Origin of the sequence: Methyloversatilis sp. (genome assembly GCF_030698125.1) — a bacterium.
In the GTDB taxonomy this organism is placed as follows: domain Bacteria; phylum Pseudomonadota; class Gammaproteobacteria; order Burkholderiales; family Rhodocyclaceae; genus Methyloversatilis.
The window spans coordinates 1-56,073 of record NZ_JAUYNV010000024.1 but is presented as its reverse complement, the minus strand read 5'-3'; the positions used below and the strand labels follow the sequence as shown (position 1 = coordinate 56,073).

Annotated in this window: 53 protein-coding genes and 1 pseudogene; 31 read left to right on the top strand and 23 right to left on the bottom strand. The window is 64.2% G+C overall.

What is annotated here, in order from left to right; translation table 11 throughout:
• Window positions 1-83 precede the first annotated feature (83 nt).
• From thiS to Q8Q80_RS09645, 4 genes are all read left to right on the top strand, one after another.
• Window positions 84-287: a sulfur carrier protein ThiS gene (gene thiS / locus Q8Q80_RS09660; RefSeq protein ID WP_305632714.1), complete on the top strand. Its 204-nt coding sequence runs from the start codon at window positions 84-86 to the stop codon at window positions 285-287.
• Between the two features lie 15 nt (window positions 288-302).
• Window positions 303-1,097 carry a thiazole synthase gene (locus tag Q8Q80_RS09655; protein WP_305632713.1) on the top strand — a complete coding sequence of 265 codons (795 nt, stop codon included), beginning with the start codon at window positions 303-305 and terminating at the stop codon, window positions 1,095-1,097.
• A gap of 67 nt (window positions 1,098-1,164) precedes the next feature.
• Window positions 1,165-1,857 (top strand): tRNA (guanosine(46)-N7)-methyltransferase TrmB, encoded by a 693-nt coding sequence (gene trmB, locus Q8Q80_RS09650; protein WP_305632712.1) that lies wholly within the window; start codon window positions 1,165-1,167, stop codon window positions 1,855-1,857.
• A 185-nt stretch (window positions 1,858-2,042) separates the two neighbouring features.
• Window positions 2,043-3,158, top strand: coding sequence for a hypothetical protein (locus tag Q8Q80_RS09645; protein WP_305632711.1), 1,116 nt, complete (start codon window positions 2,043-2,045; stop codon window positions 3,156-3,158).
• A 107-nt stretch (window positions 3,159-3,265) separates the two neighbouring features.
• On the opposite strand, the gene hemW is transcribed toward Q8Q80_RS09645, so the two are convergent.
• The 5 genes from hemW to Q8Q80_RS09620 are packed head-to-tail and all read right to left on the bottom strand — an operon-like array spanning window position 3,266 to window position 7,692.
• Window positions 3,266-4,486 (bottom strand): radical SAM family heme chaperone HemW, encoded by a 1,221-nt coding sequence (gene hemW / locus Q8Q80_RS09640; protein WP_305632710.1) that lies wholly within the window; start codon window positions 4,484-4,486, stop codon window positions 3,266-3,268.
• The gene (gene rdgB, locus Q8Q80_RS09635) at window positions 4,483-5,085 is read right to left on the bottom strand and encodes an RdgB/HAM1 family non-canonical purine NTP pyrophosphatase (RefSeq protein ID WP_305632709.1); all 603 of its coding nucleotides are present in this window, start codon (window positions 5,083-5,085) and stop codon (window positions 4,483-4,485) included. The genes hemW and rdgB overlap by 4 nt, the downstream gene beginning before the upstream one ends.
• Window positions 5,082-5,804, bottom strand: a complete 723-nt coding sequence (gene rph, locus Q8Q80_RS09630; RefSeq protein WP_305632708.1) for a ribonuclease PH — start codon at window positions 5,802-5,804, stop codon at window positions 5,082-5,084. The genes rdgB and rph overlap by 4 nt, the downstream gene beginning before the upstream one ends.
• Window positions 5,805-5,806: 2 nt before the next feature.
• On the bottom strand, window positions 5,807-6,727 hold the full coding sequence (locus Q8Q80_RS09625; RefSeq protein ID WP_305632707.1) for a PP2C family serine/threonine-protein phosphatase: 921 nt from the start codon (window positions 6,725-6,727) through the stop codon (window positions 5,807-5,809).
• Window positions 6,724-7,692: a serine/threonine-protein kinase gene (locus Q8Q80_RS09620; protein ID WP_305632706.1), complete on the bottom strand. Its 969-nt coding sequence runs from the start codon at window positions 7,690-7,692 to the stop codon at window positions 6,724-6,726. Before Q8Q80_RS09620 ends, Q8Q80_RS09625 begins: the two co-directional genes overlap by 4 nt.
• 177 nt (window positions 7,693-7,869) lie before the next feature.
• On the opposite strand from Q8Q80_RS09620, the gene Q8Q80_RS09615 reads away from it, so the two are divergent.
• A complete protein-coding gene (locus Q8Q80_RS09615) occupies window positions 7,870-8,724 on the top strand; it encodes a YicC/YloC family endoribonuclease (RefSeq protein WP_305632735.1) in 855 nt (284 codons plus the stop codon).
• Window positions 8,725-8,736: 12 nt separating this feature from the next.
• On the opposite strand, the gene Q8Q80_RS09610 is transcribed toward Q8Q80_RS09615, so the two are convergent.
• From Q8Q80_RS09610 to fabI, 3 genes are all read right to left on the bottom strand, one after another.
• Entirely contained in the window at window positions 8,737-9,945 is a 1,209-nt protein-coding gene (locus tag Q8Q80_RS09610) for an acetate/propionate family kinase (protein WP_305632705.1), read from the bottom strand.
• Window positions 9,942-11,375 carry a bifunctional enoyl-CoA hydratase/phosphate acetyltransferase gene (locus Q8Q80_RS09605; RefSeq protein ID WP_305632704.1) on the bottom strand — a complete coding sequence of 478 codons (1,434 nt, stop codon included), beginning with the start codon at window positions 11,373-11,375 and terminating at the stop codon, window positions 9,942-9,944. The genes Q8Q80_RS09610 and Q8Q80_RS09605 overlap by 4 nt, the downstream gene beginning before the upstream one ends.
• A gap of 107 nt (window positions 11,376-11,482) precedes the next feature.
• Window positions 11,483-12,262, bottom strand: coding sequence for an enoyl-ACP reductase FabI (fabI, locus tag Q8Q80_RS09600; RefSeq protein ID WP_305632703.1), 780 nt, complete (start codon window positions 12,260-12,262; stop codon window positions 11,483-11,485).
• Between the two features lie 327 nt (window positions 12,263-12,589).
• On the opposite strand from fabI, the gene gmk reads away from it, so the two are divergent.
• The 5 genes from gmk to Q8Q80_RS09575 are packed head-to-tail and all read left to right on the top strand — an operon-like array spanning window position 12,590 to window position 17,481.
• Complete coding sequence (gmk, locus tag Q8Q80_RS09595; RefSeq protein WP_305632702.1) at window positions 12,590-13,210, top strand: guanylate kinase; 621 nt, start codon at window positions 12,590-12,592, stop codon at window positions 13,208-13,210.
• A 2-nt stretch (window positions 13,211-13,212) separates the two neighbouring features.
• Window positions 13,213-13,419 (top strand): DNA-directed RNA polymerase subunit omega, encoded by a 207-nt coding sequence (rpoZ, locus tag Q8Q80_RS09590; protein WP_257082018.1) that lies wholly within the window; start codon window positions 13,213-13,215, stop codon window positions 13,417-13,419.
• A gap of 55 nt (window positions 13,420-13,474) precedes the next feature.
• Window positions 13,475-15,736, top strand: a complete 2,262-nt coding sequence (locus Q8Q80_RS09585) for a bifunctional (p)ppGpp synthetase/guanosine-3',5'-bis(diphosphate) 3'-pyrophosphohydrolase (RefSeq protein ID WP_305632701.1) — start codon at window positions 13,475-13,477, stop codon at window positions 15,734-15,736.
• Window positions 15,737-15,764: 28 nt separating this feature from the next.
• Window positions 15,765-15,971, top strand: coding sequence for a DUF3460 family protein (locus Q8Q80_RS09580; protein WP_305632700.1), 207 nt, complete (start codon window positions 15,765-15,767; stop codon window positions 15,969-15,971).
• Between the two features lie 55 nt (window positions 15,972-16,026).
• Window positions 16,027-17,481: an exonuclease domain-containing protein gene (locus Q8Q80_RS09575; protein WP_305632699.1), complete on the top strand. Its 1,455-nt coding sequence runs from the start codon at window positions 16,027-16,029 to the stop codon at window positions 17,479-17,481.
• 68 nt (window positions 17,482-17,549) lie between these two features.
• Here Q8Q80_RS09575 and Q8Q80_RS09570 read toward each other — a convergent pair whose 3' ends face one another.
• From Q8Q80_RS09570 to Q8Q80_RS09545, 6 genes are all read right to left on the bottom strand, one after another.
• On the bottom strand, window positions 17,550-19,973 hold the full coding sequence (locus Q8Q80_RS09570; RefSeq protein WP_305632698.1) for an EAL domain-containing protein: 2,424 nt from the start codon (window positions 19,971-19,973) through the stop codon (window positions 17,550-17,552).
• Window positions 19,970-21,049, bottom strand: coding sequence for a sensor histidine kinase (locus Q8Q80_RS09565; protein ID WP_305632697.1), 1,080 nt, complete (start codon window positions 21,047-21,049; stop codon window positions 19,970-19,972). The genes Q8Q80_RS09570 and Q8Q80_RS09565 overlap by 4 nt, the downstream gene beginning before the upstream one ends.
• Window positions 21,050-21,199: 150 nt before the next feature.
• Window positions 21,200-21,736: a formaldehyde-activating enzyme gene (gene fae, locus Q8Q80_RS09560; protein ID WP_305632696.1), complete on the bottom strand. Its 537-nt coding sequence runs from the start codon at window positions 21,734-21,736 to the stop codon at window positions 21,200-21,202.
• A 61-nt stretch (window positions 21,737-21,797) separates the two neighbouring features.
• The gene (locus tag Q8Q80_RS09555) at window positions 21,798-22,211 is read right to left on the bottom strand and encodes an RNA-binding S4 domain-containing protein (RefSeq protein WP_305632695.1); all 414 of its coding nucleotides are present in this window, start codon (window positions 22,209-22,211) and stop codon (window positions 21,798-21,800) included.
• 4 nt (window positions 22,212-22,215) lie between these two features.
• Window positions 22,216-23,457 carry a diaminopimelate decarboxylase gene (gene lysA, locus Q8Q80_RS09550; protein ID WP_305632694.1) on the bottom strand — a complete coding sequence of 414 codons (1,242 nt, stop codon included), beginning with the start codon at window positions 23,455-23,457 and terminating at the stop codon, window positions 22,216-22,218.
• The gene (locus Q8Q80_RS09545) at window positions 23,454-23,645 is read right to left on the bottom strand and encodes a lipoprotein (RefSeq protein ID WP_305632693.1); all 192 of its coding nucleotides are present in this window, start codon (window positions 23,643-23,645) and stop codon (window positions 23,454-23,456) included. The genes lysA and Q8Q80_RS09545 overlap by 4 nt, the downstream gene beginning before the upstream one ends.
• A gap of 15 nt (window positions 23,646-23,660) precedes the next feature.
• On the opposite strand from Q8Q80_RS09545, the gene cyaY reads away from it, so the two are divergent.
• Window positions 23,661-23,981: an iron donor protein CyaY gene (gene cyaY / locus Q8Q80_RS09540; protein WP_305632692.1), complete on the top strand. Its 321-nt coding sequence runs from the start codon at window positions 23,661-23,663 to the stop codon at window positions 23,979-23,981.
• Here cyaY and Q8Q80_RS09535 read toward each other — a convergent pair.
• The gene (locus Q8Q80_RS09535) at window positions 23,941-26,325 is read right to left on the bottom strand and encodes a penicillin-binding protein 1A (RefSeq protein ID WP_305632734.1); all 2,385 of its coding nucleotides are present in this window, start codon (window positions 26,323-26,325) and stop codon (window positions 23,941-23,943) included. The two genes, cyaY and Q8Q80_RS09535, sit on opposite strands and share 41 nt — an antisense overlap.
• Before the next feature lie 219 nt (window positions 26,326-26,544).
• Between Q8Q80_RS09535 and Q8Q80_RS09530 the strand changes: the two genes are divergently transcribed.
• From Q8Q80_RS09530 to Q8Q80_RS09485, 10 genes are all read left to right on the top strand, one after another.
• Window positions 26,545-27,624 (top strand): pilus assembly protein PilM, encoded by a 1,080-nt coding sequence (locus tag Q8Q80_RS09530; RefSeq protein WP_305614644.1) that lies wholly within the window; start codon window positions 26,545-26,547, stop codon window positions 27,622-27,624.
• The gene (locus tag Q8Q80_RS09525) at window positions 27,621-28,196 is read left to right on the top strand and encodes a PilN domain-containing protein (RefSeq protein WP_305632691.1); all 576 of its coding nucleotides are present in this window, start codon (window positions 27,621-27,623) and stop codon (window positions 28,194-28,196) included. The genes Q8Q80_RS09530 and Q8Q80_RS09525 overlap by 4 nt, the downstream gene beginning before the upstream one ends.
• Window positions 28,193-28,861 carry a type 4a pilus biogenesis protein PilO gene (locus Q8Q80_RS09520; RefSeq protein ID WP_305632690.1) on the top strand — a complete coding sequence of 223 codons (669 nt, stop codon included), beginning with the start codon at window positions 28,193-28,195 and terminating at the stop codon, window positions 28,859-28,861. Before Q8Q80_RS09525 ends, Q8Q80_RS09520 begins: the two co-directional genes overlap by 4 nt.
• A complete protein-coding gene (locus Q8Q80_RS09515) occupies window positions 28,858-29,385 on the top strand; it encodes a pilus assembly protein PilP (RefSeq protein ID WP_305632689.1) in 528 nt (175 codons plus the stop codon). The genes Q8Q80_RS09520 and Q8Q80_RS09515 overlap by 4 nt, the downstream gene beginning before the upstream one ends.
• Window positions 29,382-31,502, top strand: a complete 2,121-nt coding sequence (locus tag Q8Q80_RS09510) for a type IV pilus secretin PilQ (protein WP_305632688.1) — start codon at window positions 29,382-29,384, stop codon at window positions 31,500-31,502. Before Q8Q80_RS09515 ends, Q8Q80_RS09510 begins: the two co-directional genes overlap by 4 nt.
• 75 nt (window positions 31,503-31,577) lie before the next feature.
• Window positions 31,578-32,105: a shikimate kinase gene (locus Q8Q80_RS09505; RefSeq protein WP_305632687.1), complete on the top strand. Its 528-nt coding sequence runs from the start codon at window positions 31,578-31,580 to the stop codon at window positions 32,103-32,105.
• On the top strand, window positions 32,093-33,181 hold the full coding sequence (gene aroB / locus Q8Q80_RS09500; RefSeq protein ID WP_305632686.1) for a 3-dehydroquinate synthase: 1,089 nt from the start codon (window positions 32,093-32,095) through the stop codon (window positions 33,179-33,181). Before Q8Q80_RS09505 ends, aroB begins: the two co-directional genes overlap by 13 nt.
• On the top strand, window positions 33,174-34,295 hold the full coding sequence (locus tag Q8Q80_RS09495) for a deoxyguanosinetriphosphate triphosphohydrolase (RefSeq protein WP_305632685.1): 1,122 nt from the start codon (window positions 33,174-33,176) through the stop codon (window positions 34,293-34,295). Before aroB ends, Q8Q80_RS09495 begins: the two co-directional genes overlap by 8 nt.
• A gap of 289 nt (window positions 34,296-34,584) precedes the next feature.
• Window positions 34,585-39,252, top strand: coding sequence for a glutamate synthase-related protein (locus Q8Q80_RS09490; RefSeq protein WP_305632684.1), 4,668 nt, complete (start codon window positions 34,585-34,587; stop codon window positions 39,250-39,252).
• Window positions 39,253-39,266: 14 nt separating this feature from the next.
• A complete protein-coding gene (locus Q8Q80_RS09485; protein ID WP_305632683.1) occupies window positions 39,267-40,748 on the top strand; it encodes a glutamate synthase subunit beta in 1,482 nt (493 codons plus the stop codon).
• Between the two features lie 490 nt (window positions 40,749-41,238).
• Here the strand turns inward: Q8Q80_RS09485 and Q8Q80_RS09480 are convergent, their stop codons facing one another.
• Window positions 41,239-41,754: a DUF4124 domain-containing protein gene (locus tag Q8Q80_RS09480; protein WP_305632682.1), complete on the bottom strand. Its 516-nt coding sequence runs from the start codon at window positions 41,752-41,754 to the stop codon at window positions 41,239-41,241.
• Between the two features lie 156 nt (window positions 41,755-41,910).
• Between Q8Q80_RS09480 and glmU the strand changes: the two genes are divergently transcribed.
• The gene (gene glmU / locus Q8Q80_RS09475) at window positions 41,911-43,269 is read left to right on the top strand and encodes a bifunctional UDP-N-acetylglucosamine diphosphorylase/glucosamine-1-phosphate N-acetyltransferase GlmU (RefSeq protein ID WP_305632681.1); all 1,359 of its coding nucleotides are present in this window, start codon (window positions 41,911-41,913) and stop codon (window positions 43,267-43,269) included.
• Window positions 43,270-43,320: 51 nt separating this feature from the next.
• Window positions 43,321-45,240: a glutamine--fructose-6-phosphate transaminase (isomerizing) gene (glmS, locus tag Q8Q80_RS09470; RefSeq protein ID WP_305632680.1), complete on the top strand. Its 1,920-nt coding sequence runs from the start codon at window positions 43,321-43,323 to the stop codon at window positions 45,238-45,240.
• 25 nt (window positions 45,241-45,265) lie between these two features.
• Here glmS and Q8Q80_RS09465 read toward each other — a convergent pair whose 3' ends face one another.
• A complete protein-coding gene (locus tag Q8Q80_RS09465; protein WP_305632679.1) occupies window positions 45,266-46,426 on the bottom strand; it encodes a Fic family protein in 1,161 nt (386 codons plus the stop codon).
• 463 nt (window positions 46,427-46,889) lie between these two features.
• On the opposite strand from Q8Q80_RS09465, the gene Q8Q80_RS09460 reads away from it, so the two are divergent.
• Window positions 46,890-47,480, top strand: a complete 591-nt coding sequence (locus Q8Q80_RS09460) for a hypothetical protein (RefSeq protein WP_305632678.1) — start codon at window positions 46,890-46,892, stop codon at window positions 47,478-47,480.
• Entirely contained in the window at window positions 47,443-48,405 is a 963-nt protein-coding gene (locus Q8Q80_RS09455; RefSeq protein ID WP_305632677.1) for a hypothetical protein, read from the top strand. Before Q8Q80_RS09460 ends, Q8Q80_RS09455 begins: the two co-directional genes overlap by 38 nt.
• Window positions 48,406-48,426: 21 nt before the next feature.
• Here Q8Q80_RS09455 and Q8Q80_RS09450 read toward each other — a convergent pair whose 3' ends face one another.
• Window positions 48,427-49,611, bottom strand: coding sequence for an AAA family ATPase (locus tag Q8Q80_RS09450; protein ID WP_305632676.1), 1,185 nt, complete (start codon window positions 49,609-49,611; stop codon window positions 48,427-48,429).
• Between the two features lie 15 nt (window positions 49,612-49,626).
• Entirely contained in the window at window positions 49,627-49,815 is a 189-nt protein-coding gene (locus tag Q8Q80_RS09445; protein WP_305632675.1) for a hypothetical protein, read from the bottom strand.
• A gap of 155 nt (window positions 49,816-49,970) precedes the next feature.
• Between Q8Q80_RS09445 and Q8Q80_RS09440 the strand changes: the two genes are divergently transcribed.
• Complete coding sequence (locus Q8Q80_RS09440) at window positions 49,971-50,324, top strand: type II toxin-antitoxin system Phd/YefM family antitoxin (protein ID WP_305632674.1); 354 nt, start codon at window positions 49,971-49,973, stop codon at window positions 50,322-50,324.
• On the top strand, window positions 50,317-50,703 hold the full coding sequence (locus Q8Q80_RS09435) for a type II toxin-antitoxin system RelE/ParE family toxin (RefSeq protein ID WP_305632673.1): 387 nt from the start codon (window positions 50,317-50,319) through the stop codon (window positions 50,701-50,703). The genes Q8Q80_RS09440 and Q8Q80_RS09435 overlap by 8 nt, the downstream gene beginning before the upstream one ends.
• Here Q8Q80_RS09435 and Q8Q80_RS09430 read toward each other — a convergent pair.
• Entirely contained in the window at window positions 50,665-52,452 is a 1,788-nt protein-coding gene (locus Q8Q80_RS09430) for a hypothetical protein (RefSeq protein WP_305632672.1), read from the bottom strand. The two genes, Q8Q80_RS09435 and Q8Q80_RS09430, sit on opposite strands and share 39 nt — an antisense overlap.
• A gap of 147 nt (window positions 52,453-52,599) precedes the next feature.
• Window positions 52,600-52,833, bottom strand: a complete 234-nt coding sequence (locus tag Q8Q80_RS09425) for an AbrB/MazE/SpoVT family DNA-binding domain-containing protein (RefSeq protein ID WP_305632671.1) — start codon at window positions 52,831-52,833, stop codon at window positions 52,600-52,602.
• A gap of 181 nt (window positions 52,834-53,014) precedes the next feature.
• Between Q8Q80_RS09425 and Q8Q80_RS09420 the strand changes: the two genes are divergently transcribed.
• Together Q8Q80_RS09420 and Q8Q80_RS09415 are read left to right on the top strand one after the other, a co-directional pair.
• Entirely contained in the window at window positions 53,015-53,284 is a 270-nt protein-coding gene (locus Q8Q80_RS09420; protein WP_305632670.1) for a type II toxin-antitoxin system ParD family antitoxin, read from the top strand.
• Entirely contained in the window at window positions 53,281-53,607 is a 327-nt protein-coding gene (locus Q8Q80_RS09415) for a type II toxin-antitoxin system RelE/ParE family toxin (protein ID WP_305632669.1), read from the top strand. The genes Q8Q80_RS09420 and Q8Q80_RS09415 overlap by 4 nt, the downstream gene beginning before the upstream one ends.
• A 432-nt stretch (window positions 53,608-54,039) precedes the next feature.
• Here Q8Q80_RS09415 and Q8Q80_RS09410 read toward each other — a convergent pair whose 3' ends face one another.
• Both Q8Q80_RS09410 and Q8Q80_RS09405 read right to left on the bottom strand, forming a co-directional pair.
• The gene (locus Q8Q80_RS09410; protein WP_305632668.1) at window positions 54,040-54,453 is read right to left on the bottom strand and encodes a type II toxin-antitoxin system VapC family toxin; all 414 of its coding nucleotides are present in this window, start codon (window positions 54,451-54,453) and stop codon (window positions 54,040-54,042) included.
• Window positions 54,454-54,470: 17 nt separating this feature from the next.
• Window positions 54,471-54,725 (bottom strand): antitoxin, encoded by a 255-nt coding sequence (locus Q8Q80_RS09405; RefSeq protein WP_305614625.1) that lies wholly within the window; start codon window positions 54,723-54,725, stop codon window positions 54,471-54,473.
• A gap of 355 nt (window positions 54,726-55,080) precedes the next feature.
• On the opposite strand from Q8Q80_RS09405, the pseudogene Q8Q80_RS09400 reads away from it, so the two are divergent.
• Both Q8Q80_RS09400 and Q8Q80_RS09395 read left to right on the top strand, forming a co-directional pair.
• Window positions 55,081-55,740: pseudogene (locus tag Q8Q80_RS09400) on the top strand (ABC transporter transmembrane domain-containing protein); the annotation flags it as partial.
• A 148-nt stretch (window positions 55,741-55,888) separates the two neighbouring features.
• Window positions 55,889-56,073 (top strand): ATP-binding cassette domain-containing protein (locus tag Q8Q80_RS09395; RefSeq protein WP_305632667.1); only part of this gene is annotated, 185 nt, incomplete at its 3' end.

The window sequence follows — 56,073 nt, the reverse complement described above, 5'->3', positions numbered from 1 at the left end:
TCCGCGGAGTGGCCCTTTTTTGTTTGCCGGGCGCGGCGGACGAGGCCAGCCATTCGCTGTAGACTTCGTGCGAGACTTCCCACATGTCCTCCATCACCCTGAATGGCGAAACGCGGGCGCTGGCGCCGGATACCACGGTCGGCGCGCTGCTTGCGGCACTCGATCTGGCCGGCAAGCGGGTCGCGGTCGAGCGCAATGGCTGCATCGTGCCGCGTGCGCAGCATGCCGATACACGCCTGGTCGATGGCGACCGGGTCGAAATCGTCGTCGCGGTGGGTGGAGGCTGATCCGGACATATACAGATGAGCAGCGATACATGGCAGGTCGGCCGCCGCACATTTTCGTCGCGGCTGCTGGTAGGCACGGGCAAATACCGTGATTTCGACGAAACACGCGACGCGATAGAAGCGTCGGGCGCCGAAATCATCACGGTGGCGATCCGCCGTACCAATATCGGACAGGAACCCGGCCAGCCCAGCCTGCTCGACGTGCTGCCGCCGGATCGCTACACGCTGCTGCCCAACACCGCCGGCTGCTACACCGCCGACGACGCGGTACGCACTTTGCGCCTGGCGCGCGAACTGCTCGACGGCCACAACCTGGTGAAGCTCGAAGTACTGGGTGACGCCGACACGTTGTTCCCCGACATGCCGCAAACGCTGGCCGCCGCCGAAACGCTGGTGAAGGACGGCTTCGACGTCATGGTCTATTGTTCTGACGATCCGATACAGGCCAAGCGGCTGGAAGAGATCGGCTGCGTGGCGGTGATGCCGCTGGCCAGCCTGATCGGCTCCGGCATGGGCATCCTGAATCCATGGAACCTGCGGCTCATCATCGACAACGCGCGCGTGCCGGTCATTGTCGACGCCGGCGTCGGTACGGCTTCCGATGCCGCCATCGCGATGGAACTGGGCTGTGACGGTGTGCTGATGAATACCGCGATCGCCAGGGCACAGCAGCCGGTGCTGATGGCCAGTGCGATGAGGAAGGCGGTCGAAGCCGGTCGCGAAGCCTTCCTCGCCGGCCGCATGCCGCGCAAGCTGTACAGCGCTGCGCCCAGTTCGCCCAGCACGGGCCTGATCACGCCGGGCCGCTGAGCGGCAGTTGCCTGATGCCATCGTCCGACACCGCGGCCCGAGCGGGCCGCCCGCCTGATTGCCTTTCATGACCGATACCCCGGACAGCCCGGAACACCGTCACATCCGCAGCTATGTGCTGCGCCAGGGCCGCATGTCGCCGGCGCAGACGCGATCCATCGAAGAAGGCATGCCGCGCTGGGGCATCCCGTACGCGGCGCAGGCGATCGACTGCGCAGCCGTGTTCGGGCGGCATGCGCCGGTGGTGCTGGAAATCGGTTTCGGCATGGGCTTCACCACCGCCGAAATCGCGGTTGCGCGACCGGACACCGATTTCATCGGCATCGAAGTGCACGGCCCGGGCGTGGGGTCGATGTTCAAGCTGATCGCCGAACAGGGGCTGCACAATGTGCGGGTGATCCAGCACGATGCGGTCGAGGTGCTGCGCGACATGATTCCCGCCGCCTCGCTGGCCGGCATCCATGTGTATTTTCCCGACCCGTGGCCGAAGAAGCGCCACCTGAAGCGCCGGTTGATCCAGCCGACGCTGGTGTCACAGCTCGCGTCGAAACTGGCGCCCGGCGGCTATCTGCACTGTGCGACCGACATCGAGGACTACGGCCAGCAGATGCTCGACGTGCTGTCCGCCGAACCTTTGCTCGAGAACACCGCCGATGGCTTCGCGCCGCGCCCGGACTACCGTCCGCTGACCAAGTTCGAAGCGCGCGGCCTGCGTCTCGGGCACGGCGTGTGGGACGTCATTTTCCGGCGCAGGGGCTGAGGAAGTACGGGGTCGGCCAGAGGGCTTTCCGAAGGGAATCGTGGGTGATGCCCTTGGTCGGTTGATTCGGTTCCAAAACAAATGTGTCGACGGCATGGAAAAATTGACGTTCCCGACCTTATGCCACAGACTTGTTCCTGCTAATGCTATTTGCGTTTCATCAATACAATAGAGGTCGGACAACCATGGCTTTTTCCCCGCGTAATGCATTGCTCTTGTTGGTATCGCTTGGTTTGCTGTCTGTTTCATTCAGCACCCGTGCGGCGTCTGAAAACTGGGGCGTGACCAGGGTTGGCCCCATGCTGTTTGGCGCGCAGGCACTGAATAATGCCGGTCAGGTTGCGACAGTCGATCTCGACCCGCTCACGGGAATGCCGCGTGCAGTGGTGTGGCAGAACGCCGCATTGTCGATTATTGGTTTCTTGCCTGGCGGCAGTGCAAGCGGCGCATTTGGTATCAATAACCTCGGGCACGTTGTGGGCACGAGTACGGCGGAGATCACCGATGCACTAGGCAACACGGTGCTCGGGACAAGGGCCTTTGTGGCTGAGAAGGGCGCCATGACGGCCTTGGAAAGCTTGCCTGGTGGCGTGCTTGACGATTGGGCTTATGACATCAGTGATTCGGGGTACATCGTCGGATCGAGTCGTGTCGCGTCCGGCAATCGAGCAGTCATGTGGAAAGACGGGCGTGTCATGGACCTCGGGTCGAGCCCGGAGCTTGATGCAACCGATGAAAATTATTCGGCTTCCCGCGTGAATAATGGCGGTCAGGCTATCGGTTCGATGTGGAGCAGCTCAGGCAACTTCCTTGGTTTCGTTTGGACCGACGGAAAGATGACGGACTTGGGCGAATGGATTCCTTCCGATATCAACGACTCGGGATTCGTAACCCTCACACGGAATTTTCGAAATGCCGATGGACATCTCGAAGAGCACGCGGGTATGTGGCAAGACGGATACCTGACTGATCTGGGGACGTTCGGCGGCCAGTCTGCGCGCTTCAATGGCATCAACCAATCGGGGCAGGTTGTGGGTTCAGGTCGCAGTCAATCGGGGCTGGATTACGCCTTCGTCTGGAACAATGGCGTTGTTCGTGATTTGAACTCCATTGCGGAAATATCCATGCACGGTGTTGTATTTACATCTGCCTTGTCGATCAATGACCGGGGAGAAATGCTCGCCTTGAGTAACGACGGCTTTGTCTATCTGATTTCCAGTGTGCCGGAACCGGAAACCTATGCCAGCTTGCTCGCCGGTTTGATCTGCGTTGGTGCTTTTACGCGCGGTTCGCGCAAATAGGACGGCGTGCCCCCCCGGGGCTTCCGCACCCGAACATCATCGAGGCGCAAGTCCGAAGGGTCGCACGCGCAGAAGGCACTTCCTTCCGTTTTTGGTAGTGGCGTGCTTCAGTCCAGAAACCGCTGCAGCAGTTCGTTCAGGAAGCGTCGGCCGCGAAGGGTTGGCCGGATGTGGCCGCTGTCGAGTTCAAGCAGGCCGTCTTCGCGCGCTTCGAGCAGTTTCGGCATGAGGCGGTCGATCGGCAGCGAGGTGTGGCGTTCGAACAGTTCGATGTGGAAGCCGTCGTTCAGGCGCGCGGCATTCATCATGAATTCGAACGGCAGTTCGGCAGCGCCGACCTCGCGTGATTCCTGCACGAAGCGGCCCTGCGCGGCGGCTTCCAGATAGGCGTTCGGATGCTTGTGCCGCATGTCGCGCCGTACCCGGTCGTGAAAACTCAGCTTGCCGTGCGCGCCTGCACCGATGCCCAGGTAGTCGCCGAACTGCCAGTAGTTCAGGTTGTGCAGGCACTGCTGACCGGGTTGTGCGAAAGCCGACGTTTCGTAATGCACGAAGCCGGCGTCGGCCAATCGTGCCTCGATGGCCTCCTGCATGTCGGCCGAGGCGTCGTCATCCGGAAGCTCGGGCGGATGCGCCGCGAACGGGGTATTGGGTTCCAGCGTCAGGTGGTAGCAGGAAAGATGGGTCACGCCGGTGGCCAGTGCGGTGTCGAGGTCACGCAGCGCTTCGCGCATCGTCTGCTGTGGCAGGGCATACATCAGGTCGATGTTGACCCGCTCGAAGGTGCGCTGTGCCAGTTCGACCGCGCGCTGCGCTTCGGTGGCGTCGTGGATGCGGCCAAGGGCGGCGAGGTGATGGTCATCGAAGCTCTGCACGCCGATCGACAGCCGGTTCACGCCGGCGTCGCGAAAGCCGGCGAAGCGTTCGGCTTCCACCGTGCCAGGGTTGGCTTCGAGCGTGATTTCCGCACCCGGCGACAGATTCACGCGGGCGCGTACCGCCGTCAGCAGGTGGTCCAGCCCGGCGGGCGACATCAGGCTGGGTGTGCCGCCGCCAAAGAAGATGCTGTGGATGCGCCGGCCCCAGATGTCGGGCAGCGACGCTTCGAGGTCGGCGACCAGCGCCGTGAGGTAGGCGTCTTCCGGAATGCCGTCGCGCACGGTGTGCGAGTTGAAATCGCAATACGGGCACTTGCGCACACACCACGGAAAGTGGATGTACAGCGCGAGCGGCGGCGGTGCGGTGAATTCGAGTGCGGCCGGCTGATCGGCCGGCGAGTGCCCCGACCTGGGCGAGCGCGCCGGGACCAGCGGAATGACCCGGCTCATCCGCCGGTGAGCGCCTGCAGCCGCGTCAGCAGGTGGCGCATGGCCGAGGCGCGATGCGACAGCGTGTTCTTCAGTTCGGGTGCCAGTTCGGCGGCGGTCTGTTCAAGCGACGGCACCCAGAAGTGCGGGTCGTAGCCGAAGCCGGCATCGCCGCGCGGCGACTCGATGATTTCGCCGTGCCACTCGCCGTCGGCAATCAGCGGCCGCGGGTCGTCGGCGTCGCATACCAGCACGATGACCGAATAGAAATGTGCCCGGCGATCCTCGATGCCATGCAGTTCGGCCACCACTTTCGCGTTGTTGGCGACATCGGACTTCGGCTCGCCGGCATAGCGCGCCGACAGTACGCCGGGCCGCCCGCCGAGCGCACGCACGCAAAGGCCGGAGTCATCGGCCAGCGCGGGCAGACCGGTTTCGCGCGAGGCATGACGGGCCTTGGCAAGTGCGTTCTCGACGAAGGTGACATGCGGCTCGTCCGCTTCGGCGACACCGAGCGAGGCCTGCGTGACCACTTCGATGCCGAGCGGCGCCAGCATTGCCGACAGTTCGCGCAACTTGCCGGCGTTGTTGCTGGCCAGCACGAGTTTTTCGATTTTCATGGCAGTCCGAGTGCACGACGTTGTGCGGCGATCAGCCCTTCGATGCCGGCTTGCGCGAGATCCATCAGCGTGCCCAGCTCGGCGCGCGAGAACGTCTTGCCTTCGGCCGTGCCCTGCACTTCGCACAGACCGCCGCTGGCGGTCATCACCACGTTCATGTCGGTATCGCAGGCGGAATCTTCCGGATAGTCCAGATCGAGTACCGGCGTGCCTTCATGAATGCCGACCGACACCGCCGCCACCAGCTCGCGCAGCGGGTTGCGTGCGATCAGGCCCTGCGTCACCAAGCCGCTCAGCGCATCGTGCAGTGCCACGCAGGCGCCGGTGATGGACGCGCAGCGCGTGCCGCCATCGGCTTGAAGCACGTCGCAGTCGAGCGTGATCTGGCGTTCGCCGAGCGCGACCAGATCGGTGACCGACCGCAGGCTGCGGCCGATCAGGCGCTGGATTTCCTGCGTGCGTCCGCTCTGCTTGCCCTTGGCGGCCTCACGCGCGCTGCGCGTGTGCGTCGAGCGCGGCAGCATGCCGTACTCGGCGGTCACCCAGCCCTGGCCCTTGCCGCGCAGGAAGGGCGGCAGGCTTTCCTCGACGCTGGCGGTGCACAGCACGCGCGTGTCACCGACTTCGATCAGGACCGAGCCTTCCGCATGCTGCGTGAAATTGCGGGTGATGCGCAGCGTGCGCGCTTCATCGGGCCGGCGGCCACTGGGTCGGGTCACTGTTACTGTCCTTTGGATGAATACTTGTTGATGGCGGTATTGATTTCGGAAATCGCGGCCTCGATGGCCGACTCGTCCCAGTCCTCGCGGATCGGCACGCGGTCGCCGAAGCCTTCGAGCACCGTGGTGTGGCGGTCCAGCGGCAGGGTTTTGGTCGTCACCGAGCCGCGGGGTTCCTCGGCATAGCTGTCGTGCCAGTTCAGCGCGACCATGGTCAGGTTGTCGCAGGTTTCGCCACCGGCGGCTTCGGCGCTGTCCATCACGCGCGGCACGGCCTGCATCACGTCGATTTCGGTGAACAACCTGAGCAGCTGGTCATTGCCCAGCGGCCCCCACACACCGTCGCTGCACAGGAACACGGTATCGCCGGCGAGCAACGGCGTCTTGCGCGAATACTCGATCTGCGGCGCGATCGGGCCACCCAGGCAGCTGTAGATGCGGTTGCGGTGCGGATGGGTCATCGCGCCATCCTCGTCCAGCAGCCCGCGATCGATCATGCGCTGCACACGCGAGTGGTCGCGCGTCTGCGTCATTACGTGACCGGCGCGCAGCACGTACAGCCGCGAATCACCGGCGTGCGCCCAGTAGGCGACCGAATCCTGGATGACGCAGGCGACACAGGTGGTGCGCGGGCCGTCCTCGATGTCGCGCTCGTCGGCGTAGTCGAGAATGGCGCAGTGCGCATTGGTCAGGCCACGCGACAGGAACAGGAACGGGTCGGTCAGGCGCGGTTTGGCTTCGCGCTGGAAGGATTCGACCATGTACTGCACGGCGATCTGCGCCGCGACCTCGCCCTGCAGGTGGCCGCCCATGCCGTCGGCGATCACCATCAGCAGCGCATCGCGCGAATACGAATAGGCCATGCGGTCCTGATTGGACTTACGCTTGCCGACCCGGCTTTCCTGAAAGATCGTGAATCTCATTTGCCCACCAGCGCGCTCAGCCGGGCGCGTACGCGGTCCAGCCAGTTGTCTTCGGTACTTTCGACCTGCGCCACGGGCTCGACCTGATCACGCTCCCAGGTGGCAAGCGCCTTTTGCAGCGCAAACACACTTTGCGGCCGCTTCAGATGGTTCAGATCCATGCACCAGTCTATGGTTTCAAGCAGTTGCGGCGAGTACTGCCCGATCCAGCGCTGCGACGCGAGGATCACGCTGTCGTTGTCCAGCCGCTGGTCGGCCGCCTGCGGCGGTCCGCCCGACAGGCAGGCGTACATGCTGGCGCCTACGCTGTAGATGTCGCTCCACGGGCCGAGCAGATCGCGGTTGCGGTAGTGCTCGGGCGCTGCGAAGCCGGGCGTGTACATCGGCTTGAGCATCGGCGTGTCGGCCATCAGCGTGGTGCGCGCCGCGCCGAAGTCGAGCAGCACCGGCGAACCGTTGTTGCGCAGATAGATGTTCGACGGCTTCAGATCGAGGTGCAGCAGCTTGTGCGCATGCACTTCGCGCAGGCCGTTCAACAGTCGCGTGAACACATAGCGGATGAAGCTCTCACGAATTTCACCGCGTCGGCGCGTGATGTATTCCTGCAGCGTGCGGCCGCGCTCGTAGCGCATCACCATGTAGACGGTTTCGTTGGCGCGGAAGAAATTGAGCACGCGCACCACGTTCGGGTGATTCAGGCCGGCCAGCGCACGGCCCTCCTCGAAGAAACATTTCATGCCGTAGCGGAAGGCGGGCAGGAATTCTTCGGGAATGTTCGGGGTAATCTGGCCGTCGTCGCGCAAAGCCAGGGTGTTCGGCAGGTATTCCTTGATGGCCACCGCCGTCTCGTCGCGGTCATGCGCCAGATACACGATCGAAAATCCACCCAGGCTCAGTTGGCTGTGGATGCGGTATTGATCGAGTTCAAAGCCCGGCGGCAGGGCGCAATTGACTTGTGGTGGCATTCTGCGGGCCGCTATGATCCTTGTTTTGGCGCGATTCTGGGCGTTTGGTAACACGCTGTAAAGCTGCCCGACAGCCACGCAGGCAAGTGCGCGGGGTCGTCGCGCGGGTCATCAGTTACCACGCGGATCATGCCTGACAATCAGAGAGGGAAACATCGCGTGGGAAGCATTCACAGCATGACGGGTTTTGCGACAGCTGCAGTGGCTGTCGGCCAGACAACGCTGAACCTTGAGCTGCGCACGGTTAATTCTCGTTTCCTCGACCTGCATTTCCGCCTGCCCGACGAATTGCGCGTCGCCGAGCCGCTGCTGCGTGAGCAGATCACCGGTGCGCTGTCGCGCGGCAAGGTCGATTGCCGCGGCGGCCTGCAGGCGGGCGGTGACAGCGCGCGCGAACTGGCGCTCAGTGCGCCGCTGCTGGCCCGGCTGGTGGCGCTCGATGCCAGCGTGCGCGACGCGCTGCCCGACGCGGCCCCGCTGTCGGTGGCCGAAGTGCTGCGCTGGCCCGGCATGCTTGGCGACGAGGCGGTGTCGGCCGAAGCGCTGGTCGAGGCGGCGGGGCGCGCCGTGCGCCAGGCGCTGGGCGAACTCACCGCATCGCGCCAGCGTGAAGGCGTGCGGCTCGCCGCGATGCTGATGGAACGCGTGACGCGCATGCGCGAACTGGTCGCCCAGGTCACGCCGCGCGTGCCGGAAGTGGTGCAGGAATATCAGGCGAAGCTCACCCAGCGACTGCAGGAGGCGATCGGCAGCGCCGACGACGAGCGCATCCGCACCGAAGTCGGCCTGTTTGCGGTGCGCATCGACGTGGCCGAGGAACTGAACCGCCTGAGCGCGCACCTCGAAGAAGTGGAGCGCATCCTCTCCAAGGGCGGCGCGGCCGGCAAGCGGCTCGACTTCCTGATGCAGGAACTCAACCGCGAAGCCAATACGCTGGCGTCCAAATCGGTCGCGCAGGACGTCGGCAACGTTGCGATGGAGCTCAAACTGCTGATCGAACAGATGCGCGAACAGGTGCAGAACATCGAGTAGTACTGTATCGCGTCATGACAGCAGCTCGGCAGTGTGGCGCGCGATCACCCACTCCTCGTTGGTCGGGATGACACACACCGCCACGCGACTGCTGGCGGTGCTGATGCAAGGCGCAGCGGCGTCATTGGCCGCCGGGTCGAATTCGAGGCCGAGCCAGCCGAGCGGCCGGCAGATCCGTTCGCGCACGGCGGCCGCGCGTTCGCCGATGCCGCCGGTAAATACCAGCGCGTCGATGCCTTCGAGGGCGGCAGCCAGCGAGCCGATCTCCCGTACCGCCCGATAGCAGAACAGGTCGACCGCCTGCGCGGCGTCCGCACTATCCGATGCGAGCAAGGTGCGCATGTCCGAAGACAGCCCCGACACGCCGAGCAGGCCGGATTCGCTGTACAGCAGGTGGGTCAGCGCCTTCGCGTCCATGCCGTGTTGTTCCATCAGGTAGAGCAGCACGCCGGGGTCGAGGCTGCCGGTGCGGGTGCCCATCATCAGTCCGTCGACCGCGGTGAATCCCATGCTGGTTGCCTGGCTTCTGCGCGCGACCATGCCGCACATCGATGCACCGTTGCCGAGGTGCGCGACGATCACCCGTCCGTCTGCCTGGGCGGTTGGCAGATGCTGCGGCAGCACCTCGGCGATGAATTCGTACGACAGGCCATGGAAGCCGTAGCGCAGCACGCCTTCGGCGGTGATGTGGCGCGGCAGCGCGAACATCTGTGCAAGGTCCGGCTGCGTGCGGTGGAATGCCGTATCGAAGCAGGCGACCTGCGGTACACCGGGCAGCGCACGGGCCATCGCATCGATGCCGGCCAGGTTGTGCGGCTGATGCAGGGGCGCCAGGGGAACCAGATCGCGCAAGGCGGCGATCACCTGCGCATCGAGCAGGACAGGTGCCGAGAATTGCCGCCCGCCGTGCACCACGCGATGACCGACCGCCGTGATGCGCAGTCCGGCATCGCAGTCATGAAGCCAATGCGCCAGACGGCGCAGCGCCTCGCGGTGCTGCAGTTCCGCCGACCCCTCGATGGGCAGCTCGATATCTTCCAGGCGGTTGCCCGCCGCATCCTCTGCCGTCAGACGGACCGGCCGCCCGGCCGCTCCGATGCCATCGATGCGGCCGGTCATGCGGGCTTGCTGCGGCACGTCGCGGGGGTTCGCCGGCAGCGCGAACAGCGCGAACTTCACCGAACTGGAGCCTGCGTTGAGCGTCAGCACGGCATCGCTCATGCATCGCTCCGGGTCACTGCATTGCGCTTTGCGTGTGCCATGACGACGGCGATGGCGGTCGACGTGGTCCGGGTCTCGGCGGAGTCGGCACGACTGGTCAGCACGAACGGTACGCGGGCGCCCAGCACGATGCCGGCAGACAGCGCCTCGGCGAGGTACTCCAGCTGTTTGGCGAGCATGTTGCCCGACTCGATGTCGGGCACCACCAGGATGTCGGCCTGTCCGGCCACCACCGACCGGATGCCCTTGGTGAGCGCCGCCGCTGCCGAGATCGCATTGTCGAAGGCCAATGGGCCATCGAGCAGCCCGCCCCGGATCTGACCGCGGTCCGCCATCTTGCACAATGCGGCGGCGTCGAGCGTCGACGGCATCGCCGGATTGACCGTTTCGACCGCGGCAAGCAGGGCGACCCTGGGCTCCGGAATGTGCAGAAAGTGCGCAAGGTCGATCGCGTTCTGCACGATGTCGGCCTTTTCCAGCAGCGTCGGCGCCACATTGATCGCGGCATCGGTGATCAGCATCAGACGCGGATAGGTCGGCACGTCCATCACGAACACATGGCTCATCCGGCGTGCCGTCCGCAGGCCGGTGTCCTTGCGGATCACCTCGCTGACCAGTTCATCGGTGTGCAGGCTGCCCTTCATCAGGGCTTCACACTCGCCGGCGCGGCACAGCGCGACCGCTTGCTCGGCCGAAGCATGGCTGTGCAGGGTGTCGACGATCCGGCAGTCGCCGATATCCAGGCCGAACTCCTCGGCGAGCCGACGTATCTTTGCTTCGGGGCCGACCAGTGTCGGCACGATCAGCCCACGGTCACGGGCAAGCAGGGCGCCGCGCAGCGACTCCGCGTCGCAGGGGTGCGCCACCGCCATCGAAATCGGTGTCAGGCCGTGCGTGATCTGCATCAGGCGTTCGAAGCGTGTCTTTCTCGTGTCGGACAGCCGGAATTCCGGCAATTCCGTCTTGATGAGCCGGATCTTGTCGCTCGGCGCCAGGACCTCGGCCGTGCCGTGAATCACCTTCTCGCCATGCTGATTGATGCAGACACAGTCGAGGATCATGTGCCTGTTGTGATCGAACTTGCGATCGCAGCGCACCGTCACGGTCACCGTGTCGCCGACACGTACCGGGCGGCTGAAGTGCAGCGTCTGGTCGACATAGATCGTGCCGGGCCCTGGAAACTGGGTGCCCAGCAGCGTGGAGATCAGGGCGCCGCCCCACATGCCGTGGGCGATGACTTCGGTGAAGATGGACGAGCGGGCATATTCGGCATCGACGTGCGCCGGGTTGATGTCGCCGGACATGATGGCGAACATGTGGATGTCTTCGTGGCGCAGCGTGCGCAGCAGGGTGGCCGTGTCGCCCACGGCGATTTCGTCGTAGGTGCGGTTTTCTATCCAGAGCGAATCGGGATCGGTGACGTGGTTCATGAACTTTCTTCTTTCGGGATGTGTAGGTGCTTTTCCGAATGTGCGCGCCAGCCAGCTGAATGGTCCGGATCCGCGGTAGCCAGGAGTGCTCCGGCGCTGCATCCGCGTCAAGCCATGATGTTGTGGCCGCCGTCGACGTAGAAGGTCGAGCCGGTCAGGCGGCGCGCGTAATCAGTGGCCAGATAGGTCAGGGCGACGCCCACATCGTCGATGTCGACGAGCTCGCCGATCGGCGACTTCTGGACCGCTTCGTACAGCAGTTCATCGAATTCCTTGAGTCCCGACGCCGCCCGGGTGCGCAGCGGCCCCGGCGAGATGGCATGCACGCGGATGCCCTTCGGCCCGAGCTCGAAAGCCAGATAGCGCACGGACGCTTCAAGTGCCGCCTTGCACGGACCCATCACGTTGTAATTGGGCACCACCTTGTTGGCGCCCATGTAGCTCATGGCGAACAGCGAGCCGCCGTCGGTCATCAGCGGTGCAGCCAGGCGCGCCATGCGGATGAAGGAATGACACGACACATCCATCGCCTTCGCGAATCCATCGGCCGGGCAATCGACCAGACCGCCCGCCAGCGCTTCTTTCGGCGCAAACGCGATCGAATGCAACGCAATGTCGAGTCGACGCCATGTGTTGTGGATCGCCGCAAACACGTCTTCCATCTGACCTGCTACCGACACGTCGAGCGGCAGCAGCAGTTCGGCGCCGAGTTCCTGCGCCAGCGGTTCGACAAAGGGTTTCGCCTTGTCGTTGAGATAGGTGATCGCCAGTTCAGCACCTGCCGCGTGCAGTGCGCGCGCGCAGCCCCAGGCGATCGAGTTCTCGTTGGCGACGCCGATGATCAGCGCCCGTTTGCCGCTGAGAACCCCCTTGTTGCCATTGGTCATTCTGGACCTTTGTGTGTGGTGAAGTTAGCCGCGCAGGTCAGCGGCGGGCCGCGAACAGGCGGTCGTAAGTATCATTGCAGCGGATTCTTGCGCGTTGATGGCAGCAGGTCGTCGTTTGGCAGGATCCCCTGAACTTGCGTTCCAGGGCTTTCTCTCCGACCAGTGATGCTGCCACCAATCGCCCCGCAAGCACTGATCGGACGGCACGGAGTGATCTGTCGCGCCGGCACCAGTAGAATTCTTCATTCCGCACTGTTCCCGTTTGACCCATCATCCACGGATCGGCGCATCGCAACGATCCCGCTTACACCGAGCAACACTGCAATCATGGCAACACGCGGCCTGCTTTACATCGTCAGTGCGCCCTCGGGCGCCGGCAAGACCACTCTGGTGCGCGGTCTGCTCGAACGCGACCCTCAGATACAGCTGTCGATTTCGCACACGACGCGTGCCGCGCGCCCGGGTGAGGTGGACGGCGTGGCCTACCATTTTGTTTCAGCCGCCGTTTTCGACGCCATGCGCTCGGCGGGCGACTTTCTCGAATGGGCGCAGGTGCACGGCAATTGCTACGGAACGTCGCGCCGCTGGCTTGATGAACAGCTGTCGGCCGGCCGCGACGTGCTGCTGGAAATCGACTGGCAGGGCGCGCAGCAGGTGCGCACGCTGTTCCCGACCGCGGTCGGCATCTTCATCCTGCCGCCTTCGCTGGACGCGCTGGCAGCGCGGCTGAACGGGCGCGGACAGGATGCCGCCGACGTCATCGAGAGGCGGCTGGTCGCGGCGCGCGACGAGATACGTCATCTTCACGAATTCGATTTCGTTATAATCAATGACATACTGAATCAAGCTCAAGCTGAACTGGTGTCCGTTGTGCAGGCCGCGCGCTTGCTGACGACGAGCCAGATGGCGCGGCATCCTGAAACATTCAAATCACTGGGCATCGACTGACCATGGCACGTATCACTGTTGAAGACTGTCTCAAGCGCATCCCCAACCGTTTCCAGCTGACGCTGGCGGCCACCGTTCGTGCGCGTCAGCTCGCTGCCGGCAGCACGCCGCAGGTCGAAGCCGAGAACGACAAGCCCACCGTGGTTGCGCTGCGCGAGATCGCCGCCGGCAAGTACGGCGTCGAAATCCTGAACCGGGGTCAGGTCTGATGCGACCGGGCCTCAGGCTCTGAACTGAACCATGCGGCCGGTGGACGACATACTCATGCCCACCCCGGTCATACAGCCTGCGCCTGAAGCAGCCGTTGTCGCCCTCGGTCTGGCCGACAACGATCCCTATGCGGGCAATCCCGCCGGTCCCCACGGCGGCGATTTCGAACGCCTGATCGCATCCATTTCCGCTTATCTGCGGGAAGAAGACGTGCAGCGCGTGCGTGACGCCTATGAGCTGTCCGCCAGCGCGCATGCCGGCCAGTTCCGGATGAGCGGCGAGCCTTACGTGTCGCATCCGGTCGCGGTGGCGGAAATCCTCGCCGGCTGGCAGCTCGACAGCCAGGCGCTGTGCGCCGCGCTGCTGCACGACGTGATGGAAGATACCGACATCACGAAGGAAGAGATTGCCGAGCGCTTCGGCAAGGTGGTCGCCGAACTGGTCGATGGCGTGTCCAAGCTCGACAAGATCGAGTTCCAGTCGAAGGAAGATGCGCAGGCGGAAAACTTCCGCAAGATGCTGATGGCCATGGCGCGCGACGTGCGCGTCATCCTGATCAAGCTGGCGGACCGTACGCACAACATGCGCACGCTCGGCAGCGTGCGGCAGGACAAGCAGCGGCGCATCGCGCGCGAAACGCTCGAAATTCATGCACCGATCGCCAACCGGCTCGGCCTGCACGCGGTGTATCGCGAACTGCAGGATCTGGCCTTCCAGGCCATGTATCCGCTGCGTTATCGGGTGCTCTACCGTGCGATGAAGGCAGCGCGCGGCAACCGGCGCGAGGTGGTCGGCAAGATCACCGACGCCATCCGTACCCGCCTGCCCGAACGCGGGCTCGAAGCCGACGTGTTCGGTCGCGAAAAGAGCCTGTATTCGATCTTCCGCAAGATGCGCGACAAGCACCTGACGTTTTCGCAGGTGCTCGACATCTACGGTTTTCGCGTCGTCGTGCCGGATGTGGCCGCCTGTTACCTGACGCTGGGCGCACTGCACGCGCTGTACAAGCCGGTGCCCGGCAAATTCAAGGACTACATCGCGATCCCGAAGGCCAACGGATACCAGTCGCTGCACACCACGCTGATCGGCCCCTTCGGCACGCCGGTCGAAGTGCAGATCCGCACCTCGGAAATGCATCAGATCGCGCAGAACGGCGTGGCGTCGCACTGGCTGTACAAGGACAGCGAACAGTCACTGGATGATCTGCAGGCCAACACGCACCGCTGGTTGCAATCGCTGCTCGAACTGCAGAGTTCAGCCCCTGATTCGGCTGAATTCCTCGAACACGTGAAGATCGACCTGTTTCCGGGTGAGGTTTACGTGTTCACGCCCAAGGGCAAGATCATGTCGTTGCCGCGCGGTGCGACGGCGGTCGACTTCGCATATGCAGTCCATACCGATGTCGGCCACTGCTGCGTGGCCTGTCGCATCAATCACGAGCTGATGCCGCTGCGCAGCGAACTGAACAGCGGTGATCAGGTGGACATCATCACCGCAACGCACCCGAATCCGAATCCCGCCTGGCTGGGTTATGTGAAGACCGGCAAGGCGCGTGCGCAGATACGTCACTTCCTGAAAAACATGCAGGTCGAGGAATCGGCCCAGCTTGGCGAGCGGCTGCTGACCCAGGCGCTGCGCCAGTTCGGCGTCACGCCGGATGAAATCAGCGATGTGTCGTGGACGCACTGGCTGGAAACGGCCGATATCCGCAACCGCAAGGACGCCCTCGCCGACATTGGCCAGGGCAAAAGTTCTGCCACCTTCGTCGCGCGCAGCCTGCTTGAACTGCAGAGCGCGCGCGAGGCAGGCAGCGGTATCGAGGTGCCTGAAAGCGCGCTGCTGATCCGCGGTTCCGAAGGCATGGCGGTGCGGATCGCGCGCTGTTGTCAGCCGATACCGGGCGACCCCATCGTCGGCCAGATGCGCAAGGGCTCGGGCCTGATGATCCATGCGCACGACTGCCCGACACTGCGGCGCAACCGCAAGGAAGGCGATCAGTGGGTGGACGTCGAATGGGAGCGCGACAACAGTCGGGTGTTCGAAGTCGGCATCCGCGTCGTGTCGGCGAATCGTCCGGGCGTGCTGGCCAAGGTGGCGTTCGAGATCGCGGAATGCGGCGCCAACATCCAGAATGTCGGCATGGAAGAAGACGGCAGCCTGTACACGCAGATTCATTTCACGCTGCAGGTGAGTGATCGCGTGCATCTGGCGCGCATCATGAAGGGTTTGCGACGCGTGCCGGAAGTGGTGCGCATCAACCGGGTGCGTGCCGGTAGCGAAAAGGCCGAAGAAGGCCGCCGGGGCGCGCAGCAATAATCATCGAATTTTCTGTATGGAGTCTGAAGTGGCTGATTACGAATCGGATCACACGCGTTTCATGCGTGAGTACCTGGAAAAGAATCCGGAGCAGGTTGAAGAGCAGCGCAAGGGACGCGCGCTGTGGTGGGACAAGCCGCAGGACCTCGAAAGCCAGCGCCGCTTCAACGAAGCGAAGGTGCCGCAGAAGGCCTACCCGTATCAGACTGACCTGACGCCAGGCGAGTCGCACTGAATCCAGCGCTGAATCCGGCACTGGTTTCGTTCCTGCACACGGCCGCATCCGCCCGATGACCCTGCTCGACACGCCGCTGGCCATCGTCGATCTGGAAACGACCGGCGGCGATCCGGCGCTTGATCGCATCACCGAGGTCGGCATCGTGCTGGTGGACGGGGACCATCGTGTCGAATGGTCCAGCCTGGTCAATCCGGGCATCCCGATTCCCGGCAACATCCAGCGCTTCACCGGCATCACCGACGACATGGTGCGCCGGGCGCCCGGCTTCGCCGACATCGCGCAGCAGGTATCCATGCTGCTGCATGACCGTCTGTTCGTGGCCCACAACGCCCGCTTCGACCACGGCTTCCTGCGCAACGAGTTCGCCCGCCTGTCACTGTCCTTCACGCCGCGTGTACTGTGTTCGGTGAAATTGTCGCGCGCGCTCTACCCAGGATATCCGCGTCACGGGCTGGATGCCGTGATGGAGCGGCTCGGCCTGCGCTGCGCTGCGCGCCATCGCGCACTGGGCGACGCCCGCGTGGTCTGCGATGTGCTCGACATCGTGAAGCGCGATTTCCCGGTCGCGCAGATCGATGCGGCCATCCGCAAGTCCGGGCTCACCGCTTCGCCTGTGCCCGGCTTCGCACCGGGCGCCGTGGGAGACCCGCCGGAGGCGCCGGGTGTCTACCTCCTGTATGGCGAACCGGCTGCGCCTGGCGCCGCTGCAGACCTGTTGCCGAAAACGGCTGAAGCCCCGCTTTTCGTTGGACGCAGCCGCAATCTGCGCGCGCGCGTACTGTCTCATTTCAACGGTCCGCAGAAGGCGGGTCAGGCGGCACGCCTGGCGCGCGACACGCGGCGCGTCGAATGGACCGAAACCGCCGGCGAACTGGGCGCCCTGCTGCTTGAAGCGAAGCTCTTGAAACAGTTGCAGCCGCCGTACAACAAGCCGCCACGCGCCGTCGGTCCGGCCGTGGCGTTGCACCTGCTCGGTGGACCGGGCAACGAGGTCGCTGCCGGAGAGGCGGCGCTGGTCGTGGTTGATCTCGACCGCGTCGCGCCGCAGCAACTGAGCGGTCTGTATGGTCCGTTCCGCTCGCGCCGCGACTGCATGGCGGCCTTGCGCGAAATGGCGACGGCGTGGCAGCTGTGCCCGAAGCGCATCGGCCTGCAGGGGCACGAAAGACGTACCGCCGCCTGTGTGAATGTTCAGATCAAGCGCTGCCGTGGTGTGTGCTGCGGGCGCGAGGATGCGCGGCAGCACGATCTGCGGATGATGAGTGCGCTCGACGGGCTGCGGGTGCCGGACTGGCCGTGGCCGGGCCGGGTGGTGGTGCGCGAACGACGGCCCGGTGCGCTGCGTGGCGAGCGTCACTGGCTGTCCCATTGGTGCTATCTGGGCAGCGCCGCGGAAGAAGCGGATGCCTTGCCCGCAGGTGTCGCCGGGCGCTTCGACTACGACCATTACCGCATCCTGCGACGCCACCTGGACACACTGCCGGTCGAAGCGGTCGAGCCGGCATAGGGCGGTGCGGCTGTTGGTTTGCGCCCGACGGACTTCCTGCGCCGGCCGATCACCGGGCATCGCTGCGCTCAGTGCCGTCCGGCGAGCAGCTGGTGCAGCATGTCGAGCGGCATCGGCCGCGCAAACAGGAATCCCTGTCCTTCCGCGCAACCGAGACTGCCGAGCAGTTCGGCCTGGGTGTCCAGTTCTATGCCTTCCGCAATGGTGCTCATGCGCAGCGACCGGCCAAGCGTGAGCATGGCATCGATCATGGCGCGCGCATCGTCGCTTTCGGTCAGGTCGATGATGAAGGAGCGGTCGATCTTGATGCGGTCGATCGGCAGACCGCGCAGCACGCTCAGCGACGAATAGCCGGTGCCGAAGTCATCGATGCTTATGGATACGCCGAGTCGCTTCAACGCGACGATCATGCTGGCGCTGCGTTCGATCACCTGCAGCGTGGATTCGGTGATTTCCAGCTCCAGCGATGCAGCGGGGAAGCCGGTTTCGACCAGCACTTCGAGGACTTCGGCGACGAAGTCCTCGCGCAGGAACTGGCGTACCGATACATTCACCGCCAGCCGCATCTGCTGACCTTCGCTGTCTGCCAGCCCGACGATGTCGTGGCAGGCGCGACGCAGCACCCACAGTCCCATCGCCTCGATGATGCCGCTTTCCTCCGCCACCGGCACGAAGCGCGACGGCGGGATCATGCCCCATTCCGGATGCGGCCAGCGCACCAGCGCTTCCACGCCCACGATGCGACGGTCGATCAGGCGCAGCTGGGGCTGGTAATGCACCTGCAGCGCATCGGCATCGATGGCGCGCCGCAAGCCCTGCTCCATCTGCATGCGCTCGTGCGTGCGTTCCGACATGTCCTCGGAAAAGAACTGGAAGCGATTGCGACCCTGTGACTTGGCCGAATACATCGCGATGTCGGCTGCGCGCATCAGTACGTTGCGGTCACTCCCGTGGTCAGGAAATATCGCGATGCCTATGCTGGCCGAAATGCGGATCTGCTCCTCTCCGAGGTCGAACGGAGCACTGAGCGCATTGAGCAGCTTGAGCGCGAGGCGGGATGCCTCGTCCGGCAGGGCGCTTCCGGCCAGCACGACGAATTCGTCGCCGCCGAGACGGGCCAGCGTATCGCTGCGGCGCAATGCCGTGCGCAGGCGCTGTGCCACGGTGCGCAGAAGCTGATCACCGACGCCGTGGCCCAGCGTGTCATTCACCACCTTGAAGCTGTCCAGATCGAGAAACAGCAGGATGCAGCGCTGCTGCAGGCGACGCGCCTGTTCGATTGCCTGTTCGAAACGGTCGTCGAACAGCAGCCGGTTGGGCAAGTCGGTCAGCGTGTCGTGATGCGCCAGATGGTTCAGCTTGGCTTCGATCTGGTGGATGGCCGTGAAGTCCGATAGCGCGGTGACGAAGTGGGTGACTTCGCCGCTGTCACTGCGTACCGCACTGATGCTCTCCCACGCGGGAAAGCTGTCGCCGGACGCGCGGCGGCACTGCACCTCGCCCTGCCAGTAGCCCGTGCCCGCGGAGGCGACCAGTGCGGCGTAGAAGGCGTCGTCATGGCCGGTGCTCAGCACCCGCTCGAGGTTAAGCGCGATCACGTCACACTCCGCGTGGCCAGTAATGCGGGTGAAGGCCGAATTCACCGCAGCGATGCGCCGTTGCAGGTCGCAGATGGCGATGGCCTCCGCGGAGTTGTGGAACACCACGCTGGACTGGCGCAGGGCTGCTTCGTCGAGACGTCGTTGGGTCACATCCTGCAGGATGCCGACGATGCGCCTTTCGCTGTGCGACTCGCCGTACGCGCGGGCATGCGCCTCGAGGCTGCGTGCTCCCCCATTGCCCGCAGTCCGGAACCCGATGCGCACGGCGTCGCCGCGCTCCAGTGCCGAGTTCAGCGTTTCAGTAATGTGCGTCCGGTCGTCCGGATCGACTCGAGACAGAAAGATGTCCCAGTTTTCGTCCAGCGGCACAGGCCGGTCGCCGAACAGACCGCGCAGATGGCCATCGCCGTGCAGCTGCATCGAAGCGCCCTGCCATTCCAGTACGCCAAGCGATGCCGCGTCCAGCGCCAGCTTGAACAGCTGCTCGCTGCGTTCAACATTCGCCTCGACTTCACGTCGGGCCAGCGCCATCTGTATCGTTGCGTGCAGTTCTCGCGCCTCGCAGGGCTTTACCAGATAACCGAATGGCCGGCAGTCCAGTGCCCGCTTGAGCGTGTCATCTTCGGCGTAGGCGGTCAGGAACACCACCGGTACCCGGTAACGTGCCTGGATCTGCAGCGCTGCATCGATGCCGTCGAGAACTCCGTCCAGATGAATGTCCATCAGCACCAGATCGGGGGCCACGTCGGCGACCCGATCGACGGCCTGTTCGCCACTCGCCAGCACGGCGCCGACCCTGTAGCCGAATGACTGCAGCTGGGTCTTCAGGTCGAAGGCGATCACGCGCTCGTCTTCGACCAGCATCAGATTGACCGGGAGCGGGGCGTTCATGGCGTACCTCGTGTCGAAAGGGCTGCCGGGAAAGTGATGCGGTAATGGGCGCCGCCGCCAGGCAGTATCTGCAGCTCGCCGTGCAGCTGGTCAATCAGCAAGGGCACCAGTTGCAGGCCCAGCGACTTGACCGCTTCGAAATCGAAATCCTCCGGCAGGCCGACGCCATCGTCGCGCACCGCCAGCGTCAGCCGCTGGCCGTCGCCTGCTAACGTGATGGTGATGTCGCCGCAGCGTTGGTCCGGGAAGGCGTGCTTGAAGGCGTTGGTGACCAGCTCGTTGACCATCAGCCCGCAGGGGATGGCGCGTTCCAGATCAAGGTATACCGGCTGCGCCGGCCGTTCGAGCTGCAGTTCGACGCCGTTCGAGCCACTGCGGTAGGAGCCGCGCAGCAGCTGGGCCAGACGATCGAGGTAATCGCCGAGGTCCATGCGCGAGAAATCCTTGCGCTCGTACAACAGCTGATGGGTCAGCGCCATTGCACGCACGCGGTTCTGGCTTTCGTTCAGGATGTCGCGCACGCGCGGTTCGTCGGCGGTGTTGGCCTGCAGGTTGAGCAGGCTGATGATGACCTGAAGATTGTTTTTGACCCGGTGATGCACCTCGTTGAGCAGCACGGTCTTTTCGAGCAGTGCCTGTTCCAGTACCTGCTGTGCGCGACGTCGTTCGGTGATGTCGACAATGGACGCAAGCACCATGACGCCATTGCCTGTGTCCATCGGATTGAGACCGATTTCGACCGGGAATTCGCTTCCGTCGGCGCGGCAGGCGAACAGATCGCGTCCGCCACCCATCGGGCGCGGACTGGGCGAAGACAGGAAGCTGTGACGGAAGTCGGCGTGGTGAGCCCGCGCAGCGGAGGGGACCAGCAGGTCAACCGAGCGGCCGATCAGTTCGGCGCGCGGGTAGCCGAACAGCCTTTCCGTCTGTTCATTGACCAGAACAATCATGCCTTGGTCATTGACCAGAACCATTGCGCTCGGCGCGTACTCGACGACGCGCCGGAACGCGTCGCCGCTCATCTGCGGCATCGGCGCATTCTCGTGCCCGGTTTTGCTGTCCGCCCGAATGTCCATCGGCATTCCTCCCTGCGCCCAGCCAACAGCCGAGCTTCACTCATTCTGGATGCCGAGAGTGCTCAAAACAAGGTCGGTCTTTGAATGCTCATACCGCAAAAAAAAGCCCCTGCATCGAGCAGGGGCTTTCCGGGTAATGACAAGCTGCTATCAGGCGTCCGGGTCGTACATGCAGTGCTTGATCTTGTGGCGGTTGGCGATGAGCTCTTCCATCGTCGGCTTGCCGGTCATCGCGCGCTGGATGGCCAGCTTCATCGCTTCGTAGTTGGTGCGGTACAGATCCTTCATGTCGAGGTTGGGGTCCTTGACCGCGTTCGGGTCCAGCCACACCAGATCGATGATGACCAGTTCGTCCACCAATTCCTTCGGGATGATGCCTTCGGCAACGCTGTCGACCACGGCGTCGGCGGTGGCCGACTGCACGACGCCGCCCAGCAGTTCGACGGTGCGCGAATTCTTGATCGTCACCTTGGGCACCATCATCGTCGCCGGCTTGGCCATCTGGTTGCAGTCGCGCACGGCCAGCATGCGGGTGTGGCCGGCAGTCTGACCCATCATCTGGGCGAAGGCCTGGCCGACCGGACCGTCGATCGAACCGATGACGATTTCCGGCATGGCGTCGGTGAACTGGCCTTCCCTGGCGAAGACGGTCGCTTCACCGATCTTCATCACGATACGTTCGGACATTTCGCTTCCTTTTCGACTGATTGATAATCCGGTCGCCGCGAAACCCGTGTCGGGCTGCAGCTCATTCGCCGCGAATTCTAGCGCGCAGGCGGTCGATTTCGCGGCGCTGTGTCTTGGTCGGCCGGCCGTGCAGGCCGACCGAAGGTTCGGGCTGCAGCCGGCGCTGTTCGCGGGCTGCCTCGCGAGCGGCCATGCTTTCGGGCGTCTCTTCGTACAGCGTGCGTGCGACCTCGGCCGGTCCGCGCTTGCCCGACAGTGCCTGCACGATCACCGTGTAGCGCAGCTCGCCGGTCTGGATGTCCAGCCGGTCGCCGATGCGCACTTCGCGTGACGGTTTGGCGCGCGCCTCATTGAGCTGGATGCGGCCGGCGTCGATCGCGTCGGCCGCCAGCGTGCGTGTCTTGAAGAAACGGGCCGCCCACAGCCACTTGTCCAGCCGCAGCCGCTCTCGCGTGTCGTCGTTCGGCCCGCTCATCGCATCACGGCAGCAGGCGCTCGCCCGCGTACAGGTCTTCGATGCGCTCGCGGGCGCGGATCAGGTGGCAGGTGTCGCCATCCACCATGACTTCGGCTGCGCGTGCGCGCGTGTTGTAGTTCGAACTCATCGTCATGCCGTAGGCGCCGGCGGAAAAGATCACCACCAGATCCTCGGCTTCGACTGCCAGTTTGCGCGCGCGGCCGAGAAAGTCGCCGCTTTCGCACACCGGCCCGACCACGTCGTAGGTGTCGGGCGTGCCGCGCGGACGCACTTCTGTGATGCGGTGGAAAGCGTCGTACAGCGCCGGGCGGGCGAGGTCATTCATCGCTGCGTCGATGATGGCGAAGTTGCGGTCCTCCCCGCGCTTGAGGTACTCGACCTTCGACAGCAGCACGCCGGCGTTGCCGACCAGCGAACGACCGGGTTCGAGCAGCAGCCTTTCCTTGCGGCCGGCGAGCACGGACAGCAAGGGGGCCAGATAGTCGCGCGTGGCAGGAACCGCCTCGTCGTCGTAACGGATGCCGAGACCGCCGCCCAGATCGAGATGACGCAGTTCGATGCCGTCGCGGTTCAGTGCCTCGGCCAGTGCGACCACCTTGGCGGCCGCTTCGGCGACCGGCGCCGGATCAAGCAACTGCGAGCCGATGTGACAGGCGATGCCGCGGATGTCCAGCTGCGGCATGTTCGCCGCGGCCAGATAGAGCGCATGCGCATCGGTGATCGGCACGCCGAACTTGTTGCACTTCAGGCCGGTGGAAATGTAGGGATGCGTCTTCGGATCGACATCCGGATTGACGCGCAGCGCAATCGGGGCGCGCTTGCCAAGACTGCGGGCGACTTCAGCGAGGCGGTGGAGTTCGGGTTCCGATTCGACGTTGAAACAGTAGATGCCGTGTTCGAGCGCTGCGCGCATTTCGTCGCGTGTCTTGCCGACGCCGGAAAAGACGACCTTCGCCGGATCACCGCCAGCTGCGATGACTCGTGCCAGTTCGCCGCCGGACACGATGTCGAAGCCGGTGCCGAGCCGCGCGAACAGATTCATGATGGCAAGGTTCGAGTTCGACTTCACCGCGTAGCACAGCATGGCGTCGCGCCCGGTCAGCGCCTCGGCGTAGGCCGCATGGGCATCGGTCAGCGCTGCGCGCGAATAGACGAAGGTCGGTGTGCCGAACTCGGCGGCAATCCGTTCGAGCGGAATGGCTTCGGCAAACAGGCTGCCGTCGCGGGTTTCGAAGTGCTTCATAGTGCGGGCACCTTGCTATCATCCCTTGACGGTGCTGCCGGAGCCGGAGCCGTCTTCGGCTTGGCAGGGACTGCGGCTGCGGGTGGCCGCATCGTGTCCTTCGGCGGCAGCGTCAGGGGGCCCTTGGTGCCGCAACCTGCGAGTATCAGGGTCAGTGCGGCAATGCGCACGAGCGTGCTGGAAAACATGTCGGGTAGCCGGTAATGAACGAGAACGAATTTAACAAATTGGCCGATGCGACGCTGGCCGCGATCGAACAGGCCGTCGAACGCAGCGGCGCCGACATTGACTATGAACTGCAGGCCGGCGGCGTACTGGAACTCGAATTCGCCAACGGCTCGAAAATGGTGATCAACCGGCACGGCGTTGCCCAGGAAATCTGGGTGGCGGCGCGTTCCGGCGGTTTTCATTTCCGGCCGGAAGACGGTCGCTGGATCGGTACGCGCGACGGCGCTGAGTTGATGCAGGCACTGGAAGCCCTGCTCAGCCAGCAGGCCGGCGAGCCGGTGCGCCTGATGCCCTGAAATCCGCTGCACCGCCGAGCCCGGCAGACCCGGGAACGATGTGGCCCGAGGGCGACGGCCCGGACGGCGGCACAGGCGTCGGTGGCGCATCAGGCAGTATTTCTCCTTCCGAGGCCGGTCCTTCGGGCTCGTCGGGAATCGACTCCGGCTCGGGCGGCAGGTGCTCCTCGTACATCAGATCGGTGCGCGGATTGCCCCGCGCGTCTTCGCCGGCGTTGATGCTGATCAGACCATCGGGCAGCGGCAGGCGCTCTTCCGGAACATCTTTCAGTGCGTGGCGCATGTAGTCCACCCACATCGGCAGCGCCGCCGAACCGCCGGTTTCGCCTCGGCCGAGCGTGCGCGGCGTGTCAAAACCGAGCCACGCAACGGTCACATGTGACGGCTGATAACCGCAGAACCACGCATCGAGGTATTCGTTGGTGGTACCCGTCTTGCCGGCAAGATCGCTGCGCTTGAGCTGCAATGCGCGCGTTGCGGTGCCACGGCGCACGACGTCCTGCATCAGGCTGTCCATCAGATAGGCATTGCGCGCGTCGATCACGCGCTGTGATTCGTCATGTGGCGCGGTCGGTGTGAACTGCGCAAGCACCTTGCCGCTTCCGTCCTGTATTTCGCGCACCACGTACGGCTCGACCCGGTAGCCGCCGTTGGCGAATACCGCGTAGCCGGACGCCATCTGCCATGGCGTCACCGATCCGGCTCCGAGCGCCATCGTCAGATACGGCGGGTGACGCGCGGCGTTGAAACCGAAGCGGGTGATGTAGTCCTGCGCGTAACGCGGCCCGATCGAGCGCAACACGCGGATCGACACCATGTTCTTCGACTTGGCCAGCGCGGTTCGCAGCGAGATCGGTCCGTCGTACTTGCCGTCGTAGTTCTTGGGCTGCCAGCTCTGGCTGCCGGTTTCTCCAGCCGACACGACGAGCGGCGTATCGTACTCGACCGTCGAAGGCGAGTAGCCCTTTTCGAGTGCCGCTGAATAGATGAAGGGCTTGAAGCTCGACCCCGGCTGACGCCAGCCCTGGGTCACGTGGTTGAACTTGCTGCGGTTGAAGTCGAAGCCGCCGACCAGCGCACGCACGGCGCCATCCGCGCTGTCGATCGACACCAGTGCCGCCTCGACCTCCGGCATCTGGCCGATCACCCAGCCCAGTTTGGTATCCGGCATCACGCGCACCAGGGCGCCACGACGCAGCCGCCGTGCAGGCGGGGCCTTGTCGTCGAGCATCGAGCGGGCGAAACGGATGGCGTCGGCGCCGAGCTTGAGCACCTCGCCACCGCGTTTGTACACTTTGATCGCGGTCGGGCTGGCTTCAAGCACGACGGCCGCGTAAAGGCCCGCGGCGTCCGGCACGTCCTGCAACAGGTCATCGAGCATTTCATCGTCGTCGGCCACGATGTCCTTCAGGTCGATGAAGGCCTCGGCGCCGCGATAGCCGTGGCGGCGGTCGTAATCGAACACGCCCTTGCGCACCGCCTCGATTGCCGCCGCCTGATCCGCGCGCCGTATCGTGGTGACGACACGCAGCCCGAGTCCGTAGGCATTCTCGCCAAACTTCTCCACCGCAATCTGGCGCGCCATTTCGGCAACGAAGTCCGCACGCTGTTCGGACTGGGCACCGTCGCGGCGCACCGGCAGTTGCTGTTCGACCGCTGCCGTCCGCGTTGCGTCGTCGATGTATCCGAGGTCCCTCATGCGGCGCAGGACGTACGCCTGACGCAGCGCGGCGCGCTTGGGATTGACGACCGGGTTGTACTTCGACGGTGCCTTCGGCAGCCCGGCCAGCATTGCCGATTCCGCCACGCTAAGGTCTGCGAGGTTTTTGCCGAAATAGGCTCTGGACGCGGCAGCGAAGCCATAGGCCCGCTGCCCGAGATAGATCTGATTGATATAGAGCTCGAGTATCTGGTCTTTTGTCAGGCTGTTCTCGATTTTGAATGCGAGCAGGGCTTCATAGACTTTGCGGCGCAGGGTGCGCTCGCTGGACAGGAAGAAGTTGCGCGCCACCTGCATCGTGATGGTGCTGGCACCCTGGCTCCGTCCGCTGCTCGTCATGTTGGACAGCGCAGCACGGGCGATACCCACGTAGTCGATGCCGTAGTGCTGGTAGAAGCGCTCGTCCTCGGCGGCAATGATGGCCTGCTTGAGCGAATCGGGAACCTGGGCGATCGGAACGACCGATCGACGCTCTTCACCGAATTCGCCGATCAGATGTCCGTCGGCGCTGTAGACGCGCAGCGGGATCTTGGGCCGGTAGTCGGTGAGGATGTCGAGTGACGGCAGTTGCGGGTAGGCAAGCAGAACGACGATCAACGCAAGTGCGGCGCCGATGATCAGCATGCCGGCAAGAGCGGCCACCGGGTAGATGAACCAACGAAGGACGGGGGGCAAGAGGACGGATTTCCGGGCGGGCAACAAGCGCGAATTATAGCTGGCGGACCCGAAGAACCCCTGCCTCGCGCCTACCCAAAATTTGTTTACTTGTCGATACCTTGCTGCTAGCATCTTAATGTAAATTGTGAGTATTGGGTCTAATTCACTGTCTTAAAAGGAAAAAGCTTGGCCTTCGACCTGTCGATTTTTAACCCGGGAGCGCGCCCTTTACTGGGGTTGGACGTGTCGTCCTCGGCGGTCAAGCTGGTCGAGCTGTCGCGGACAGCGAAAGGCGAGCACCGCATCGAGCGCTATGCCACCGAAAACCTGCCGCGCGATTCGGTGGTGGATGGCAATATCGCCAAGCTCGATGAGGTGGCCGACGCGGTCCGGCGAGCGTGGAAGCGCATGGGCACGTCGACGCGCAACGTCGCGCTTGCGCTGCCTGCCGCGGCCGTCATCACCAAGAAGATCATCGTTCCGGCCAACCAGCGCGAGCAGGAGCTCGAAGTGCTGGTCGAGTCGGAAGCCAATCAGTACATCCCTTTCCAGCTCGACGAAGTGAATCTCGACTTTCAGGTGGTCGGCCCGGCACCGGGCAGTCCGGATGAAGTCGAGGTGCTGATCGCCGCGTCGCGCAAGGAAAAGGTGGAAGACCGCGTGGCCATCGCCGAAGCAGCCGGCCTGCGTGCCGTGGTCGTCGATGTCGAGTCCTACGCCGCACAGGCGGCGTTCGAACTGGTCGAGAAGCAGTTGCCGGACGGCGGCAAGGACACCAACATCGTTCTGGTCGATGTCGGCGCCAACGTGATGAACGTGATCATCCTGCGCAACGACCAGCCGGTCTATTCCCGCGAACAGGCATTCGGCGGCTACCAGCTGACCCAGGACATCATGCGCAACTACGGCATGAGCCCCGAAGAAGCCGAGGCGGCAAAGCGCACCAACACGCTGCCGGAAAACTTCGAAAACGACCTGCTGCGCCCCTTCATGGACAACCTCGCGCTCGAAGTGTCGCGCGCGCTGCAGTTCTTCTTCACCTCGACGCAGTACAACAGCGTCGACCACATCGTGCTCGCTGGCGGCTGTGCCGTCATTCCGGGGCTCGATGAAGTGGTGGCCAACCGCACGCAGGTGGAAACCCGCATCGCCAATCCGTTTGTCGACATGCAGCTTTCTTCTGCGGTGACGGCAAAGCGCCTGAGTCAGGATGCGCCGTCGCTGCTTGTTGCCTGCGGCCTCGCATTGAGGAGGTTCGACGCATGATACGGATCAACCTGCTTCCTCATCGCGAGGAAAAGCGCAAGGCAAGACGCCAGCAGTTCGTGGCGTTTTCCGGTGCGACACTGCTGTTCGGCGCACTCATCGTCGGTCTGGTGAATGGCGTCATCAACGGTTACGTATCGGCGCAGGACGAAAAGAACGCCTTCCTCAAGACCGAGATTGCGGTGCTCGACAAGTCGATCGACGAAATCAAGCGTCTGCGCGAGCAGACCGACGCGCTGATCCAGCGCAAGCAGGTCATCGAGTCCTTGCAGGGCAACCGGTCCGAAGCGGTCGGCCTGTTCAACGAACTCGCCAAGAATGTGCCGGAAGGTGTGTACATCCGGAAGGTGTCGCAGCAAGGCGGAAAGATCAACCTGATCGGTTACGCGCAATCGAATGCCCGCGTGTCGAGCCTGATGCGCAACCTCGAATCGTCGCCCCTGCTCGAGCGGCCGACGCTGGTGGAAATCAAGGGGTCGAGCGTCGACAAGCGTCGCATGAACGAATTCAACCTTGATCTGTACATCACGCGGGTCGCGGACGAAACCGTCGCCAAAGGCAGGAAGACATGAAGGACATCCAGCTTCCGAAGATTGATTTCACACGCATCGGGGATGATTTCAGGAACCTCGATCCGAAGGATGTCGGCAACTGGGCGATCCTGCCAAAACTGGCCGTGCTGCTCGGCCTGCTGATCGCGGCAGTCGCGGCCGGCTGGTGGTTCCTGTGGGAACCGCTGATGGTGGAACTCGAGCAGAAGCGCGCTGAAGAAGAGACGCTGAAGGCGCAATGGCTGCAGAAAAAGGGCGAAGCGGTCAATCTCGAACAGTATCAGCAGCAGCTGAGCGATATCGACCGGTCCTTCGGGGCCCTGCTGAAGCAGTTGCCGAACAAGGCGGAAATGGAATCGCTGCTGGTGGACATCAGTCAGGCCGGGCTGAGCCGTGGCCTGCAGTTCGAAATCTGGCGTCCGGGCAGCGAAGCAGTCAAGGATTTCTACGCCGAGCTTCCGATCACGCTGCGGGTGACCGGCGGCTATCACGATCTCGGCAGTTTCGCGGGTGACGTGGCCAAGCTGTCGCGCATCGTGACGATCGGCTCGATCGGCATCGAATCAGGCAAGGATGGATTGCTGAAGATGGATGCGGTGGCGACCACTTACCGCTACCTGGACGAAGAAGAGCTGGCCCGCGTGAAACGCGAAAAGGCAGAGCGCGAAAAGGGGAACAAGAAGTGAAGCGCGCATTGACCCTCGCCATGCTGTGCAGCGGCCTGGTGGCCTGCGGTTCGGAGGACCATCAGGACCTGCGCGCATGGATGGAACAGAGCACGCAGGGGCTGAAGGGGCAGGTCAAGCCACTGCCTGAAATAAAGCCTTCGACCATCGTGGCCTATGAAACCGGATCGCTGATCGATCCGTTCAGCCAGGCCAAGATCGAACCCGAGCGGAAGAAGGGCGGTGGCGGTGGCGGTGTGGGCCCGGATCTGGATCGCCGCAAGGAGCCGCTCGAACAATACCCGCTCGATTCGCTTGCCATGGTCGGCGTGCTGCAGCAAGGCAAGACCGCGTATGCGTTGATCAAGGCCGACACGACATTGCACCGTGTCAGGTCAGGGAATTACATGGGTCAGAATTTCGGTGTCATCACGGCCGTTGCGGATGACGGCATCACCCTCAAGGAAATCGTTCAGGACGCGGACGGCGAATGGGTCGAACGTACCAGTACGCTCCAGTTGCTGGAGCAGGAGACAAACAAATGAATTTCGTCCGCAAGATCGCATGCCTGATCGTGGCCCTTGGCGCAGGCCTGATACCCGTCGCGGCGTTTGCCCAGAGCCAGCCCAACAGCATCGAATCCATTCTGGTGTCGCAGCAAGGCGGCGAGGTGCTGATCAAGGTCACCACCAAAACCGAACTGCCTGCGGTGCCGGCCAACTTCAGCGTCGCATCGCCCGCGCGCGTGGCGTTCGATTTCCCGGCTACCGGCAATGCCGTGGGGCGCAACTCGCAGACCGTCAACGAAGCGCATCTGCGCAGCTACAACATTGTCGAAGTCGGTGATCGCACGCGTCTCGTTTTGAATCTGAACAAGCTGTCGCCGTTCCATTCCCGGATTTCCGGGCGTGATCTCTACATCAGTCTCGCGATGCCGGCCAGTTCCGAGGCGGTTGCCCAGTCTGACAACGTGTCGCGCTTTGCCGAGCCAGGTGTGTCGCAGGACGGGCAGACGCTGCGCAACGTCGGTTTCCGTCGTGGCAAGGATGGCGAAGGCCGTGTCGTGGTCGAACTGTCCGACCCGAATACCGGCATCGATATCCGTCAGCAAGGTTCAAAGCTGGTGGTCGAGTTCCTGCGCGCTTCGGTGGCCGACGAATTCCTGAAGCGCTACGACGTGACCGATTTCGGAACACCGATCACCCAGATGGAAGTCGTGCGTTCCGGCGCCAATACGCGCCTCACCGTAACGCCGACGGGTCTGTGGGAGCACAACGCCTACCAGAGCGAGAATCAGTTCATCCTCGAAGTGAAGCGTCTGGTTGAAGACCCGAACAAGCTGGTTCAGGGCAGCAAGCCTGGCTACCAGGGTGAGAAGCTGTCGCTGAACTTCCAGAACATCGACGTCCGTTCGGTGCTTCAGGTGATTGCCGACTTCACCGACAACAACATCATCACTTCCGACACCGTCGGCGGCTCACTCACGCTGCGGCTCAAGGATGTCCCGTGGGATCAGGCGCTCGACATCATTCTCGACGCCAAGGGCCTGGACAAGCGCAAGACCGGCAACGTGATCTGGATCGCGCCGCGCGATGAGCTGGCCGCCAAGGAAAAGCTGGCGCTGGAGAGCCAGCAGCAGGTCAGCGAACTCGAGCCGCTGCGCACCGAAACCTTCCAGCTGAATTATCACAAGGCGGATGTTCTTCACAAAGCCATCACCGATGACAAGGACAAGCGATTCCTGTCCAAGCGCGGTTCGATCGTGATGGACGTGCGGACGAACAAGCTGATCGTGACCGACATCCCCAGCCGCCTTGAAGACATCCGCCGCATCCTGAGCGAACTCGACATCGCGACGCGTCAGGTGCTGATCGAGGCGCGCATCGTCGAAGCCAATGAAGACTTCGCGAAGAACCTGGGTGCGCGACTGGGTCTGAACCAGGCGCAGTCGGGCTCGGTGCAACTTGGTCGGGCCGGTTTGAACATCGGTGGTTCGTCTCTGGCGACCGGCTTCCAGACCGGTCAGGTACAGACCCAGCCCAACTTCGCCACGGATTCGCTCGGGGTCAATCTTCGTGCGTCGAACATCAGCGGCCGCTCTCCCGGCCAGCTGTCTTTTGTACTGTTCAATTCGGCCGCGACGCGCTTCCTGAACCTTGAATTGTCCGCCCTCGAACAGGACGGCAAGGGCAAGGTGATTTCGAGTCCGCGTGTCATGACCTCGGACCAGAACGAGGCGCTGATCGAACAGGGTGTCGAAATTCCGTACCAGCAGGCCACCAGCTCCGGTGCGACCAGCATTTCCTTCCGCAAGGCCAACCTGATGTTGAAGGTGAAGCCGCAGATCACGCCGGACGGACGCGTACAGATGGCACTCGACATCAACAAGGACACGCCGAACACGCAGTTGGCGACCGGCGCCGGCGTCGCGATCGACACCAAGCACGTCAAGACCGATGTGCTGGTCGAAAACGGCGGCACGGTGGTGATCGGCGGTATCTACACCCAGGAAGAGCGCCGTAGCCAGACCCGCGTACCCTTCCTCGGCGACCTGCCGTACGTCGGCTTCCTGTTCCGCAACACGGAAACCCGCGACAACCGCGCAGAGTTGCTCATCTTCGTGACGCCGCGCATCGTCAGCGACAACCTCACGCTGCGCTGACCCGGATCTACCGGACGGGCGGCCCGATCTTGAGGCCGTCTGTCGGGGCGGGCGGGCACTGCTAGAATCCGGCCCGTGGAACACAGCGACAACATCATTCTCGTCGGCCTGATGGGCGCCGGCAAAACCACGGTCGGACGGCAGCTTGCGCGACGCCTGCGCAAGCGCTTCGTCGACTGCGATCACGAAATCGAGGCGCGCACCGGCGTCAGTATTCCGACCATCTTTGAAATCGAGGGCGAGGCGGGTTTCCGCCGGCGCGAAAGCGCGGTGATCGAAGCGCTGGCCCAGGAATCGGGCCTCGTACTGGCTACCGGCGGCGGCGCCGTGCTCGACCCGATGAACCGAGAGCATCTGAAGGCGGGCGGATGGGTGGTCTATCTCGATGTGCCGCCCGACGTGCTGTGGCACCGCACGCGCGGCGACCGCAACCGGCCCCTGCTGCAGGTCGATGATCCGCGCGCCCGGGTGCGCGAGCTGCACGGCATCCGCGATCCACTGTACCGCGAGGTCGCGGATTTCATTGCCGAAAGCGGGCTGGGCAGCCCGCTGACCATCGTTCGTCAACTTGAACGGGAATACCTGAGCCGATGCGCAGCCTGAACGTCGCCCTCGATGAGCGCGCCTACGACATCCACATCGGTCGCGGCCTGATCGATCGTGGCGACTTGTTTGCGTCGGTGCTCAAACGCAAGCGCGCGGTCGTCATCAGCAATGAGGTGGTTGCGCCGCTGTACGCCGCCCGCGTGCTCGCCGCCCTTGATTCGGTTGATGTCGCGCACCAGCTGGTCGTGCTGCCCGACGGCGAAGCGCACAAGGATTGGCCGACGCTGAATCTCATCTTCGACGCGCTGCTCGGCGCCCGGGTCGAACGTTCGACCACGCTGATCGCGCTGGGCGGCGGTGTCATCGGTGACATGGTCGGCTTCGCCGCCGCCACATATCAACGCGGCGTGCCCTTCATCCAGGTGCCGACCACGCTGCTGTCGCAGGTCGATTCCAGCGTCGGCGGCAAGACCGCCATCAATCACCCGCTCGGCAAGAACATGATCGGCGCCTTTCATCAGCCGAAGCTGGTGCTGGCCGACATCGATACGCTCGACACGCTGCCGGAGCGTGAATTGAAGGCCGGCCTGGCCGAAGTGATCAAGTACGGCCTGATCCGCGACCGCGAATTCTTCGACTGGCTCGAAATCAACATGCCGCGCCTGCTGGCGCGCGACGCCGACGCGCTGGCGTTTGCCATCGAACGCTCCTGCCGCAACAAGGCCGAGGTGGTGATCGAGGACGAAACCGAAACCGGCGTGCGGGCACTGCTCAATCTCGGTCATACCTTCGGCCACGCGATCGAAACCGGTCTTGGCTACGGCGAATGGCTGCACGGCGAAGCCGTCGCCGCCGGCACGCTGATGGCGGCCGAACTGTCGCGCCGCCTGGGCTGGCTGGGCGACGCCGACATCGCGCGCATCCGCGCCATCCACGAAGCAGCCGGCCTGGCGCTGCGCGGTCCGCGCCTGGGTGTCGACCGTTATCTCGAACTGATGTCGCACGACAAGAAGGTCGAAGCCGGCAAGCTGCGGCTGGTGCTGCTGCGCGCCATCGGCGAAGCCGTGGTGTGGGGCGAGGCGACGCGGCCTGACGTCGCATCGGCGATCGAACAGTGTTGCGCCGATGTCTGAACTGGCCCCGTACGCCGCGCGTGAAGACAACTCGCTGGGCCGTGTGCACGCCGAAGACGCGCCGTCCGGGCGCAGCCAGTTCCAGCGCGATCGCGACCGCATCATCCACAGCACCGCGTTCCGCCGCCTCGAATACAAGACGCAGGTATTCGTCAATCACGAGGGCGACCTCTTTCGCACGCGGCTGACCCACAGCATCGAAGTGGCGCAGATCGCCCGCTCGATCGCGCGCGCGCTTTGGGTCAACGAGGATCTGGTCGAGGCGATTTCGCTGTCGCACGACCTCGGCCATACGCCGTTCGGCCACGCCGGCCAGGACGCACTGAACGAGTGCATGCGCGAACACGGCGGCTTCGAGCACAACCTGCAGAGCCTGCGCACGGTCGATCTGCTGGAAGAGCGCTACGGCGCCTTCGACGGGCTGAACCTCACGTTCGAGACGCGCGAAGGCATTCTGAAGCACTGTTCGCCGGCGCGCGCGCGCGACCTCGGCGACCTGGGCCGGCGCTTCATCGAGCGCACCCAGCCGACCATCGAGGCGCAGATCTGCAATCTGGCGGACGAAATCGCCTATAACAATCACGATGTCGACGACGGTCTGCGCTCCGGCCTGATCACGCTTGAACAGCTCGAAGAGGTGCCGGTGTTCGCGCGCTACCGGCGCGAAGTGCTCGAGCGGTATCCGCAGATCACCGGCCGGCGCCTGATCCACGAAACGATCCGGCGCATGATCAACGCACAAGTCGTTGATCTGGTGGCCGAAACCCGTTCCCGCATCGCGGCAGCCGCGCCGAAGTCGATCGAAGACGTGCGCGGCGGGCCGGAGCTCGTCGCCTACAGTGACGCCATGCGGGCGGAACAGCGCACCCTGAAGCAGTTCCTGCGCGACGAGCTGTACCGCCATTATCAGGTGCTGCGCATGACGGCCAAGGCGCGGCGCATCGTGGCCGAACTGTTCGGCGCCTTCCACGGCGATCCGAAGTTGCTGCCGCCGCAGTACCAGTCCATGGCGAAGGACGACCGCGCACGCGCCATCGCCGATTACATCGCCGGCATGACTGACCGTTACGCCATGCGCGAACACCGCCGGCTGTTTGCCGTGGGCGACATCTGAAGCGACCAACGCACGCCGGAATCCGTCACGTTTTGATGCACCGCGGAACGAGTATTGTCTGCGGCCGTGCATGTCCGTATACTCCGTCGTCCACCCCAAAAGTGCCCGGAGCGGCTTCAGCGTTGAAGCGGCCAGGCCACCCGAGCCGGTGCCCACATCGTCCCGCCGTCAGGCGATGATCGTGGAAGCCGGCTTTTTCACGGGCTTGGAGGTGCGAATTCCCGCAGTGCGACAGGCCGCAGGGCCGGTTCCGTGCGCGGTTGGCAAACGAGTTCCGAGGACGAATGCAATGGGTCTTCCCCATACTCAAGGTCTGTACGACCCCGAAAACGAGCACGATGCATGTGGTGTGGGTTTCGTTGCGAACATCAAGAATCGCACGTCGCACGACATCATCGAAAAGGGTCTGCTGATCCTGAAGAATCTCGACCATCGGGGTGCCACCGGTTACGACCCGATGCTCGGTGACGGTGCCGGCATCCTGATCCAGCTGCCCGACGCGCTGCTGCGCGACGAAGCCGGCAAACTCGGCATCACGCTGCCCGCCGCCGGCGATTACGCCTGCGGAACCGTTTTCCTGCCGCAATCCGCCAATGGCGCCGCCGCCTGTGAATCGGTCGTCGCGCGCATCATCCATGAAGAAGGCCTGACCTTCCTCGGCTGGCGCGATCTGCCGCGCGACAGCAGCGTGCTGGCCGAAGCGGCCCGCGCCATGGAGCCGCAGATGCGCCAGGTGCTGATCGGCCGCCCGGACACCGTGGCCGACCAGACCGCCTTCGAACGCAAGCTGTTCGTCGTGCGCAAGCGCGTCGAACATGCGGTGCGCGCGCTCAAGCTGTCCGATGTCGGTCAGTTCTATATCCCGTCGCTGTCGTCGCGCACCATTGTCTACAAGGGCATGCTGCTGGCCAACCAGGTGGGCGAGTACTTCCTCGACCTGCGGGACAGCCGCGCGATGTCGGCGCTGGCCCTCGTGCACCAGCGCTTCTCGACCAACACCTTCCCGACCTGGGATCTGGCCCACCCCTTCCGCATGATTGCCCACAACGGTGAAATCAACACCGTGCGCGGCAACATCAACTGGATGAAGGCGCGCCAGAAGTCGATGAAATCGGCCGCACTGGGCGACGATCTCGACAAGCTGTGGCCGCTGATCGTCGAAGGCGGCTCCGATTCGGCGTCGTTCGACAACGCGCTCGAACTGCTGGTCATGGGCGGCTATTCGCTGGCGCACGCCATGATGATGCTGATCCCGGAAGCCTGGGCCGGCAATCCGCTGATGGACGAAGAGCGCCGCGCGTTCTACGAATTCCACGCCGCGATCATGGAGCCGTGGGACGGCCCGGCCGCCGTGGCCTTCACCGACGGCCGCCAGATCGGTGCCACGCTCGACCGCAACGGCCTGCGCCCGGCACGTTTCCTCGTGACCGACGACGATCTGGTCGTCATGGCGTCCGAAATGGGCGTGCTGCCGATTCCGGACGAACGCATCATCCAGAAATGGCGCCTGCAGCCGGGCAAGATGTTCATGATCGACCTCGAAAAGGGCGCGATCATTGAAGATGGCGCGCTCAAGCACGAGCTGTCGACCGAATATCCGTACGACAAGTGGATCACCGATTCGCGCTTCTTCCTGACTGAGCTGGAAGAAGTCGAGTACGCGAACAGCCGCACGGAAACCCTGCTCGACACGCAGCAGGCCTTCGGCTACACGCAGGAAGACATCAAGTTCATCCTCGCGCCGATGGCCTCGGCCGGCGAAGAAGCCATCGGCTCGATGGGTAACGACTCGACGCTGCCGGTGCTGTCCGACCGCAACAAGCCGCTGTACAGCTATTTCAAGCAGCTGTTCGCGCAGGTGACCAATCCGCCGATCGACCCGATCCGCGAAGAGATCGTCATGTCGCTCGCGTCCTTCATCGGCCCGCGTCCCAACCTGATGGGCGTGGCCGACAATGAAGAGGGCCTGACACCGCGCCTTGAACTGACCCAGCCGGTGCTGACCAACCAGGACCTGATGCGCCTGCGCGACATCGAGCGCCTGACCGGCGGCAAGTACCGCTCGCTGGTGCTCGACATGACGTATCCGGCTGCCGAGGGCGTCGCCGGTTGCGAAGCGACCATCCGGCGCCTGCAGGTGGCGGCCGAGAAGTCGGTGGCTGACGGCTTCAACATCGTGCTGCTGTCCGACCGTGCCGTGTCGCGCGAGCGCGTCGCCGTACCCGCGTTGCTCGCCACGTCTGCCGTACATCACCATCTGGTGCACAAGGGCCTGCGCACGCTGACCGGTCTGGTGATCGATACCGGTTCGGCCCGTGAAACCCACCACTTCGCGCTGCTCGCCGGTTACGGCGCCGAGGCGATCTGTCCGTGGCTGGCCTTCGACACCATCGCCGAAATTTCCAACGAGCTGCCGTCCGGGTTGTCGACCAAGGAAGCGTCGAAGCGCTTCATCAAGGCGGTCGGCAAGGGTCTGAACAAGGTCATGTCCAAGATGGGCATTTCGACCTATCAGTCGTACAGCGGCGCGCAGATCTTCGAAGCCATCGGCCTCAACTCGGCCTTCGTGAAGCGCTACTTCACCGGCACCGCCACCCAGGTCGAAGGCATCGGCCTGGCGGAAGTCGCCGAAGAAGCGCTGCGCACGCACGCCCAGGCTTTCGGCAACGACCCGGTGCTGGCCAATGCGCTGGATGCCGGCGGCGAGTACGCCTTCCGCGTCCGCGGCGAAGAACACATGTGGACGCCGGACGCCATCGCCAAGCTGCAGCACTCGACGCGCGCCAACAAGTACGACACGTACAAGGAATACGCGAAGATCATCAATGACCAGACGAAGCGTCACATGACGCTGCGCGGTCTGTTCGACATCAAGCCGGCCGGCCCGCCGGTGCCGCTGTCGGAAGTCGAAGCGGCGGTCGACATCGTCAAGCGCTTCGCCACCGGCGCCATGTCGCTCGGCTCGATCTCGACCGAAGCGCACACCACGCTGGCCATTGCGATGAACCGCATCGGCGGCAAGTCGAACACCGGCGAGGGCGGCGAAGATCCGATCCGCTTCAATCCGGTGACCGAAGACACCACGCTCGACAAGCTGATCGGCTCGTCGCGCGTGGAAGTCGCGCTGCCGTTGAAGAAGGGCGATTCACTGCGCTCGAAGATCAAGCAGGTCGCGTCCGGCCGTTTCGGCGTCACCGCCGAATACCTGGCCAGCGCCGACCAGCTGCAGATCAAGATGGCACAGGGCGCCAAGCCGGGCGAGGGCGGTCAGCTGCCCGGCCACAAGGTGTCGGAATACATCGGTTTCCTGCGTCACTCGGTGCCGGGTGTCGGCCTGATTTCGCCGCCGCCGCACCATGACATCTACTCGATCGAGGATCTGGCACAGCTGATCCACGACCTGAAGAACTCGAATCCGCAGGCTTCGGTATCGGTCAAGCTGGTGTCGGAAATCGGTGTCGGAACGGTCGCGGCCGGTGTGTCGAAGGCCAAGGCCGACCACGTCGTGATCGCCGGTCACGACGGCGGCACCGGTGCCAGCCCGATTTCGTCGATCAAGCACTGCGGCACACCGTGGGAACTCGGCCTGGCCGAAACCCAGCAGACGCTGGTGCTGAACCGCCTGCGCGGCCGCATCCGCGTGCAGGCCGACGGCCAGATGAAAACCGGTCGCGATGTGCTGATCGGCGCGCTGCTCGGCGCCGACGAGTTCGGTTTCGCCACGGCGCCGCTGGTCGTCGAAGGCTGCATCATGATGCGCAAGTGCCACCTGAACACCTGCCCGGTCGGCGTTGCGACCCAGGATCCGGTGCTGCGCAAGAAATTCACCGGCCAGCCCGAACACGTCGTCAATTTCTTCTTCTTCGTCGCCGAAGAGGTGCGCGAATTGATGGCGTCGATGGGCATCCGCAAGTTCGAAGACCTGATCGGCCGCGCCGACCTGCTCGACACGCGTGCCGGCATCGAGCACTGGAAGGCGCGCGGGCTCGACTTTTCGCGCATCTTCTTCATGCCGCCAGTGCCAGCCGAGGTGTCGCGCTGCCATTCGGAAACGCAGGACCACGGCATCGACCGCGCGCTCGACCATGCGCTGATCGCCAAGGCGAAGGACGCCATCGAAAGCGGCAAGCCGGTGGTCATCGAGTCGCCGATCACCAACGTGAACCGCACCGCCGGCACCATGCTGTCGCACGCCGTGGCCAGCAAGTACGGCCACGCCGGCCTGCCCGACGGCACCATCACGGTGAAGCTGTCCGGTACCGCCGGCCAGAGCTTCGGCGCCTTCATCGCACGCGGCATCACGCTGGAACTGACCGGCCAGGGCAATGACTACGTCGCCAAGGGCCTGTCCGGCGGCCGCATCATCATCAAGCCGAGCGACGCGTTCCGCGGCAAGGCGGAACAGAACATCATCGTCGGCAACACCGTGCTGTATGGCGCGATCGAAGGCGAGTGCTACTTCCGCGGCGTGGCCGGCGAACGTTTCGCGGTGCGCAATTCGGGCGCCATCGCGGTGGTCGAAGGCACCGGTGACCACGGTTGCGAATACATGACCGGCGGCACCGTGGTCGTGCTCGGCCAGACCGGCCGCAACTTCGCCGCCGGCATGTCGGGCGGGGTGGCCTACGTGCTCGATGAAGACGGCAGCTTCGCCAAACGCTGCAACATGTCCATGGTCGAAATCGACGCGCTGAGCGGTGATCTGGCGGACGACGCCGACGTTGATGTGATCGGTCGCGCGGTGGTGAACCATGTCGACATGTGCGACGAAGAGATCATCCGTCGCCTGGTCACCCGTCACCTGCACTTCACCGGCTCGGCGCGCGCGCGCGACGTGCTCGACAACTGGGCGCAGTGGCGCTCGAAGTTCGTCAAGGTGATGCCGATCGAATACCGTCGCGCGCTGCGCGAAATGGCTGCCCGCGCGGAAGCGCCGAGCGCAGCCCTGGCCAAGTAACAGGAACACGAGTCATGGGAAAGTCCACCGGTTTTCTTGAATTCCAGCGCCTGTCCGAGGCGTCGCTGCCGGTCGCCGAGCGCGTCCACAATTACCGCGAATTCGTGCTGCACCTGAGCGACGAAGAAGCCAGGGTGCAGGGTGCGCGCTGCATGGACTGCGGCATTCCGTTCTGCAACAACGGCTGCCCGGTCAACAACATCATTCCCGACTTCAACGATCTGGTTTACCGCCAGGACTGGAAGCAGGCGATCGAGGTGCTGCACTCGACCAACAACTTCCCCGAGTTCACCGGCCGCATCTGCCCGGCGCCGTGCGAAGCCGCCTGTACGCTGACCATCAACAGCGACGCGGTGGGCATCAAGTCGATCGAGCACGCGATCATCGACAAGGCCTGGGAAATGGGCTGGGTCGTGCCGCAGCCGCCGGCCGTAAAGACCGGCAGGAAGGTGGCTGTCGTCGGCTCCGGCCCTGCCGGGCTGGCGGTGGCGCAGCAACTGGCCCGCGTCGGCCACGACGTGACCGTGTTCGAGAAGAACAGCCGCGTCGGCGGCTTGCTGCGTTACGGCATCCCCGACTTCAAGATGGAAAAGTCGCACATCGACCGTCGCGTCGCGCAGATGGAAGCCGAAGGCGTCACCTTCCGCACCGGCGTGCGCATCGGTGATCTGCCGGAAGGTTCGCCGGTGCACAGCGACGCCGCAACGGTCATCAGCCCGGCGCAGCTGGACGCCGAGTTCGACGCCGTCGTGCTGGCCGGCGGTGCCGAACAGCCGCGCGACCTGCCGGTGCCGGGCCGCGACCTCGACGGCGTGCATTTCGCGATGGACTTCCTGCCGCTGCAGAACCGCGTGGTCGCCGGCGACACCGTGCCGAACCAGATCATGGCGACCGGCAAGCACGTCGTCGTGATCGGCGGCGGCGACACCGGTTCGGACTGCGTCGGCACGTCGAACCGCCACGGCGCAGCCAGCGTGAGCCAGTTCGAACTGCTGCCGCAGCCGCCGGAAGCCGAAAACAAGCCGCTGGTGTGGCCGTACTGGCCGGTCAAGCTGCGCACATCGTCCAGCCATGAAGAAGGCTGCGAACGTGATTGGGCGGTCGCGACCAAGGAATTCATCGGCCATGAAGACGGCCCGAATCGCGGCAAGGTCAAGCAGCTCAAGGCCGTGCGCGTCGAATGGAAAGACGGCCGCATGCAGGAAGTGCCCGGCTCGGAAACCCTGATGGACGCCGACCTCGTGCTGCTCGCGATGGGCTTCGTCAGCCCGGCCGCCAGCATCCTCGACAGCTTCGGCGTCGACAAGGACACCCGTGGCAACGCAAAGGCCACGACCGACGGTGACGGCTGCTACGCGACCAGCGTGCCCAAGGTGTTCGCCGCCGGCGACATGCGCCGCGGCCAGTCGCTCGTGGTGTGGGCGATCCGCGAAGGTCGTCAATGCGCCCGCGAAGTAGACCAGTTCCTGATGGGTTCATCGACCCTGCCACGCTGATCGCCCGCCCTTCCCGGATCGCCCTGCGGGCGAAAAGGGGGAACGCCGGCCGACCGGCCGGCGTGGAGAGGGTCGTCAGCGCGTAATCGCCTGCGGGGCAGGCTCCTACGAAAAACGGCGGCACATCAACCACCTGCGCCGCCTTTCGTAGGAGCGGACCCCGTCCGCGATACGTACGTTGTTCAAGCGCCGCTGCGTGTCCGGAGCGCGCAACCGCCTGCGGGGGCGGAGCGGGGGTTTCGGCGAGCATTGCTCGTCGCCCGCAGAGCCGGCTGGCCATGCAAGGCCAGCCGTGGGAGGCTCCTGCGAAAAAAAGCGGCACATCAACCACCTGCGCCGCCTTTCGTAGGAGCGGACCCCGTCCGCGATACGTACATTGTTCAAGCGCCGCTGCGTGGTCGGAGCGCGCAATCGCCCGCAGAGCCGGCCTGCCATGCAGGGCCAGCGGTGGGTGCCTCTTACGAAAACCTCAGTGTGAGCCGACGTTCCGCTACGGCAACTTGCGCATCAACATCGGCCGCTCGGCCGGCTGTGCGGGCGGGCGGATCGGCGCGTACACCGGCTGGGTCGGGAAATGGCGCCGCACGATGCGCGGGGGGACGGCGTACAGACTGTCATCGAGCACGGCGGGGTCGTCGCAATCCACCCGGCGCTGCGCTTCACACCGCTTTCGCGCCGCGAGGCGGGCGCTTTCTTCCTGTTCGCGGGCTTCGGCGGCCTGGTTAACCGACTGCTGGCGCAGCGCCTGTTCGACCTCATCGCGTACCGCGTTGCGATCCAGATTCGCCGGTGAGGCTGGCGCCGTCGGCGAATCGGCCGTCGCGCCCGGCGGTCGTGTCACTCTCAGCGGATCGATCGTCTGGACCGGCGTCGAGCGCACGCCGGCTGGCGGCGTGTGACCGTAGTTGATCACCCCGTTTTCGTCCTTCCAGCGATGCACCGTGTCGGCGGTCGCGATCGTGCTGAAAGAAATCAGCGCGGCGATGTAAAGCGATCCGTATCTCATGTCGTAAGTACTCGAAGCCATAGCCTTCATTGGTCCGCATGCGCGGGCGCAGGTTGCATTGCCGATGCACTTTCCCGGCTGTGCGAGAACTGCTGCGCAGCAGGCCAATGTCCCCCAATGCTAGAGTTGATGCGGTTTTCCGCTACAGGGTGTCCGATGCAGATTGTTATCCTCGCCGCCGGTCAGGGCAAGCGCATGCGTTCCGCGCTGCCCAAGGTGTTGCAACTCTTGTCCGACCGCCCGCTGCTCGGGCACGTACTGCGTACCGCAGCCTCGTTGCAGCCCTCGCGCACCTGTGTGGTGTACGGCCATGGCGGCGACGCCGTGCGTGCCGCCTTCTCCGATCTGCAGGTCGACTGGGCGCTGCAGGCCGAACAACTGGGTACCGGCCATGCCGTGATGCAGGCGCTGCCGGCATTGTCGCGCGAAGAGCCGGTGCTCATCCTCTATGGCGACGTGCCGCTGCTGCGCGCCGACACACTGGTCAAGCTGGCCGACGCGGCCGGCGAAGACAGGCTGGCCATCCTCACCGTCACGCTCGACGACCCCACCGGCTACGGCCGCATCGTGCGCGACGCCGCCGGACGCATCGTGCGCATCGTCGAGCAGAAGGACGCGACCGAGGGCGAACGCAAGATCCATGAAGTGAACACCGGCATCATGGTGGTGCCCGGCGCACGGCTGGGCGGGTGGCTCACCCATCTGTCGAACGACAACGCGCAGCGCGAGTACTACCTGACCGACGTCGTCGCCGCCGCGGTGCGCGACGGCGTGCCGGTGGTGAGCACGCAACCGGCGCGTGTTTCGGAAACGCTCGGCGTGAACGACAAGGCGCAACTGGCCGATCTCGAACGCACCCATCAACGCGAGAACGCTGAACGCCTGCTGAACGAGGGTGTCACGCTGCGCGACCCGGCGCGCATCGACGTGCGCGGCGAGCTCGTGTGCGGGCGCGACGTCGAGATCGACATCGGCTGCATCTTCGAAGGCCGCGTCGAGCTGGGCGACGGCGTCGTTGTCGGCGCCCACTCGGTGCTGCGCAACGTCACCATCGCCGCCGGCACGCGCATCGCGCCGTTCTGCCACTTTGACGACGCCACCGTCGGCGCCGGCTGCCAGCTCGGCCCGTACGCCCGCCTGCGCCCCGGCGCCAGGCTGGCCGAAGACGTGCACATCGGCAATTTCGTCGAGGTGAAAAACAGCGACATCGCCGCCCACAGCAAGGCCAACCACCTGGCCTACGTCGGCGACGCCACGGTCGGCAGCCGCGTGAATATCGGCGCCGGCACCATCTGCTGCAACTACGATGGCGCAAACAAATTCCGCACCGTGATCGAAGACGATGTGTTCATCGGCTCCGACACCCAGCTCGTCGCACCGGTCACCGTCGGCCGCGGTGCCACCCTGGGTGCAGGCACCACGCTGACCGAAGACGCGCCGCCCGGCGCGCTGACGATATCGCGCGCCCGCCAGATCACGATCACCGGCTGGACCCGGCCGGTGAAGAAGAAGTAACGCTTTTCCCCATCCGAATTTTTGCGCAGCTCTGCTTAAAGGAACGTCCCCATGTGCGGCATCGTTGCGGCCATCTCCGGCCAGAATATCGTCCCCGTCCTGCTCGAAGGACTGCGCAAACTTGAATACCGCGGCTATGACTCGGCCGGTCTGGCCGTGCTCAATGGTGCGCAGGGCACCGCGCTGCGCCGCCTGCGCTCGGTCGGCCGCGTGGCCGAACTGGCCGCCCAGGCCGACGAACAGAAGCTCGAAGCGTCGATCGGCATCGCGCACACGCGCTGGGCCACGCACGGCGTGCCGTCGGAGCGCAACGCCCACCCGCACATCAGCGACGGTCTGGCCGTGGTGCACAACGGCATCATCGAAAACTTCGAGCCGCTGCGCGCCCGCCTGACCGGGCTGGGCTACACCTTCACGTCGGAAACCGACACCGAAGTGATCGCCCACCTGGTGCGTTATCACCTTTCAGGAGGACGCCGGGCCGCCCCAAGTACTCCTGCCCCCCTCGGGGGGGCTGACGCGCAAGCGGCAGCTCAGGGGGCTGAGCACCCCACGCCCGACCTGATCGACGCGGTGCGCGCCACCTGCAACGAACTGATCGGCGCCTACGCCATCGCCATCGTCACCGAGGGCGAAGATTCGCGCATCGTCGTGTCGCGCCACGGCTCGCCGCTGGTGCTCGGCCTGTCGGACAACGGCAACTACGCCGCGTCCGACACCTCGGCGCTGCTGCAGGTCACGCGCAACATGATCTATCTGGAAGACGGCGACATGGCCGAACTCACGCGCACTTCGATGCGCGTGTTCCGTCTCGACGGCTCGCCGGTCGAGCGCGCGGTGCAGGTGAGCCAGCTGTCGGCCGACGCGGTCGAACTGGGCAACTACCGCCACTACATGCAGAAAGAGATTTTCGAACAGCCGGCTGCGCTGTCGAACACGCTGGAAATGCTCGCCCAGGCGCGCTCCATCACGCCCAATCTGTTCGGCGCCGAAGCCGACAACGTGTTCCGCTCGGTGCGCCGCGTGCTCGTGCTCGCCTGCGGCACCAGCTATCACGCCGGTCTGGTCGCGCGCTACTGGCTGGAAGACGTCGCCGGCATCGAATGCAGCGTCGAAATCGCCAGCGAATACCGCTACCGCAAGCCGGTCGCCGACCCGGATACGCTGGTCGTCACCATTTCGCAGTCGGGTGAGACCGCCGACACGCTGGCCGCGCTGAAGTACGCGAAGTCGCTCGGCATGATGCACACGCTGTCGATCTGCAACGTGCCGGAATCGGCCATCGTGCGCGAATCGTCGCTCCGCTTCATCACCCGCGCCGGCCCGGAAATCGGCGTCGCCTCGACCAAGGCCTACACCACCCAGCTCGCCGCCCTGGCGCTGCTCACGCTCGCCGTCGCCAAGACGCGCGGCACGCTCAGCAACGCGCAGGAAGAGAAATACCTGAAGGCGCTGCGCCATCTGCCCAGCGCGGTCACCCGCGTGCTCGAGCTCGAGCCGCAGATACAGGCCTGGGCCGAACGCTTCGCGATGAAGCAGCACGCGCTGTTCCTCGGTCGCGGCCAGCACTACCCGATCGCGCTCGAAGGCGCGCTCAAGCTCAAGGAAATTTCCTACATCCACGCCGAAGCCTATCCGGCCGGCGAACTCAAGCACGGCCCGCTGGCGCTGGTCGACCGCGACATGCCGGTCATCGCCATCGCGCCGAACGACGCGCTGATCGAGAAACTCAAAAGCAATATCCAGGAAGTGCGCGCGCGTGGCGGCGAGCTGTACGTCATCGCCGACGCCGGCACCGAAATGGTCGAAGGCGAAGGCCTGCACATCCTGAACATGCCGGAGAACTACGGCCTGCTGTCACCCGTGCTGCACGTCATTCCGCTGCAACTGCTGGCGTATCACGCGGCGCTGGTGAAGGGCACCGATGTGGACAAGCCGCGCAATCTGGCGAAGAGCGTGACGGTGGAGTGAGGCGCACCGCGCGCTTCGCTATCCATCATCCGGGGCGGTTCAGTGCGTCGGGAACGAAGCCTTCCGTCGCCAATGCGCGAATGACGCCGCGCAGCAGCACGTTGTTGCTGAAACCCACGGTGTACTGACGCGCACCGTCGCGGATCGGCACGAGCATCAGGCGTTCCACGAGCTTGCGGATCTGGTAGGTGCGCTGGGCTTCCGTCATTGCGGGCATCGCGTCTTTCAGGTCACTCGCCTTGGCGACCCCTGCGTGCGCCGTCGCCATGAGCACCCGCTCTTCCATGTGCGTCAATGACTCGCGCTCGCGCGCGTGGCGCAACGCCGGCGTCAGGATGTGTTCGATGAGGTAGCGCTGGTCGGTCAGCCGGGCCACCTTGCCCAGTTCGTCGAGCACGCCGGACAGCACGTAGATGCACCACGCCTCCCGTCCTTCCGGTGTGCCGGTATCCGCCTGGCTGAGCATGGCGTAGTAGCGATCACGGTCGTTGCAGAACACTGCGGTCGGATTCAGCACCCGCCCGCCCGCCTTGACGTCGAAACCGTACTTGATCATCAAGGTGTAGGTCAGCAGCCGGACCACCCGACCGTTGCCGTTGCCGAAGGGGTGTATCCACGCGAAACGGTGGTGCGCGAGCGCGACCTTGATCAGGTCGTACTTGCGCGGGTCAGGCTGATTGATGAAGGCCACCAGCTCGCTCATGTACTGCGGCACCTGCAGCGCCTCGGGCGGAAGGTGGTCGGACTGCGAAATCTGCACCGACCCGTGGCGGTAGGCGCCGGGGGTGGCGTCACCTTCCCGCTGCAATTCGCGCACCGTCAGCGCATGCAGCTCGCGCACGAAATGCTCGGTGATGTCGTCGCCCGGTGCGAAATGCGCTTCGATGAAGGTCATGGCCTCTTCGATATTGGCCATTTCGCGCAGCGTGTCGCTCACGGTCGCCACACTTGCTTCGAGCCGGCTTTCGACGTAGTCGGCCAGCGTGGTGTGGTTGCCCTCGATACGGGCCGAACCCAGGCTTTCCAGCATGTGGAAGATCTGCTTGAGCTGGAAGAACACCGGTGCCGGCGTGCTGCCTTCCAGCCGCAGGCGGCGCAGATGTTCCAGCTCGGTCACCACATCGACGAGCGGCGAGTCGAAGGCGGGGTTGAGCAAATTCAGGTCATGGTGGCGAAAGGCTGGCATGAGCAACCCGGGCGTCGAAATGGAATCCGGATCATAGATTATCTGTAATCGACTTGACTGGTATCTTTAAAATCACAAAAAAAATGCTTAAGAACAATTGCCTGAAGAGCATCCACGTAAAAGTATCTTGAAATACACGGGGCCTTTTCTGCAGAGCCCACCCTGAACATCTTGAATATCCGCCACGGGGGCACGCACTCAGACTTCCGCGCGTGAGCCGCAATCGCAGCCGGGTCTTTCGTGGGAGCGAGCTTGCTCGCGATTGCTGCCTGAAACGAAGCGGCGGGCGAACCCTGCCGTGCGGACAACTCCGCTGAAGCCCGCCGTTCCGCGCGTCCTTCAGGCCAAGCCGATGTCCTTGTGCTAGTTTTGACCACACGAGCCCGCCTCGCGTACCCGATCCGCTTCCGATGTGCACGCCGCGGCTTCATTTCACTCGCACCTGACTCCGCAGGGGAATGCCATGGCACACCGGTTCGTCGCGTTGCGCAAGGACGGCAGGAAGACATATCTCCATGACGCAGCCGGCCGCAAGGTGCGCGAAGTCATCTGGGGCGACTACCTGACGGTGAAGCGCGCGCTGGATGACGGCCGGCTCGAGATCGACTGGGCGGCGCGCTCGCCCGACAAGCGCCGCACGTTGTACATCGCGGCCGAAGACACCGTCGAGCGGCGCCCGCTCGAAATCGTGTTCGTCGACGTGGGGCAGGGCGACGGCGCGGTGCTCATCTCACCCGAAACCGGCAAGGACGAACGCATCATCGTCATCGACGCCGGCAAGGAGGGCAATATGCGCGCCTTCCTGAACGCACGGTTCAAGAGCTACCGCGGCTTCAATTTCCACGCCGCGGTCGTGACGCATCCCGACCAACGATCACTATCTCGGCTTCCAGGCGCTGTTCAGCGACCACAAGATCGGCTTCAGGACGGTCTATCACAACGGTCTGGTCGAACGCGCCGTCACCGGCACCTGGGCCAAGCTCGGCGGCGAACCGGTAGCCGATCCGGCAAGCGGCGTGTCGTACGTGACCGCGCTGGCGGTCGACAAGGCTGACGTGACGCGCCTGTTCGGTGCGCTGCCGGCCAACACCCGCTACGAGTTTCCGAAGCTGATGCGGGCGGCGCTGCAGAACCCGAAAATCAAAACCCTGCGCATGCTGTCGACCGAACACGCAAAACGCGAAGGCGGTGTCGCGTGGATGCCCGACTTCGCGCCGTCGAACCGGCGCGGCTACACCATCCGCGTGCTCGGGCCGGTGGTCGAAAAAGGGCCCGGCGGCAAGCCCGCCCTGCGCCGCCTGAAGAGCTACGGCGAAACCAAGAACGGTCATTCGGTGCTGCTCAGGCTGCAGTACGGACAGTTTTCCGTGCTGTTCGGCGGCGACCTGAACGAGCCGGCCGAGAAATTCCTGCTGCAGCACTACACCGGCCGCGCCACGTTCCCGAAGCCCGGTACGCCCGACCACGACGCCATGGTGGCCGAGGCGCAGAAAACCTTCCGCTCCGAGGTGATGAAATCCTGTCACCACGGCTCCGAGAAGGTGACCGACGCCTTTCTCGCCGCGGTCAATCCGGCCGCCTTCATCATTTCATCGGGCGACCAGGAAGGGCACGTCCATCCGCGCCCCGACCTGCTGGGCCGCCTCGGCCGCTACGGCCGCGGCGACGCGCCGGTCATCCTGTCCACCGAACTGCAGCGCTCGTCGCGCCCGCTCGAAGACGGCGCGCAAGTGCAGAAACTGCTCGACCGCATCGACGCCCTGGCCACCGCGCTGTCACCCGAAGCGCTCGACGCCATCAAGCTCGACGTGAAGGAACTGGCGCGCAGCAATGTGGAGGTGTACGGCGCGATCTACCTGAAGACAGACGGCGAGCGGCTGATGACCGCCTTCCGCATCGAGACCGGATCGGAGCTGGAAAAGTGGTTTTCGTTTCGGTATGCGTTCAATGCGAAGGGGGGGGTGGTGCGGACGGATTAGACGTACCGCTACCGGTAGCAGTCAATCGTCTTCCAGGGGAAGCATCCCCTGAGGTGGGCTGGGTGGCCAGGTTTCGCTGCCCACACGCGCTTCGAACCAGCGGTGCATGGCGGCATCTTCCAGAGCGTATTCGCCGCGTGCCGATTTCCACACCAGTGCCGGCATGCGCTGGCGCAATGATTCCAGCGCCTTCTGTGCCTGCGTCACACTGACCGGCTGGCCTGACTTGTCGCGGTAAAAGCGCAGTGCCTCGGCGTCGTAAGGCCGAAACATCGGCCCCTGCGCCAGCATGCGCCAGAGCACCGCCTGCTCGACAGGCCGGAGCCCCACGTATTCGGATTCCATCTGCGCTTCATCCTGTGCCTGCTGCCGCATGGCCGCCTCAAGCAGGGCGGGTTCGAAACGTCCGCTCAGGGCGGCGAGGGGGCTCAGCACCTGACCCAATGCCGCCATGAAAAACTGTGGCCTGAATCCGAACATTTCGAAGGCCTGCTGCAGCAAGGTCTGATCCACCGCCCCGAGTTCAGATCTTTGCGCCTCGATCAGGCCTGCCACGTGAGCGATGAAGTCCGGCCCCAGCGGCGGCATGCGCTGTATTTGCGAGCCGTAGAACGGGGCGCCAGCGGTGTTGACCAGTCGCAGCAGCTTGTCGCGGTCAGAGCCCGACATGACCAGCATCAGATTGACGGCACCCGGCTTGTTGAGCTGGTCACGCGCGGATTTCAGTGCCGTCATCGCCGCCTCACCCGCGTCACTGGTCAGCGCATGCTGGGCTTCGTCGATGATCAGCGCCACCGGTTGGCCCGCTCTTTCATGCAGCAGTCGCAGTGCGTCGGTCAAGGTGAGGCCATCGACCTTGCCTATCCTGCTGGTGTCCACCTCAAGCCCGCCGACCTTCACCTTGTCCAGGCCCGCCTTCCTTGCCGTGCGCGCCACCAGGCCCAGTTGAGGCTGCAGTGCCCGGGCAATGGCTTCGGCGATCAGCGCGCCGGGGTCGCGCCGCGTATCGGCCCACAAGTCCACATAGACGACCACCACGCCCACCGCCTGCAGGGCCGGTTGCAGGTCACCCTGCAGGAAGGTGGATTTGCCGGTGCGCCGTGGTGCGGCCAGAAACAGCCCGTTGTGGGCATCGCCGAGCAGGGTCTTGCCCTGCAATGCAGCCACCAGCTCCTGGGCCAGCGCAGTACGGGGGAAGGCGATCATCGCGATTATCCAAAATTATCTGAGTTCGGATAATTTATCTAATTTCAGATAAAAGTCGATAGTTTGAGGTGCCGACTGCTCGCCGACGAGGGGCGACCGCGACATGCCGGTCATCGCCATCGCGCCGAACGACGCGTCAATCGAAAAGCTCAAGAGGATTGTCCAGGAAGTCCACGCCCGCGGCGGTTCAAGCAGTTGCTGCAAGCGCCGCCGCCATCGGCTGCATGCGTCAGGTCAAGCGACGTGCGAGCACGCTGCTTGACCTCACCGCCGCAATGAATGACCCGCCTCCAGTCCCCGACTCGCTGAGATAAACTGCACAGAATTCTGTCACCTACCCACCCTCCAGGGAGCGAGCCATGGGGTTTTCTGCCAGTGATGTCGTGCCCTTCACCCAGGCACGCGCCAATCTTTCCGAACTCGCCGACCAGGCCAAGGCCGGCGCAGAAAAGATCATCACCAAGAACGGTGAAAGCTACGTGGCCCTGATCGACGCCGACCGGCTGGACTATTACCACCGGCTGGAACGCGAACGCATCCACTTGTTGCTGATTGACGATGCACGGCGCGGTCTGGCCGACATCACGGCCGGGCGTACCCAGGCGGCCGATTTCGCGATCACCGGGCTGCAGCAGCGTCGCGCGAAGGGGTCGGCGGCAGTTGCCAGCGAGACTGTTCCTTCCACCGGCAAAGCCCGAAAGACGCGTGGCTGAAACCCTCCACCAGGTCGAGCTGACCGATAGCTTCCTGGAACGCCTCGAAGCCATCGAAGCCTTTCTGATCGAAGCCGATGCCGGCGCAGCCTTCGACGATCTGCTCGATCAGTTGCGCAACACCATCATCCCGAATCTGGCCCGCTTTCCTCGCATCGGTCGGCGCTACCTCGACCACCCGCCCCAATCCGCCGAGGCACTCAGCCTGCTCGCCGCCATGCCCGCAGGTGCCGCCGACTCCCTCCGCGAGTATCTGCACGGCGACTACCTCATGCTCTACACCGTGGCGGATGACGTGGCGACGGTCTATCTGCTGACCATCCGCCACCATCGGCAGTTGTCATTCGATTTCGCGGGGCTTTGGCCGGCGGGAAATTGAGCCCAGCGGGGCGCGGGCGCACGATCCGCGCCTGGTTGGCGATCTCGCACGCGAGGGAGAGCGTAGCTTCACGAATTCCGGATCGGCCTCGCCACGCGTGTACTCGATGAGATTCCGTATAAATGAGATCGATGCGATCTTCTTCATCGCGTCCTTGAAGAACGCGCCCTTCCAGTCCTTCGTGAATACGTTCTTGATTCCAGCGGCCGGTTCCAGCGCCACGCCGGCACCGGTCTTCGAAGTCATTAGGCAGTTGCTGTAACCCACGAAGCGGCTTTCGACAGTGCGGTAGAAGTCGAAGTTGTGCGTCAACAGAATTTGCTTGAAATGCGGGCTTTCCGAGATGTCCATTAGGTATTGAATGATCGCGTACTTGTTCTTGTAGTCGAACGAGTCCGCGATATCGTCCACGATGATGAGCGTGTCCTGGCCAGCCTTCTTCCGTGCCTCGATCTCGAACAGGATGTTCAGTACATAGAGGGCCTTCTTCTCCCCCGTGCTGAGGGCCTGCAGCAGTGAAGCGCGGTCAACGGGCGCCTGCTCGGTGCCGTCGTTGAAGATGAAGTCGAGACTCAGCATCTCCTGCTGGCCCAGGATCACGTCCACGCGGTTCGATGCTTCCAGCTTGAACGGTACGAAGAAGCGCTCGTTGAAAATCTCTATGACATATTCCCACTGGGTCCTCTCCTTCTTCGCCTGCTCCTCGATTTCCTTGCGCCGCGCCTCGGCCGCTTGGTATTGGTCCAGCAAGGCCTTGTAGAGGTCAAACCGGGCATCGATATAGGCCTTCCAGACTTCCTGCCGGAAGTTGGCCATATTGGCGAACTTGGCCAGCAGCTCCTCGTGGTTGAGGAGATAAGCCTCGAAGTCGCGTACGGTAACGTTCTTCTGGATGAGCTTCTCGATCTCAGCGAACTTCTTGCGCAGGTCCTTATCGTTCGAGATCGCCTCCTTCTCCTTGGAGATCAGCTCCTCCAATTCTTTCTGCGTCGTGATTTCCTTCTTCTCGCCCGCGTTGAGGTTGATGGAGTGGTTTGCGGCAAAGAAGCCGTTGTCGGCGAGTTGCTTGGCGATCTGCGCGGCATTGTAGTAGTTGAAGACGCCCTTCTTGAAGTAGGTCGATTCGGCCAGCAGCTCGTTGTACTTCTTTATAAATCCGTCGATTGCGGTCTTGAAGTCCTTGGTGTCGAGGAAGCTCTGCACCTTCTCATCAAAGATCAGGTCGTAGGGCACATCCTTCAGCGGAGCATCCGGCCGGTTCGCCACCTCATCCTTGATGCGGTTCAGGGCGACATAGAACTCGTTGTCGTTGGCCGTGAATGCCAAGGAGAATTCCTTCTCGATATCGCGTTTGGAACCGGACTGCTCCTGCAGGGCCTTAAGCAACGCCGCCTTTGCTGCGTCAATCGCAGTGTGCAGGTCCTCGTACTCCTTTCGGAGCGCAGGATTCACCAGCAATGTCGACGTCTTTGTCGTGTGCCCCATAGCTTCTTCGTAGGGGCGGACCACGAGCACGCTCTCTTTCGGCAGTTCGGCGCCGGTCTCATCCTTGACGTTCCGCGTGCAGGCGCGCGCTGGAAAGATGCGGTCCCTAGAAGCCGTATCGCTGGCGATGTCTTGGAAGGTTTGCGCCAGCGAAGTCTTCATCGACCCGTTCGGCGCGTAGATGGCAATGGCGCTGGTCTTCGTGAAGTCCAGCGTCGCCGTGAGCCTGCGGATGCCGTAGCAATGTTCGAGATCAATCGTCAAAGTTCTCAAGGTGCCTTGCTCCCGTTGCTGCCGGTCGCCCCGGCGATTTCCAGATGGCCGAGCATCCGTTTGACATGCCCCGACATCATGACATTGGTGTCGAGCAAGAGGCGCGGCACGCGCCCGTCGTTCGGCGGGACGGCCGACTCAGTCACGCGCGGCGGCGTCGCGCGCCCAGGGCACTGCGTCGGCGACAGCGGATTCGTTGATCTGCAGTTCGGCGAGCTTGGCCCGCACCGCATCGCCGCGCTGGATGCGCGCCGGCGTGAGGATGATCTGGCCGTTGACGGCTTCGACTTCGAAATACTCGGTCGGGCCGATGGCTTCCGTCACCGCCCGGGGTAGCGTGAGCTGGTTCTTGCTGGTGAGCTTGGCGAGCATGGCGGGCTCCAAAGAAAGGAATCCTTACTTTAGCGGTGCCGTCCGCCCGGTGTAAGGGGCGCTGGGCTGGTCGCCGGACATGTCCTCCGCAGCGCTCGCTGTCGTCGCCGAACCGGGAGTGGGCTGGACGCTGAAACCACTCGGGAATAGGATTAAATCCTGTCCTGCCGAGGAGCCCACGATGCGCACCACCCAGCAACTGAGCATCACCCTGCCCAATGACATGGCGGATGTGGTGAAAGAGAAAGTCCGGTCGGGCGAATACGCCAGCGAAAGCGAAGTCATCCGCGATGGTCTGCGCGCGCTGCTGGCGCGCGACAGGGCGGTTGAAAGCTGGCTGGTGCAACAGGTGGGGCCAGCCTACGACGCGCTCAAGGCGGATCCTTCACGTGCGCTGAGCCCGGACGAAGTTCGTGCGCAACTGGCCGCCGAGCACGCCAAGGCTGGATGAGCCATCGCGTCGTTTTCACGCCGGAAGCTTCCGGGCAGCTTCTGTCCCTGTATGTCTACATTGCGCGCGCGGCATCCCCGACTGTTGCCGCGCACTACACCGACGCCATCGTCGCGTACTGCGAAAGTCTGAATGTCTTCCCGCATCGAGGCATACGGCGTGATGATGTTCGGGCCGGACTGCGCATCACGCATTACCGCAAGCGCGCGGTGATTGCCTTCGCGGTCGATGTCGATCAGGTGTCCATTCTCGGCATCTACTACGGTGGTCAGGATTACGAGGCCATGCTGCGGGATGATCCTGAGGGTGATGTGCAGCCTTGAGCAACCGGGCATAGACAGGTCTCCGGACTGGTGAGCGAGCAGCGGCTTGATGCGGGTCGCCAGAAAAGGGGCAATGACTGAATGACGGAAACCCCATCCGTCCCCCATCACCCCGATGATCCGAACCGGCACGCGGGATTTTCGAGATCCGGATCGGTGCGCCCGGTTTTCGCAGGAGCGGGCCCTGCCCGCGATGGGGCGGTTGATCGGGCGCCGGCGCGTGTTCAGAGGCCGCATCGCCAGCCGTGGATAGGCTCCTACGAAAACCCGGATCGGTTCACGGGTTTTTCGATGACCCGAACCGGTTGTGCGGGTTTTGAAAACCCGCACTACGCAGCAACTGGGCATCACCCTGCCCAAGGACAGGGCGACGAACCCACCAGCGCGCATGGCCCGCTGGCCGGGGGTCTAGGGCGGCCGCCTGTTCCGGCCTCAGTCCGCGGGCTCGTGTGCCGGCGTATTGCCGGCCGACCAGTCAAATGTCCTCAGACCCGGCACGTGCGCGAACGCGCGGTCGGCGGTGATGAGGGTGCAGCCCTCGGCGACGGCCTGGGTGGCGATCAACAAGTCCATCGCGGCGAGACTCACGCCATGGGCTTCCATCCGCGTGCGCAGTTCGGCAAAGGTCGCGGCGGTGGAAGATGTCCAGGGCACGATGGGCAGGGCTTGCAAAAAGGTGTCGACCGCACGCGCAAGGCGCTTGGCTTCCGGGCGGCGGCGCACGCCGTAGCGAAGTTCGGCTTCGGTGATGACCGAGAGGCACACGCGCTGTTCGTCCATCGCGGCCAGCAGCACCGGATGCGCGTTGCCGCGTATCAGTGCCGACGCGGCATTGGTGTCGAGCATGCAGGGGCCGAGTGGTGTCATGGCCAGTCGCGCAACTGCGGCGGCGCGCTGTCGCGAGGGATGTCGAAGTCGGCGAATTCCTGAGGGGCTTCGGCAATGAGCGCGTCGCGCAATGCGAGCCAGTCCGAGAATGTGCGTCTGTACGGGCTCAGGATGACGTCGCCGGTTTCGGGGTCACGCCGGATGCAGACCTCGTCACCTTCGAAGCGGAATTCGGCCGGCAGGCGTACCGCCTGACTTCGGCCGTTCTTGAACAGTTTCGCCGTGGTCATGGGAGGTGTTCTCGACATGGTATATACGGCGATATATACCACCCGTTGCCGGGCGCTTCAAGTTCTCGCGGTCGGCATTTGTCCGTGGCCGGACCGAGGACGCAAAGGCCGGGAAAACCGGTCAGCGCGAGCAATGAGTGCGGGCAAGGTTCGCACGTGATTTGCCGTCGAGCACCCCAAGGCCCGGTGAGCCATCGCATCGTTTTCACGTTGGGATCCATCCGAAAAGGTTTGCACCGGTAGCCCCGCAGCGCGCTCTCCGGATTTCCACATCTGACCCGGCACAATAGTGCTTTGCCTCGCCGCGCCCCATGCGGCAACGCGCTGCGACTCACAGCACCGGAGCCCTCACCGCATGACGGAATCCACTTCCGCCCCCGGCCTTTCCGCCGCCCCGCCCCCCGCCATCGGCCTCAGCGGCGCCGCCCGCGACCTCTACCGCGCGCTGTGGCTTCATGCAAAAGGCGTGCGGCCGCAGATGCTCGGCGCCGCCGCGCTGCTGTCCGGTGCGCAACTGATGCGGCTCACCATGCCCTGGCTCGCCGCGCAGGCGATCAATGCGCTGCAGCAGGGCGACATGGCGACGGCGGGGCGCTGGATTGCCTATCTGATCGGCATCTATCTGCTGTCGTGGTTGTTGCATGGCCCGGGTCGGGTGCTGGAGCGCAATGTGGGGGTGCGGGTGCGGGTGCGCGTGCGGCTGGCGGATCAGCTTTATGCGCGCATCGCCGCAGCACCCCTGGCGTGGCGCGACGGGCGGCATTCGGGCGAGCTGCAGCACCGCGTGATGCAGGCCAGCCGGGCGCTGTCCGACTTTGCGCAGAACCAGTTCGACTATCTGCAGAGCGCGTTCAACTTCGTGGGCCCGCTGGTGGCGCTGGCGCTCTTGTCGCGCACCAGCGGGGCGATCGCGATCACCGGCTACGTGATCATTTCTTTCATCATCCTGCGCTTCGACCGCACATTGATGCAGCTCGCCCGCGCCGAAAACGACGCCGAGCGCCGCTATGCCGCGGCGCTGCTCGACTTCGTCGGCAATGCCGGCACGGTGATCGGCCTGCGGCTGCAGGCGGCGTCGCGCACGCTGCTCGGCCGGCGCATGGACACGGTGATGGCGCCGCTGCGCCGCGCTCACGTCGGCATGCATACCGGCGTTCGACGAGGTGCTCGAACGCCTGCCCGACGGGCTGCACAGCGGCCTGAGCGAGCGGGGCGGCAATCGGTCGGGCGGTCAGCGGCAGCGGCTGGCGCTCGCCCGCGGCGCGCTGGCGGCGCAGGGCAGTTCGCTCTTGCTGCTCGACGAACCGACCAGCGCGCTTGACCCACTGGCCGAGGGCCGCGTGTTCGA

Bases quoted from the DNA above. Each gene is read 5' to 3' on its own strand.
- fabI (WP_305632703.1), bottom strand. From the start codon at position 12,262: ATGACCAATGGCAACAAGGGGGTTCTCAGCGGCAAACGGGCGCTGATC.
- rdgB (WP_305632709.1), bottom strand. From the start codon at position 5,085: ATGAAAATCGAAAAACTCGTGCTGGCCAGCAACAACGCCGGCAAGTTG.
- Q8Q80_RS09405 (WP_305614625.1), bottom strand. From the start codon at position 54,725: ATGACCACGGCGAAACTGTTCAAGAACGGCCGAAGTCAGGCGGTACGC.
- Q8Q80_RS09525 (WP_305632691.1), top strand. From the start codon at position 27,621: ATGATACGGATCAACCTGCTTCCTCATCGCGAGGAAAAGCGCAAGGCA.
- Q8Q80_RS09520 (WP_305632690.1), top strand. From the start codon at position 28,193: ATGAAGGACATCCAGCTTCCGAAGATTGATTTCACACGCATCGGGGAT.
- Q8Q80_RS09440 (WP_305632674.1), top strand. From the start codon at position 49,971: ATGGGGTTTTCTGCCAGTGATGTCGTGCCCTTCACCCAGGCACGCGCC.
- Q8Q80_RS09535 (WP_305632734.1), bottom strand. From the start codon at position 26,325: ATGCTGATCATCGGCGCCGCACTTGCGTTGATCGTCGTTCTGCTTGCC.
- Q8Q80_RS09425 (WP_305632671.1), bottom strand. From the start codon at position 52,833: ATGCTCGCCAAGCTCACCAGCAAGAACCAGCTCACGCTACCCCGGGCG.
- Q8Q80_RS09495 (WP_305632685.1), top strand. From the start codon at position 33,174: ATGTCTGAACTGGCCCCGTACGCCGCGCGTGAAGACAACTCGCTGGGC.
- Q8Q80_RS09545 (WP_305632693.1), bottom strand. From the start codon at position 23,645: ATGTTTTCCAGCACGCTCGTGCGCATTGCCGCACTGACCCTGATACTC.
- Q8Q80_RS09605 (WP_305632704.1), bottom strand. From the start codon at position 11,375: ATGAACCACGTCACCGATCCCGATTCGCTCTGGATAGAAAACCGCACC.
- Q8Q80_RS09575 (WP_305632699.1), top strand. From the start codon at position 16,027: ATGACCCTGCTCGACACGCCGCTGGCCATCGTCGATCTGGAAACGACC.
- Q8Q80_RS09460 (WP_305632678.1), top strand. From the start codon at position 46,890: ATGGCACACCGGTTCGTCGCGTTGCGCAAGGACGGCAGGAAGACATAT.
- Q8Q80_RS09485 (WP_305632683.1), top strand. From the start codon at position 39,267: ATGGGAAAGTCCACCGGTTTTCTTGAATTCCAGCGCCTGTCCGAGGCG.
- fae (WP_305632696.1), bottom strand. From the start codon at position 21,736: ATGTCCGAACGTATCGTGATGAAGATCGGTGAAGCGACCGTCTTCGCC.
- Q8Q80_RS09570 (WP_305632698.1), bottom strand. From the start codon at position 19,973: ATGAACGCCCCGCTCCCGGTCAATCTGATGCTGGTCGAAGACGAGCGC.
- rpoZ (WP_257082018.1), top strand. From the start codon at position 13,213: ATGGCACGTATCACTGTTGAAGACTGTCTCAAGCGCATCCCCAACCGT.
- Q8Q80_RS09510 (WP_305632688.1), top strand. From the start codon at position 29,382: ATGAATTTCGTCCGCAAGATCGCATGCCTGATCGTGGCCCTTGGCGCA.
- Q8Q80_RS09555 (WP_305632695.1), bottom strand. From the start codon at position 22,211: ATGAGCGGGCCGAACGACGACACGCGAGAGCGGCTGCGGCTGGACAAG.
- Q8Q80_RS09565 (WP_305632697.1), bottom strand. From the start codon at position 21,049: ATGGACATTCGGGCGGACAGCAAAACCGGGCACGAGAATGCGCCGATG.
- lysA (WP_305632694.1), bottom strand. From the start codon at position 23,457: ATGAAGCACTTCGAAACCCGCGACGGCAGCCTGTTTGCCGAAGCCATT.
- Q8Q80_RS09410 (WP_305632668.1), bottom strand. From the start codon at position 54,453: ATGCTCGACACCAATGCCGCGTCGGCACTGATACGCGGCAACGCGCAT.
- Q8Q80_RS09655 (WP_305632713.1), top strand. From the start codon at position 303: ATGAGCAGCGATACATGGCAGGTCGGCCGCCGCACATTTTCGTCGCGG.
- thiS (WP_305632714.1), top strand. From the start codon at position 84: ATGTCCTCCATCACCCTGAATGGCGAAACGCGGGCGCTGGCGCCGGAT.
- Q8Q80_RS09490 (WP_305632684.1), top strand. From the start codon at position 34,585: ATGGGTCTTCCCCATACTCAAGGTCTGTACGACCCCGAAAACGAGCAC.
- hemW (WP_305632710.1), bottom strand. From the start codon at position 4,486: ATGAGCCGGGTCATTCCGCTGGTCCCGGCGCGCTCGCCCAGGTCGGGG.
- Q8Q80_RS09610 (WP_305632705.1), bottom strand. From the start codon at position 9,945: ATGAGCGATGCCGTGCTGACGCTCAACGCAGGCTCCAGTTCGGTGAAG.
- aroB (WP_305632686.1), top strand. From the start codon at position 32,093: ATGCGCAGCCTGAACGTCGCCCTCGATGAGCGCGCCTACGACATCCAC.
- Q8Q80_RS09415 (WP_305632669.1), top strand. From the start codon at position 53,281: ATGAGCCATCGCGTCGTTTTCACGCCGGAAGCTTCCGGGCAGCTTCTG.
- gmk (WP_305632702.1), top strand. From the start codon at position 12,590: ATGGCAACACGCGGCCTGCTTTACATCGTCAGTGCGCCCTCGGGCGCC.
- Q8Q80_RS09480 (WP_305632682.1), bottom strand. From the start codon at position 41,754: ATGAGATACGGATCGCTTTACATCGCCGCGCTGATTTCTTTCAGCACG.
- Q8Q80_RS09585 (WP_305632701.1), top strand. From the start codon at position 13,475: ATGCCCACCCCGGTCATACAGCCTGCGCCTGAAGCAGCCGTTGTCGCC.
- Q8Q80_RS09465 (WP_305632679.1), bottom strand. From the start codon at position 46,426: ATGCCAGCCTTTCGCCACCATGACCTGAATTTGCTCAACCCCGCCTTC.
- glmS (WP_305632680.1), top strand. From the start codon at position 43,321: ATGTGCGGCATCGTTGCGGCCATCTCCGGCCAGAATATCGTCCCCGTC.
- cyaY (WP_305632692.1), top strand. From the start codon at position 23,661: ATGAACGAGAACGAATTTAACAAATTGGCCGATGCGACGCTGGCCGCG.
- Q8Q80_RS09420 (WP_305632670.1), top strand. From the start codon at position 53,015: ATGCGCACCACCCAGCAACTGAGCATCACCCTGCCCAATGACATGGCG.
- glmU (WP_305632681.1), top strand. From the start codon at position 41,911: ATGCAGATTGTTATCCTCGCCGCCGGTCAGGGCAAGCGCATGCGTTCC.
- Q8Q80_RS09645 (WP_305632711.1), top strand. From the start codon at position 2,043: ATGGCTTTTTCCCCGCGTAATGCATTGCTCTTGTTGGTATCGCTTGGT.
- trmB (WP_305632712.1), top strand. From the start codon at position 1,165: ATGACCGATACCCCGGACAGCCCGGAACACCGTCACATCCGCAGCTAT.
- Q8Q80_RS09620 (WP_305632706.1), bottom strand. From the start codon at position 7,692: ATGCCACCACAAGTCAATTGCGCCCTGCCGCCGGGCTTTGAACTCGAT.
- Q8Q80_RS09615 (WP_305632735.1), top strand. From the start codon at position 7,870: ATGACGGGTTTTGCGACAGCTGCAGTGGCTGTCGGCCAGACAACGCTG.
- Q8Q80_RS09450 (WP_305632676.1), bottom strand. From the start codon at position 49,611: ATGATCGCCTTCCCCCGTACTGCGCTGGCCCAGGAGCTGGTGGCTGCA.
- Q8Q80_RS09625 (WP_305632707.1), bottom strand. From the start codon at position 6,727: ATGAGATTCACGATCTTTCAGGAAAGCCGGGTCGGCAAGCGTAAGTCC.